This is a genomic window from Mesorhizobium sp. CAU 1732 (genome assembly GCF_039888675.1).
GTDB lineage: Bacteria > Pseudomonadota > Alphaproteobacteria > Rhizobiales > Rhizobiaceae > Aerobium.
This window is the reverse complement of sequence record NZ_JBDQQR010000003.1, coordinates 392,875-447,650: the sequence shown is the minus strand read 5'-3', so window position 1 is coordinate 447,650 and position 54,776 is coordinate 392,875. Positions and strand designations below refer to the sequence as shown.

Below are 54,776 nucleotides of genomic sequence, written 5' to 3'. Positions count from 1 at the left end.
TCGCTCGGCTCGGGCTATGCCGGCATCGACAACACCCTGTTCTACAAGGACGGAACCATGATGCTCCTCGGCGACGCAAAGAAAATGACCGAGGAAATCGTAAAGGCTATGGATCACTAGGATCCGTATTTTGTTGATTTGATCGGGATGGTGGGGGCGATTTTGGCCTGCCATTCCGGTCGATTGCCCCCTGGGCTCTGAATACGAGGACCTCACCCGTCAGGGTTGCAAAGCACTGGCGGTGCCGCTAACCTTTCATCCAGGCCTGTTGTCTCAGCTCAGGATGCGCACATGCAAAACTTCGGCGGGTTCCAGCAAGCATTCGGGCCGGGTGTCTCAGCCCAGGTCTCCAGGCAAAAGTATTTGCGGCACAAGTATCCCGGTTTCTCGACGGAGAAGGCCGAGCAATGGGATGCGGATAGACGCCGGCCATTAACGCCGGCCGAGATCATCCTTGCCCGAAGCATTTACGCGAGCGCGATCCGATACGATCAGGTGAGCGTATACCAGAAGAACTATCGCGGCATTCCGCTCGGCGCGGCCCACGCACCGGACGGTAATATCTATTTCCCGCCCGGCACCGGTTATCGGGAGGATTTCGGCGGCGCGACCAATTATCGCCAGCGAAGCGTCTTCATCCATGAACTGTGCCATGTCTGGCAGCATCAGCGGGGCGTGATCCTGCCGGTGAACATCATCATCCAGTGGAAGCCGGGCATCGAGCAGACGTCAGACGGCCCGAAGCTGCGTAACAGCAAGAACTACATCTACGCGCACATGTTTCAGGCGTCCGACCGGCGGCGGCTTTTCACCTCCCTGGACCTGGAGGCGCAGGCGGAGTTCATGTCCGACTACTATCTGGTGAAGAACGGACGGCTCGCCTCGATGGCGGAAAACCGGGGTTTTTCCAGATCGGACTACGAGTCGAGCCTGCCGACCGCGATGCGCAACGCGGGCGTGGGGACGCCGACCTCCTGATCGTCCCGTAACATGTCTTGCGCGGCCCGCTTCCGGCGGGCCGTTTGCTTATCTGGGGCCCAGGAAATCCATTTTTCCGAGCGGCACGCCCTTGTGGCGCAGGATGTCGTAGGCCGTTGTGGCGTGAAAAAAGAAGTTCGGCAGCGCGAAGTCGAGCAGGTAGTCCTTCGCGGTGAAACTGACCGAGCCCGCCCGCGTCGTCACCACCACCTCCGCCGCCTCGCGACCGTCCATCGAATCAGCCGGCACGGTCTTGAGGTAGGCGACGGTCGCGCGGATGCGCTCCTGCAGATCGTCGAAGCTTGTTTCCTCGTCGGGCATGCCGGCCGCCTCGACGAGGCCGACGCGGGTGGCTGCAAAGCGCGCCGTGTCGCTCGCGCGCTGGATCTGCGCGGTCAGCGGCGTCATATCCTCGAAAAGCCGCGCCTCGAGCAGTTGGGAATGCGCCACGCCGCGCTCGTCGGCGAAGGCGCGGCCCTTGTCCAGATTGCGCGACAGATTGCCGAATCCGCGTATGAAGACCGGAATGCTGATGTCGTAGAGCGAAAGCGGCATGATGTTCTCCTGTGATTGCATCGCAGGGCTGAGCATGTCCGGCCGGGTGTGGTCAATGACGTCCCGGATAGCCTGCTGACACCGCCTGCCGTCAAGGCCTCTCCGAGGGGTGTATCACCGCTATTTCATCGTCCGAAAACCATGGCGGCAGACCTCCCTAAGTCGGCTAATTCGGAGGTTTTCACGACTGTCGTCTCTCTGTAACATGACGGGAATAACCGATGCGGCGACTACTGATCCAACAGGGAGTACTTCTCAATGAACGCCATCCACAGACGCACGCTTCTCAAGGGTGCGGCAGCCCTCGGTGGTGCGACGCTCGCCGCGCCGCTCGTCTCGCGCACCGGCTTCGCGCAGAGCTCGTCGGGTTCGGTCAACATCTTCGCATGGGCCGGCTACATCAATGATGAGATGCTCGCCGCTTTCGAGAGCGCGACCGGCATCAAGGCGAACTACACGCCCTACGGCACGAACGACGAGCTCCTGAACCAGCTTCGCGCCAACAATGGCGGCGGGTTCGACATCATCTGGCCGACCGTCGACCGCGTGCCGAACTATGTCGAGTTCGACCTCGTGCAGCCGATCGACGAAGCCAAGGTCGAAGTCGCGCGCTGCCTGCCCAGCGCATGGTCGAGCTCCGAGACGCTCGGCGCAGTCGTCGAGGGCAAGCGCTATCAGGTCCCGACCGACTGGGGCACCGAAGGCCTCGCCTTCGACAAGGACCAGGCGCCGCTCGAATACGGCACCGCATCCTATGGCGACATCTGGAAGCCGGAGATGGAAGGCAAGGCGACCGTGCGCGGCCATTCCGGTCTCGTCGGCCTGGGCCTCTGGCTCGAAGCCGAAGGCAAGCTGCCGCGCCCGATGCTCGACGCGTTCAAGTCCGAAGAGGCGATGGTCGAGGTCTATGACGCGATCCTCGCCGAGGCGATCGCGCGCAAGGGCAACATCGCCCAGTTCTGGACCAACGAGAACGAGGCGCAGGGTGCGTTCCGCGTCAATGGCTGCGCCGTCGGCCAGACCTGGGATTCGACCGGCGCGGCACTCGCCAAGGAAGGACTGCCGGTCGGCTTCATCGCGCCGAAGGAAGGCGCGCTGACCTGGATGGAAGGCGTGTCGATCCCGAAGGCGGCCGCCAATCTCGATCAGGCCTATGCGTTCATCAACTGGTTCCTCACGCCGGAAGCCGGCGCGATGTACACCAACGCCACCTCGATCAACTCGACCGCCGTCGGTGCCGCCGATCTCACCTCTGACGACGCCAAGGCCTTCTTCGCGGCGTCCTATCCGGGCGACGCGCTGGAGAAGTTGTGGTGGTGGCCGATCCAGGAAAACTGGTTCGTGACCAAGCGCAACGAATATCAGGACCGCTTCCTGTCGGCCTGATCGACCAATCGGGAAGGGCGGTCCTGCACCGCCCTTCCTCCTTTATCCGGGGACCTATGTCGCATTCTGTAGAACTCCATCAGGTCGGCATGACCTTCGGCTCCACGCGCGCCGTGGGCGACGTCTCCTTCACGGTCGAGGGGGGCGAATTCTTCTCGATCCTCGGGCCTTCGGGCTGCGGCAAGACCACCATTCTGCGCATGATCGCAGGCTTTCTCCAGCCCACTGAGGGGCGCATCCTCATCGGCGGCAAGGATATGGACGGGCTCGGCCCGAACCAGCGTCCCACCGCGATGATCTTCCAGTCGCTCGCGCTCTTTCCGCTGATGCCGGTCTGGGAAAACATCGCCTTCGGGCTCGAGGCGCGGGGCGCATCCAAGACGGAGCGGCGGGCCAAGGCAAACGACCTTCTCAAGCTCATCGCGCTCGAGGGCTATGGCGAGCGCATGCCGGGCGAATTGTCCGGCGGCCAGCGCCAGCGCGTGGCGATCGCGCGCGCCCTTGCAGTCGAGCCCCAGGTGCTGCTGCTCGACGAGCCGCTGTCTGCGCTCGACCTCAAGCTGCGCCAGCACATGCGCGCCGAACTGCGCGCGCTCCAGAAGCGCACCGGCGTCACCTTCATCTACATCACGCACGACCAGTCCGAAGCGCTCGCCATGTCCGACCGCATCGCGGTCATGAGCGCCGGCGTGCTCCAGCAGGTCGGCACGCCGCGCGAGCTCTACGACAATCCGGCGACGCCGTTCGTCGCCTCCTTCGTGGGCGAGACCAACGCCATCGGCGGCACGATCACCGAACTCGGCGGCGGCATCGCCACGATCGAAACGGGGCTGGGGCAGATGCGCGGACGTGCCGGACCCGGCCTCAGCGTCGGGCAGACGGCAAAACTCTACGTCCGCCCGGAGGCGCTGGTTCCCGGCGTCGACAGCGACAACCGCATGTCGGCGCATATCGAACGCATCGATTTCGAGGGTGCCTTCGCGCTCGCCCATGGCAAACTCGACGACGGCTCGCACCTCGTCGCCTCGATTTCCAGCACGGACCTTGCCGGCGCGCCGCCCATCGGCAGCAAGGCGTCCTTCGCATTCGCCAATCCGCACGCGGTGGTGCTGGCGGATGGGTGATCTCTACAGGCGTTTCGGCGGCGGGCTTTCCACGATCTTCATCGGGCTCGTCCTGGTCTGGCTTGCCGGCATGGTGCTCGCGCCGAACCTGATGATGGTCGATTACGCGCTGCGGCCCAATCTTCCGCCGGCGCAGATCGGCGGGCCGAGCGACGTCTATTCGCTCGACAACATCATGTATCTGGCCAATGAGGGCGTTCATCGCTCGATCTTCTTCAAGACGATCTGGGCCAGCGCCTTCGTCGCCTTCGCCACCTTCGTGGTCTGCTATCCCTTGGCCTTCTGGCTGGCGCAGCACGCGACGCCTGGCCAGACCGCGATCGTCCTGCTCGCGCTGACGATCCCGTTCTGGATCAACGAGGTGCTGCGCACGCTGGCGTGGTATATCCTTTTGGCCTTCCGCGGGCCGCTCAACGCGGCGCTTCTCAGCGTCGGCATCATCGACGAACCCATGCGCTGGTACGGCAATGGCGGCGTCTTGGCCGGCATGATCTACGCCTACATCCTGTTCATGCTGTTCCCGATCTACAACGCGATCGAGAGCCTGGAAAAGGCGCAGATCGAGGCCGCGCGCGACCTCGGCGCCTCGACCTGGCGCATCCACTGGCGGGTGGTCATGCCGCATGCCAAGGCCGGCATCGCGACGGGCTGCGTCTTCACCTTCATGCTCGCCGCCGGCTCCTATGTCGCGCCGGCCCTGCTCGGCGCCCCCGGCAGCCGCTGGTTCACCGAGATCATCTACAACTGGTTCTTCGAAGGCGGCGACTGGAACCGCGGCGCGGCCTACGCGCTCGTGCTGCTGGTTCTCTGCCTGCTCGTCGTCCTCGTCACGCTCAAGATCGCCCGCGTGAACCTGACCGAGGTGGCGAAATGAGCGGGCTTGTCATGCAGCTTCGCGGCTCTCAACCCCCACCCCTTACCCCTCCCCACAAGGGGGAGGGGGATTCTGCCCGGTTTGCGCCAGATGCAATGTTTGAAACTGATGCGCCTGCATCAATGTCTCCCTCCCCCTTGTGGGGAGGGGTGAGGGGTGGGGGTGCTTTCCGCTCCACCTCTCAGCCTGCGAGGCTCCACTCATGAGCGCCGGCGACCGCATCGCGCGGGGCCTGTTCGGGCTCTATCTGGTGGCGTTCTTCGTCTATCTCTTCGCGCCGCTCGCCATCATGGGCGCGGCGACGTTCAACACCAGCCGCTTTCCGACCGTCACGCCGTGGCAGGGCACGACGCTGCAATGGTTTTCCGCGCTCTGGGCGGACCGCGCCATGTGGCAGGCCCTGTGGACGTCGGTCATCATCGCGGTCTGCGTCGTCGCGATCGCGCTGCCGGTCGGCACAGCGGCGGCCCTGATCCTCACCAGCCTGCATTCGCGGGCGCGCGGCTTCCTCTACGCGCTGATGGTGTCGCCGTTGCTGACGCCCGGCGTGGTCATCGGCATCGCGACACTGGTCCTCTGGCGCCAACTCGGCGTCGGCGGCGGCTTGTTTTTGATCGTGCTCGCGCAGGCGAGCTTCATCATCTGCTACGTCATGCTGATGATCGCGGCGCGGCTGCAACGGTTCGACCGCACGCAGGAAGAGGCGGCGCTCGGCCTCGGCGCATCGAAATTCATGGTGTTCCGGCGCATCATACTGCCGTTCCTGAAACCCGCCTTGATCGCCGCCGGATTCCTGGCGATGCTGCAATCGATCGAGAACTACAACACGACGCTCTTCGTGCGCGGCTTCGACACCCCGCTGACTGTCTATATCGCGACCAAGGTGCGAACGGGTCTCACGCCTGCCGTCAACGCGCTGGCGCTCATCATGATCGCGATGACGATCATCGGCGCGGTGGCGTTCGAAATCGCCCGCCGCAGACAGGCCAAGGCCGGTCGGGATGTCGCGCCTGGCTGAGGCGGGTGTCTGCGGGTGACGCTATGATGAGCGCGTTTACCCCCTACATTGTCAACGTCGCATCAGACCTCGCGAACGCGCGCCCACACCCACTTCGTCATCCCAAGGCTTCCCCACCCACTTCGTCATCCTCGGGCGGAGCGTCGAGCGAAGCTCGATGCGCAGACCCGGGGATCCATGCCTCGCCGGTTCAGTCGCAGGGTGGTGCAGAGCCGGGTGCCCGGTCACCCACCGCAGGTGGAGAAGATTCCCCACTCCCAAAACTTTCCCCCAACCCGATCAACCACTTCCCAAAAATATCCCCCCGATTTCATCCACGCCCCGTACCGCCGCCGCCATATTCGCCCCATCACCCTCACGGGAACTCTGGTGCGCACCGGGGATCAGGGGAGGGTGACGGTGTCCGGGTAGCGTGGTCTGACGAGTGAGACGTCTGGCCTTGAATCCGGGCTTCGGGGAGGTCGGAGTCGGAGGCGCAAATGCCAAGTCCGGCTCAGCTTCGTCGATGGTGACAGCACCGGCGGGGCGCGAGGTTCGCACCACGTAATTATCATTCGGAAGACACGGCCTCGCGCCCCGCTTCCCGCCCTTTCACAAGGACCAGACCGGAAACGGGGCGTGGTAATGGGGAAGGCTGGTTTACCGCCGCGCGTCGAGCGCCATGTTGACCGCGAGGCCGCCGAGAACGGTTCCCATCAGCCAGCGCTGGACCGTCATCCAGAACGGCCTGCGTATCAGGAACAGCGCGATCGAGCCGGCCGCGATCGCGATCATCGCGTTGACCGACACGCTGATCGCGATCTGGGTGAAGCCCAGCACCAGCGTCTGCGTGAGCACCGATCCCGCAGCAGGATCGATGAATTGCGGCAGAAGCGACAGATAGACCATCGCGATCTTGGGGTTGAGGAGATTGGTGAGAAGGCCCATCAGGAACAGCTTGCGTGGACCATCGACAGGAAGATCCTTGACCTGGAACGGCGAGCGGCCACCGGGGCGCACCGCCTGCCATGCGAGCCAGAGCAGATAGGCCGCGCCCGCGAGACGCAGCGCGTCATACGCGAACGGCACGGCGAAGACGAGCGCGGTGATGCCGAAGGCGGCCGCCAGCATGTAGAAGACGAAGCCCAGCGCCACGCCGCCCAGCGAAATCAGGCCGGCGAGCGGCCCCTGGCTGATCGAACGCGAGACGAGGTAAACCATGTTCGGGCCGGGCGTCAGCACCATGCCCAAAGCGACAAGGGCAAAACCGATCAGGCTCGCGGTCTCGGGCATAGGGGCTTTCCGTGTTGGTGCCGGCAATTGGCACGGTGCGTGTCTACCGAGCCGCCAAGACCCAAACATGCCAAAGGAGCGGATGCAACAACCGGCCTTTATGCCACGTGCGGTGCGCCGTTTGCCTGGCGCACCGGCGCATCGATCAATCGATGCTGCGCAGCTTGAATTCGGTCACGCCGAGCGCAAGGTTGAGGCCCGTCTGCGCCTGCACGCTAATAGGCTGGAGCGAGATCGTCCGGTCCGAGCCGCCGATCAGCACGTTCGCGCCGACGCCGACGCCTGCCGTGGCCTCCGCCGATGCGCCGACATAGTCGCCCGCAAGCACGCCGGGTACATATGCGTTGGCGGTCGGAGCCAGCACCAGCCACTGCATCAACTGGTCGCCTGTGGTGCCGATATCGAGGCCAAACTTGTTGACCACGCCGAGATAGGCTTCGGGCGCCAGCGTGCTGTCAGCGGAGGTGAAGGTGCAGTTCAAATCCTTGCTGGACCCGACGATGAAGCCGGTGCCGCCCTCGATGACGCAATCCAGAACGCCCAGTTCCGTGCCTTCCTGTGCGAGGACGGGCGTCGTGACAACTGCCGCGAGAAGTGTCGCGGCAAGGATGATGCGATGTTTCATGGGTTTTCTCCTTCGTCTCGCAACTTCAACCAGCGAGGACGAAGGAGGTTCCGCCGCCCTGCGTCAGGCGCCGCGGGTTCGTGCCACGCCGTCCGTCGCCGCCTTGAGCTGCGGGTTGAGGCGCGCGGCTTCGGCGTAGGAGCGATAGGCGCGCGTCTTGTCGCCTCGCCGCTCGAGGATCAGGCCCTGATAGGCCCAGGCCTCGGCGTTGCTCTTGTCGAGCTTGATGGCGGTGTTGAAGTCGGCGAGCGCGTTGTCCTCGTCGTTGCGGGCGAGGTAGGACAGGCCACGGCCGTTGTACGGCTCGGCATTGCTCGGCGCCAGCGAGATGGCGGTCGCGAAATCCTCGATCGCGAAGTCATGCTGGCCGCGCGCCTGATAGAGCAGGCCGCGATTGTGGTAGGCGCGGGGGTCGGTGGTGTCGAGCTGGATCGCCTTCTCGAAATCGGCGAACGCTTCCGTGCCGCGACCGGCCAGGCGATAGAGATTGCCGCGCCCGATATAGGCCGCGTCGTAGTTCGGATTGATCTGGATCGACTGGTTGTAATCGGCCACTGCGCGCTGCTGGTCGCCGGTGAAGCGGTGGATCAGCGCGCGGTTGGAATAGGCCTGGTAGAATTGCGGGTTGAGCTGGATCGCCATGTCGAAGTCCTTGAGGGCTTCGGCGTAGCGTCCGCCGCGACCATAGGCCGAGCCGCGCACATTGTAGCCTTCGGGGTCGTTGGGATTGCGCTGGATGACGGCGCTGAGCGACGAGATGTTCTCCGTCGAGCCCTGTGCGGCGTCGATGGCCGCCACCTCGCCGAGCGGCCCTGTCGCCGTCTGGCAGCCTGCCAGTGCGAATGCCGCGAAGAGCGCAAACGCGCCCGTCCTAACCATCATGTTCGGCCTGCGATCGATTGCGTCGAGATGCATCCCGGCATTCCCCCTTGTGCGCGTTCGATAAGTCATGCCGCCCGGGAAGGTTCCACGACCGGCCAAACGCTCATAAGCAAAAAGGCGGCGGCGATTCGCATCGCGCCACCTTTGTCAGTATCGACTGAAAAGGTCGAAAACTAGGCGTAATCAGCGTGCAGGCGCGACGCGGCCGCCGGCCACGAGGCCTTCGCGCTGGGCGCGCTTGCGGGCCAGCTTGCGGGCGCGGCGAACGGCTTCGGCCTTTTCGCGGGCGCGCTTCTCGGACGGCTTCTCATAGTGACCGCGCATCTTCATTTCGCGGAAAATGCCTTCGCGCTGCATCTTCTTCTTGAGAGCGCGGAGCGCCTGGTCAACATTGTTGTCGCGGACGAGTACCTGCACGTGCGTTCCTGTCTTCAGGTTGATGTCAAAGTCTCGGTGGTTCCGATGGACTTTGGACGCACTTGGATGCGTTCCGCAGCGGTGGCACCACGAATTGCGGCGGCTCATAGCAGAACCGGAAGGTGTTGTCCACCGCCTGATGCGCGTCAACCATGCCGTAGCGGCATTTATGCGTCGTGCGCCCGCGCAATGGGGCGTGTGGTACGTTGCCGCGCGCATACGGCATTCGCCGTCGCAAACAGCGCAAGAGTGGCGACGGCTTTTGGCTAGTGATACACCTCGCGCTTCGAACGAAGCACGACAGACGAACCGGCAGTCCGAGGCCAGAGCCCATGCGCAAATACTCCGCCTTCGCCATCGCTCGCGAGGCGCTTCGTGGCCACAAGGGCTGGGAAGAACAGTGGGGCTCGCCCGAGCCCAAGTCCGAATACGACGTGATCATCGTCGGCGCAGGCGGTCACGGGCTGGCGACCGCCTACTATCTGGCCAAGGAGCACGGCATCACCAATGTTGCCGTGGTCGAGAAGGGCTGGCTGGGCGGCGGCAACACCGGCCGTAACACGACGATCATCCGCTCCAACTATCTCTATGACGAGAGCGCCGGCATCTACGACCACGCCGTCAAGCTGTGGGACGGGCTCTCGCAGGAGCTCAATTACAACGTCATGTATTCGCCGCGCGGCGTGATGATGCTGGCCCACAACGTCCACGACGTGCAGGTGTTCAAGCGGCATATCCACGCCAACCGGCTGAACGGCATCGACAATGAATGGCTGACGCCGGAGCAGGCGAAGGAGTTCTGCCCGCCGCTCAACATCTCGCAGTCCGCGCGCTATCCGGTGATGGGCGCCGCCTTGCAGCGGCGTGGCGGGACGGCGCGGCATGATGCGGTTGCGTGGGGTTATGCGCGCGGCGCTTCGGCGCGGGGCGTCGACATCATCCAGAATTGCGAAGTGACCGGCATCCGCCGCGCGCCGCAGGGCCACGTCCTCGGCGTCGAGACGAGCAAGGGCTTCATCGGCGCGAAGAAGGTCGGCGTCGTGGCGGCGGGTCATTCGTCGGTGCTCATGGAGATGGCCGACGTGCGCATGCCGCTCGAAAGCTATCCGTTGCAGGCGCTGGTTTCAGAACCGATCAAGCCGATCTTCCCTTGCGTGGTGATGTCGAACACCGTGCACGCCTACATCTCGCAGTCCGACAAGGGCGAACTGGTGATCGGCGCCGGCACCGACCAATACACCTCGTATTCGCAGACCGGCGGCCTGCACATCATCAACCACACGCTCGATGCGATCTGCGAGATGTTCCCGATCTTCACGCGCATGAAGATGCTGCGCTCGTGGGGCGGTATCGTCGACGTCACGCCGGATCGCTCGCCGATCCTCGCCAAGACGCCGGTCAAGGGGCTGTACGTCAATTGCGGCTGGGGAACGGGCGGGTTCAAGGCGACGCCGGGCTCCGGCAACGTCTTTGCACACACCATCGCCAGGGACGAGCCGCATCGGATCAACGCGCCGTTCACGCTCGAGCGCTTCCGCACCGGACGCCTGATCGACGAGGCGGCAGCCGCCGCGGTGGCGCACTGATGCTCACACTGGCAACAGCAATGACTGTCGCCGTGCCGCTGCTTCTCGTCAGCGACGAGCGGAGCCTGTTTTATATTCCCGGACCCGAGGACGTCCGCTTCCAGAAAATCTCCCGCACCGGCAACGAGAAGGACTGGCCGTTTACCGTTGATGACGGAACGCTGTCCTGCGTCTGGAGCGGCGGGCAGAAAATCGTCCAGTTCATCGAAACCGTTCCGGACGATCTCGATGAACATGAGGTGGAGGGCTATGTCCCCGACATGGTCTTCGTGTCGTCCAACCCATTCGACATCACCCTGCTCAATATTGGCAGCCGCCATCTCATCGTTCAGGTCGATACGGTGGAGGAACTGATCGAGCGCATGGCGCCCTTCGAGCGGCTGGGCCGCCGCCTCTGCGACCAACCACGCGGGACCGATATCGGTCCCGGCGAACTCTAGAGAATCCCATGCTGCTGATCCGTTGCCCCTACTGCGAAGAAGAGCGCCCAGAGCTGGAGTTTCGCCACGCCGGCGAAGCCCATATCGCGCGGCCGACCGATATGGTCGGCATGAGCGAGGAAGATTTCGAAAAGTTCTTCTTCATTCGTGCAAACCCCAAGGGGCTGATCTTCGAGCGCTGGCGGCACCTGCATGGCTGCGCGCGCTTCTTCAATGCGGCGCGCGACACCATCACCGACAAGTTCGTCATCACCTACAAGGCGGGCGAGCCGAAGCCCGTGTTGACCGGCGGAAAGAACGCCGGCCCCGCGGCCTATGCGAATCGCCCGCCGGATCAGCTCAATGTGAAGAAGCCTGCGCCCAAGCGGACAGCGGCCAAGAAGGGAGACGCGTGATGACTGCTCCGTTCCGCATTTCCGGCAAGGGCCGGCTCACGCCTGCGAAAACCGTTCGATTCACCTTCGACGGAGAGACGTTCACGGGTCTCGAAGGGGATACGCTGGCGTCAGCCCTGCTGGCCAACGGCATTCATCTCGTCGGACGGTCGTTCAAGTATCACCGCCCGCGCGGCATTCTTTCCGCGGGGGCCGAAGAACCCAATGCGCTCGTCGGCATCCACCGGGATGCGGCGCGCAAGACGCCGAACGTGCGCGCGACGGTGCAGGAGTTGTATGACGGGCTCACCGCCGTCTCGCAGAACCGGTGGCCGTCGCTGAAGCACGACATCGGAGCCGTCAACGACCTCGCATCGCCATTCTTCTCGGCCGGTTTCTACTACAAGACGTTCATGTGGCCGAAGGCTGCGTGGGAAAAGATTTACGAGCCCAAGATCCGAGCCGCCGCCGGCCTCGGCGTGTCGCCGGACCAGCCTGATCCCGATCACTATGCCTCGCGCTTCGTCCATTGCGACGTGCTGGTCATCGGCGGCGGTGCCTCGGGCATCGCAGCCGCGCTCGCTGCGGCAGAGGCAGGTGCGCGGGTCGTCATCGCCGACGAGCAACCCGATCTCGGCGGCTCGCTCCACTTCGAGACGGGCACGCGGATCGACGGCGAGCACGGCTGGACGTGGGCGTCCGCTGCTGCCAAAACCCTTGCGGCGATGCCCAATGTGCGCGTGCTGACGCGCACCACCGGCTTCGGCTACTATGCGCAGAACTTCGTCGGGCTGACGCAGCGCGTCACCGAGCATCTCGCGTCGCCGCTGCCGGCCCTGCCGCGCGAGCGGCTGTGGCAGATCCGTGCGAAGCGCGTCATCCTCGCAACCGGCGCGATCGAGCGGCACATGGTGTTTGCCGACAATGACCGGCCGGGCGTGATGCTGGCCTCCGCCGGACGCACCTATCTCAATCAATACGGTGTTGCCGTCGGGCGTCAGGTCGGCATCTACACCGCCAACGATTCCGCCTATCACGCTGCCATCGACCTCAAGAAAGCCGGCGTGGACGTGCCGGCCATCGTCGATCTGCGCGACAACCCGCAGGGTCCCGCCGTGGACGAGGCCCGCGCGCTGGGCATCGAGATCAATGCCGGACGTGCGGTGGTGAGCGTCGGAGGACGTCAGCGCGTCTCGTCGATGACGGTCCAGCCCAAGAATGGCGGCGCGTCGCGGACGATCGCGATCGATGCGCTTTTGACCTCGGCCGGCTGGACGCCGTCGGTGCATCTTTTCTCGCAATCGCGCGGCAAGGTGGCGTTCGACGAGCAGACGAAGCGGTTTCTGCCGGGCCAGTACGCGCAGGACTGCGTCTCGGTCGGATCGTGCAACGGCACAGACTATCTCGGTGACGCGCTGGATGAGGCGTTTGCGGCGGGTGAAGCTGCGGCGAAAGCTGCCGGCCTCAAGACCGGAAAGGCCTCGAGCCCCAAGGCAACGACAAGCGAAAGCTGGGCAGGCGGCATGCTGGGTTCAGCGCCCGGTGCCGGCGCGGACACCTCCGTCAAGGCGTTCGTGGACTTCCAGAACGACGTCACCGCCAAGGACATCCGCCAGGCGGTTCGCGAAGGCATGCGCTCGATCGAGCATGTGAAGCGCTTCACGACCAACGGCATGGCGACCGACCAGGGCAAGACGTCGAACATGCACGGGCTGGCGATTGCCGCCGAGACGCTCGACAAGCCGATCCCCGAGGTCGGCCTGACGACGTTCCGCGCGCCCTACACGCCGGTGACGTTCGGCGCGATCGTGAACCACGCGCGTGGCGAACTGTTCGACCCGACACGCCGAACCGCGACGCATGAATGGGCGCAGGCGCATGGCGCGGTGTTCGAGGATGTCGGGCAGTGGAAGCGCGCCTGGTACTTCCCGCGTCCGGGCGAGGACATGCACGCGGCCGTCGATCGCGAGTGCAGGACCGTCCGCGAGGTCGGCGGCATCTTCGATGCCTCGACGCTCGGCAAGATCGAGGTCGTGGGGCCGGACGCCGCCACCTTCATGGAAATGCTCTACACCAACCCATGGCAGAAGCTGGAGCCCGGCCGCTGCCGCTATGGCATCATGCTGCGCGAGGACGGTTTCATCTATGATGACGGCGTGGTCGGCAGGCTCGCCGAGGACCGCTTCCACGTCACGACGACGACGGGCGGCGCGGCGCGCGTGATGAACCACATGGAGGACTACCTCCAGACCGAATTCCCGCAATTGCAGGTCTATCTCACCTCGATCTCCGAACAGTGGTCGGTGATCGCGGTGCAGGGGCCGAACTCACGGGCGATCATCGAGCCGCTGGTCGAGGGCATCGACATGTCGGATGCGGCGCTGCCGCATATGTCGGTTCGCGAGGGCAGGATCTGCGGTGTGCCGACGCGGCTCTTCCGCATGTCCTTCACCGGCGAGCGCGGCTTCGAGATCAACGTGCCGTCGGATTATGGGCAGGCCGTATGGGACGCCGTTTGGGCGCAAGCGCAAAAACATGGCGCGTGCGCTTATGGCACCGAAGCGATGCACATCCTGCGCGCCGAAAAAGGCTACATCATCGTCGGCCAGGACACGGACGGCACGGTGACGCCGAACGATGCCGGGCTGGATTGGGCCGTCGGCAAGAAGAAGACGGACTTCGTGGGCATTCGCGGCCTGACGAGACCGGATCTCGTCGCGCCCGGTCGCAAGCAACTTGTCGGTCTCAAGACGATCGATCCGAAGACGGTCCTCGACGAGGGCGCGCAGATCGTCGCGGACCCAGCGCAAAAAGTGCCGATGACGATGATCGGCCATGTGACGTCGAGCTACTGGTCGGAGAATTGCGGCCGCTCGATCGCGCTGGCGCTGATCGCGGGCGGTCGCGACCGGATCGGCGAAACGCTCTATGTGCCGATGCCGGATCGCACGATCGAGGTCGTGGTGACGGGCACGGTGTTCTTCGACGAGACGGGAGAACGGCTCAATGGCTAAGTCCATGACGAAGGCGGCGCAATCCGCAGCCTCGACAATATCGCGCAAGGGGCCGCTGGATGGCCGCTCCGCGAGCGGAACGGGCGTCACCGTCGCGCTCGCCGCGCCTGCGCATCGAATGTCGCTGCGTGCGCCTGAAGCCGGCGTTGCCGCCCTGTCCAAGGCGCTTGGCGTGACGCTTCCGCTGAAGCCGAAGACGTCTGCCGAGAAGGCCGGCCGCGCGGCGCTGTGGCTCGGACCGGACGAATGGCTCGTCATCGATCAAGCCGGCAACGATCCGGTCGCGGCCCGTGCGGGCGTCAAGACGTTCCACTCGGCGGTGGACGTGTCGCACCGCAATGTCGGCATCCTGGTATCCGGGCCGGGGGCGGAGGCGACGATCAGTGCGGGCTGTCCGCAGGATCTGTCGATCGGCGTGTTCCCGGTGGGCGCGTGTTCACGCACCGTCCTCGGCAAGATCGAGATCGTCGTGTGGCGAACCGGCGAGACGGAGTTCCGGGTCGAATGCTGGCGGTCGTTCTCGGACTATGCATTCGCGTTCCTGGCGGATGCCGCGCGCGACGCGGCGGCCTGAGATTGAACTGCCGGGCGGCTTCGTGCGAGATTGGGGCATGAGCACGCTTTCCACCATCGGTTTCGATGCAGACGACACGCTGTGGCAGAACGAACAGTTTTTTCGTCTGACTGAAACGAGATTTGCCGAGCTTCTGACGGATTATGCGGAAGCCGACCATTTGCAGGACCGGTTGCTGGAGGCGGAGAAGCGAAATCTTGGCCACTATGGGTTCGGCATAAAGGGCTTCACGCTGTCCATGATCGAGACTGCCGTGGAGGTCACCGAAGGTCGCGTGCCGGCCAGTGTCATCGGAGACATACTCGGCATGGGCCGCGAGATGCTGCGCCATCCCATCGAGACGCTGCCGCATGTCCGCGAAACGCTGGAGGCGTTGTCGGGGGATTTCCGCCTCGTGATGATCACCAAGGGCGATCTCTTCGACCAGGAGCGCAAGCTGGCACAGTCGGGGCTCGGCGACTTTTTCGACGGTGTGGAAATCGTCAGCGACAAGAACGCGGCGACCTATGAGCGCGTGTTCAGCCGCCACGGAGACGGCGCGGCACGCAGCATGATGGTCGGCAATTCGCTGAAATCGGATATCGCACCCGCGATCGAAGCCGGAAGCTGGGGCGTCTATATTCCGCACGACCTGACGTGGGTTCTGGAGCGGATCGACGAACCCGATCAGCATCCGCGCTATCGCAAGATCGAGCATCTGGGCGAGTTGGGAGCGCTGATCGCGACGCTGCGCTGACGCGTCGATCGCCGCGCGTCCTACGGACGCATCAGTGGCGATCTATCTACCTGTTTGAGCATCGGAATAGCCCGAAAACCGGATTCCACTTTTCGGTCCGATGCTCAGGATCAGATAGCGGTGATGCCGCCATCGGCTGCCAGCGTCTGTCCCGTCATGAACGAGTTCTTGGGGTCGGCCGCAAACAGGATCACCTCGATGATCTCGTCGATTTCCGCCACGCGTTTCATGGGCACGCCACGCGTGATGTCCGCTTCGGCAGCTTCCGTGTCGGCGCCCGCCATGTAGATCGTGTCGGTCAGCATCGGGGTCCGTGCAAAGGACGGGCAGACTGCGTTCACGCGGATGCCCTTGGTGGCGTATTCGGCGGCCGCCGAGCGCGTCAGTCCGACGACGCCATGCTTGGCGGCGGCATACATGGCAAGGCGGGGCGCGCCGGCAATGCCCGCGACGGATGCGATGTTGACGATCGCGCTCTTGGTCTGGTTTGCGCGGAACTGCTTTTCCATCACCGGAAGCTGGTGCTTCATCGCGTAGAAGACGCCCATCAGATTGACGTCGATGATGCGCCGCGCCTCGTCGGAGGGAAGGTTCGGGAATTTGACGAAGCTCTGCGCGATGCCGGCATTGTTCAGCGCGACATGCAGGGCGCCGAAGCGCTCCACCGCGAGCGCGACGAGCTTTTCCGACAGCGTTTCGTCCGAGACGTCGCCGGCGAGAATGGCCGTTTCCGCGTCGAGCGCGGCGGCTGTCGCTTGCAGGCGATCCCCGTCGATATCCGAGAGCACGAGGCGCGCGCCCTCAGCGGCGAAACGCTCAGCCGAGCGCTTTCCGAAACCGCCCGTGGCGCCGGTGATGAGCACGGTGAGCCCGTCGAAACGTCCCATGAGGGTCACTTTCTCTCGCTGATCGCCTGTTGGGCGAGCCCGGCCAGAAGCCGCACCGCCTGCCCGTAGGTCTTGGCTTTTTCGGGATTGGACGCGTTTCCGTCGAGCGCCCGTTTGTAGACGCCCTGGCAGATCGCGGCGAGCCGGAAGAACGAGAAGGCGAGATAGAAAATCCAGTTGTCGATCCCGGCAATGCCGCGCCGCTCGCAATAGCGGGCGACGTACTCTTCCTCGGTGGGCAAGCCCACGGCCTTGCGGTCGATGCCGCCGAGACCCCGGAACCCGGAATTGTTGGGCAGGCGCCACTGCATGCACTGATAGGCGATATCGGCAAAGGGATGGCCGAGCGTGGAGAGCTCCCAGTCCAGAACCGCGATGACCTGCGGCCGGTCTGGCGCAAAGATCATGTTGTCGAGGCGGTAGTCGCCATGGACCAGCGACACCACGCCGTCATCGGCGACGAGGTTCTGCTCGAGCCATTCGATCAGCCGGTCCATATCCTCGACCTTTTCGGTCTCGGATGCGCGGTACTGGCTGCTCCAGCGCGAAAGCTGGCGTTCGAAATAGTTGCCGGGCTTGCCGTAGTCGGAGAGGCCGACCCGCTCGACATCGACGTCGTGGAGGGCGGCGAGAACCGTGTTCATCGCGTCGCTGACGGCTTCGCGTTCCGCATTGGATGCGAGATCTGCCAAGGCCGGGTCCCAGAGGATGCGCCCCTCGACGAAGGCCATGACGTAGAACATGCGCCCGATCGGCGAATCCTCGCCCGAGAGGTGCAATACGTTCGGCACCGGTACGGCCGTTCCCGCCAGCGCTTTCATCACTCGATATTCGCGATCGACCTGGTGCGCGGATTTCAGAAGTTCGCCCGGAGGTTTGGCGCGCAGCACGTAGCTGCCGCTCTGCGCGTCGAGCCTGTAGGTCGGGTTCGACTGGCCGGCATTGAACTTCGTGATCGAGCGGAGCCCGTGGAAGCCTTCGACATGCGCCTCGAGATAGGGCGCGAGTGCAGCAGAATCGAGCGCGTTGGCGTCGCTCATGCATTCTCTTTCTTGCGCTCGATCACCGCCAGCGTCAGCCAGCGGGCGGTGAGGGCGGGCTTCTTGGAATCCTCGATCTCTATGGTCACGTCGTAATTCATATGCACCCAACCCGATGGCCGCGCGACCAGTTCGGCAAGGACGAAGCGCGCCCTGACGCGCGCGCCCGACTTGACGGGTGTCACGAAGCGCAGCCTGTCGAAGCCGTAATTGATGCCCATGCCGGCATTTTCGAGCGGGCGGATCGTTTCGTAGGCCATGGTCGACAGCAGCGACAGCGACAGGAAGCCATGCGCGATGGTGCCGCCGAACGGTGTCTCGGCCGCTGCACGCTCAGGGTTGACATGGATGAACTGGTGATCGTCAGTCGCGTCGGCGAACTTGTCGATCATCTCCTGGGAGACGACCCGCCACGGCGACAGGCCGATCTCCGTTCCAACCGCGTCCAGTGCTTCCTGCATCGGAAGCGGCTTTAGTGGGCTTTGGTTCATGTGTTCTGCGTCATTCCTTGAACAGCGACATCCCGTGCTGGACGGACTGGCCCCCATCCAACGGCAGGATCGCGCCAGTTACGTAGCTCCCCGCTCGGCTGCACAGATACAGCGTCGCACCGGCGATGTCATCCGGAGCGCCAATCCTGCCGATCGGAACGCGATTGCCGACAGTCTCGGCCTGTTCCTCACTGGCGGTGGCGAACGCCGTCATGCGGCTCTGGAAGGGGCCGGGCGCGAACGCGTTGACGGTGATGCGCTTTTCCGCGAATTCGTTCGCCAGCGTCCGCGTGAGATGATGCACGGCAGCCTTCGAGGCCGTGTAGGAATAGGCGCCATCGGCCATCGGTTGCGTGCCCATGACGGAGCCGAGATTGATGATGCGTGACGGATCGGCGTCGCTCGCGGCCTTGAGCAGCAGCGGCGTCAACTCGCGCGTCAGGTGGAAAAGGCCTGTCACGTTGACGTTCAGCACCTTCGCCCAGGCGCTGTAGGGGAAGCTTTCGAAGTCCGCGCCCCACGACACGCCGGCATTGTTGATGAGGATGTTCAGCCTGTCGGTGCGCTTGGCGACCTCTGCCGCGAGCGCCTCGACGCCTTCCTGCGTGCTGACGTCGCCTGAAAACCCCTCGGCCCTGCCGCCGCCCAGTTCATTCAGCTCGTCGGCGACGCGCGCGCAGTCAGCGCCTTTGCGCGATGCGATCAGGACGTTTGCGCCGCCCCTGATCAGGCCGGTCGCGGCCATGCGGCCGATACCCGTCGCAGCACCGGTGACGAGCGCGGTCTTGCCCTCGACGGAAAACAGATCCTGAAGATATGTCATCGATCCTCCCTCTTGCGACGCGGGCAGACGGAAAAACCGGAGGCCGCGTTGACAACATACCCAGTAGTATGTTCATCATTTCGATACAGGTAAAGGCCCGATCTGAAAAAGGCACAAGGCTTGAGGTCGGGCCGGCACTGCGGATGAGGGAGGATCAGCGATCGATGGCGCTTGGCGTCCGTGATCAGGTTTTGGAGAGCTCGCGCGCCGACATTCTGCAGGCGGCAGCGCGCTGTTTCATGGATCGCGGATACACCGAAACGTCCATCGACGATGTCGCCCGCAGCCTCGGCGCGACGAAGGGCCGAATCTACCATCACTTCCGCTCGAAGTCCGATCTGTTCGCCGCAGTGTTTCGTGCGGGAATGGACATGAACTTCGCAGCCGTCGAACCCTACCGCTCGCTGAAAGGACCCGCGGCCGCCCGCTGGCGGCGCATGGCCTTCGTGCATGTCTTGCAGATGATCAACACGAAGCCCTTCCAGCGCGCGGTCTGGATGGGCGTCGAGATGCATCTTCGCGGTGCGACCACGCCCGAGCAGCGAAACGTCTATGGCGAACTGATCGATTACCGGACACGGTACGGCAACATGTTTCGCGAGGTCGCTTTCGCGGCGCGGGATGAAGGCGATTTCGTTTTCGACAATCCGAGCATCGCCAACCAGTTGATGTTCATGACGCTCAATTCACCCATCTTCTGGTACGCGCCGCGGGTCGGCGAGACACAGGCGGACAGGGAAGACATTGCACGACAGGTCGTCGTCTGCGCCTATCGTGGGCTGGGCGGCAAGGAGGAAAAGTTACAGGCATGAGCGACAGGAACCCCGACATGAATCTCGGCATGACCGAGAAGGTCAAGCCGATCCACGAGAAGGTGGCGCGCATGGTGCGCGACGAGATCATCCCGCTCGACGAAGAGTTCCTGGCCGAAGTCGGCAAGGAGGGAGACCGCTGGAGCTACACGGCACGCCAGACCGAAATCCTCGAAGGGCTGAAGGCGAAGGCGCGCGAACGCGGCCTGTGGAATTTCTGGCTGACCCATTCCGATCGCGGCTACGGCCTGTCGACTGTCGAGTACGCCTATCTCGCCGAGGAGATGGGCAAGGCGCATCTGGGCGCCGAGACGTTCAACTGTTCCGCGCCGGACACCGGCAACATGGAAGTGCTGGAGCGCTATTGTGCCGACGAACACAAGGAGCGCTGGCTGAAGCCGCTGCTCGACGGCAAGATCCGCTCCGCCTATCTGATGACCGAGCCGGATGTCGCATCCTCGGATGCCACCAACATCGCCATGCGGTGCGAGCGCGACGGCGATTCCTACGTGCTCAACGGCGAGAAATGGTGGTCGTCGGGAGCGGGCGATCCACGCTGCGCGATCTACATCACGATGGTTCGCACGCCGGACGATGCGCGTCCAAAGCACCAGCAGCACTCGATGATCCTCGTGCCGGCCGATACGCCCGGCATCACCAAGCTCCGCGCGATGACGGTCTATGGCGACGACGACGCGCCGCATGGCCACCTCCATCTCAAATTCGAGAATGTCCGGGTGCCGGCGAACAACATGATTTTGGGCGAGGGCAGGGGCTTCGAGATCGCGCAGGGCCGCCTCGGGCCTGGCCGCATTCATCACTGCATGCGCGCGATCGGGCAGGCCGAAATGGCGCTGGAACTGATGTGCACGCGTGCGATGCGCCGCGAGGCCTTCGGCAAGCCGCTGGCGCAGCTTGGCGCGAATTTCGACATCATCGCGGAATCGCGCATGGAGATCGAGATGGCGCGCCTGCTCTGCCTCAAGGCGGCGTGGATGATCGATCAGGGCGACAAGAAAGCCGCCGCGCCGTGGATCAGCCAGATCAAGGTGATCGCGCCGCGCATCGCCCTGAAGATCACCGATGAAGCCGTGCAGATGTATGGCGGTCAGGGCATCAGCCAGGATACGCCGCTGGCACGCTCCTGGACGCATCTGCGCACGTTGCGGCTGGCTGACGGACCCGACGCGGTCCATCGCCGGCAGGTCGCGCGCGAAGAACTCAAGAAATACACCCAGCAGAAGGTTTGATATGAAGGCTATCGTCGCGAACGACTTCGGACCGCTCGACCAGCTCGTCTACGCAGACTGGCCGGAGCCGAAGGCGGAAGGGCACACGGTGGTCATCGACGCCGAGCAGATCGGCGTCAATTTCCCTGACGGGCTGCTCGTCCAGGGCCTCTACCAGATGAAGCCGCCCGTTCCCTTCGTGCCGGGCATGGAAGTGGCGGGTCGGGTCAGCGCGGTGGGCGAAAAGGTCACGCGCTACAAGGTTGGCGACCGGGTCGGTGCGGTCAGTTCGCTGGGCGCCTATGCCGAAAAGGTCGCCGCGCCTGAATCGGCGGTGATGCCGCTGCCCGATGGCATCTCGGGCGAGGATGCGTGCGCGATGATGTGCGGCTACGGCACCTCGCATTACGCGCTCAAGCAGCGCGGCCAGCTCAAGGCGGGCGAGACCTTGTGTGTTCTCGGCGCATCGGGCGCGACCGGCGTCGCGGCCGTCCAGATCGGCAAGGCGATGGGCGCGAAGGTCATCGGTGTCGCATCGACCGAAGACAAGCGCCGGGTCGCGAAGGATGCCGGCGCCGATATCGTTCTCGGCTACGACAACCTCAAGGACGAATTGAAGGCTGCGACCGGTGGCGCAGGCGTCGATGTCGCGTTCGATCCGGTCGGCGGCGAAGCCTTCGACGCGCTGTCACGCTCGATGGGCTGGGGCGGTCGGCTGCTCGTCGTCGGCTTCGCGTCGGGCACGATCCCCAAGCTTCCGGTCAATCTGACGCTCGTGAAGAGCTACAGCGTCGTCGGCGTCTTCTGGGGTGCCTTCACGCAGAAGGAGCCTGCCGCCTACGCCGACAACATGAAGGAACTGCTCGGCTGGCTGATGAGCGGCAAGGTCAAGCCGGTCATCGAAGGCGTCTATCCGCTTAGCGATGCAGCTACGGTCCTGACGCGTGTGCTCGGTCGTGGATCGACCGGCAAGATCATCCTGAAGCCATGAAGGCCTGACATCATGAGCATTCCAGCCACCATGAACGCGCTGCTCCTCACGGAGGACGGCTATACAAAGACTCCGTCCGGCAGCGTTCTCGAAGCGATGGATCCCTATGTCGAGGCGGGCACGATCGAGGTGCCGACCCCGACCGGCCGTGAGGTGCTCGTGAAGGTCCGTCTCGCCTCGATCAATCCGTCCGACGTGATGTTCGTGAAGGGCATGTACGGCCAGCCGCGCGCGAAAGGCAGGCCGGCGGGCTTCGAGGGTGTCGGCGAGGTGGTCGCTGCCGGCGAGGACCCGGCCGCGCAGGCGATGATGGGCAAGCGGATCGCGTTCGCCACCGGGCTTTCCAACTGGGGAAGCTGGGCTGAATACGCCGTTGCGGATGCGGCAGCCTGCATTCCGATCATCGACAGCGTCCGCGACGAAGATGCTGCCGCGATGATCGTCAATCCGCTGACCGCGCTTGCGATGTTCGACATCGTTCGCGAGGAAGGCGAGAAGGCCTTCGTGCTGACCGCCGGCGCGAGCCAGCTTTGCAAGCTCATCATGGGCGTGGCCAAGGACGAAGGTTTCCGTCCGATCGCTATCGTGCGTCGCGACGAGCAAATCCCGCTGCTTTTGAAGGCAGGCGCGGCCCATGTCCTGAATGCCGACGCGCCTGACTTCGCGCAGAAGATGCAGGAGGTGATGCGCGAGGAAAAGCCGCGCATCTTCCTCGACGCCGTGACGGGCCCGCTTGCAGGCGCACTTTTCAACGCGATGCCCAAGAGGGCGCGCTGGATCATCTATGGACGGCTCGACCAGACCGCGACCGCCATTCCTGAGCCTGGCCAGATGATCTTCATGCACAAGAAGATCGAGGGCTTCTGGCTTACCGAATGGATGCGCAGCGTGCCGGCCGAGCGCCGCGTGCATGCGGTCATGGAGGCGCAGAAGCGCTTTTCCGACGGACGCTGGGCAACGGACGTCACCGCGGTGGTGCCGATGTCGGAAGCTGTCGGAAAAGTTGCAGAAGAACTCGCCAAGCCGAACGGAAAGGTGTTCATTGCACCATAGGATTTGAGGAGGGCGCGCTGTCTTGAGGAGGACGGCGCGAGGAGGAGAATCGGGACAGCGCGGCGTCAGATCGCGTGTCCGTTGGAGGAGGAACGTATTTGGACGTCTTGCAGCTGATCGTCAGCGGCCTCGCGAATGGTTGTGTCTACGGCCTGATCGCGATGGGCTTCGTGCTGATCTACAAGGCTACGGAAGCGGTGAATTTCGCCCAGGGCGATTTCATGATGCTCGGCGCCTTCATCTGTCTCGGTTTGACCAACCCGCAATTCATGGGACTACCCTTCTGGCTGTCCGTGCCGATCGCCATCGGTATCATGGGGGCATTCGGCTACGCGCTCGATCTCGTCGTGTTGCGCCGCATGTTCGGCCAGAGCCAGGTCGCCGTCATCATCCTCACGATCGCGCTCGGCTTCGTGCTGCGCTTCATGGCCGGCCTCATCTGGGGGCATGAGCCGATCTCCCTGCAATCGCCCATCGCGGGGCGCGACGTCCGCCTCGGAGGCCTCGTCCTCGGGTTGGACGAGATCATGGTGATCCTCGTCACGGTCATTCTGACAGTGGTGCTCTATTTCTACTTCAACCGCACGAAGCTCGGCGTCGCCATGCAGGCCTCGTCGCAGAACCAGCTAGCGGCCTACTATATGGGCATCCCGGTCAAGCGGGTGCACTCGCTGATCTGGGCGCTTGCCGGCATGGTCGCTGCGGTCGCAGGCATCCTCTTCGCCTCGAAAGGATCGATCGATCCGTCGATCGGCCTGCTCGGCATCAAGGCCTTCGCGGCTGCCGTCATCGGCGGGTTCGGCAGCCTGCCGGGCGCTTTGCTCGGCGGCATCATCGTCGGGCTGATCGAGCCCTTCGCCTCCCGGTACATCGCAGCCGGCTATTCGCAGATCATGCCGTATCTGCTGCTGTTCCTGATCCTGATCTTCCGACCGCACGGCATTCTCGCCCAGGTCCACCAGAAGAAGGTGTGAGCTGATGCGGACCGTTTTCAAGACATCGTACGACGCCGACATCAACCTGTTCCGTCATCGCGCTCAGGCCGGATGGTACGTCCTTCTGCTCGTCATCGCCGTCGGGCTGCCGCTCGTCATGAGCACGTTCGCGATCGGCGAGATGACCAATCTGCTGATCTGGGCCATCGCCTGCATGGGGCTGATGATCCTCGTCGGGCAGTCGGGTCAGGCGAGCCTCGGACATGCCGCGTTCCTCGCCGTCGGCTGCTACGCCAACGTGCTGCTGCAGACCAGGCTGGGCCTGCCCTTCATCCTGTCGTTTCCGCTGGCCGGCCTGATCGCCGGAATCGCCGGAGCCGTCATCGCCCGGCCGATGACCAAACTCCACGGCATCTATCTCGCCATCGGCACGCTGGCGATCTCGATCCTGACCGACGATCTGATCGTCGTCGCGGAGCCGCTGACGGCGGGCGTGATGGGGCTGATGGCCCCGGATATCGAGATCTTCGGCCTGAGCTTCAATCGCTACGGCAACCCGGACAGGCTCTATTACCTCGTCCTCGCGGTGACCCTGCTGGTGGTGCTTCTGTACCGCAACTTGCAGCGTTCGCCCCTCGGGCGCTCGTTTGCGGCGATCCGCGATTCCGAAATCTCGGCGCAGGCGATGGGCGTCAACGTCGCGCGGACGAAGGCCGTCGCATTCGGCATTTCGGCAGGCGTCACGGGGTTGGCCGGTGCGCTGATGGGGCACTTCGCCGGCATCTTCAACAACGAGACGTTCAACATCATCATCTCGATCCAGCTTCTGCTGGCAATCGTGATCGGCGGGTTGGGCTCGATCCACGGCGCATTCTTCGGCGCGGCCGTCGTGGCGCTCCTGCCGCAGGCGATCTCGCTGTCGCGCACGTTCCTGAACCAGTTCCTGGGCGGGAGCTCGATCGCCATACCCGGTCTCGAATCGGCGCTCTTCGGCGGGATCCTGATCCTGTTCATCCTGTTCGAGCCGATGGGCATCTATGGACGCTGGGTGAAGATACGAACCTATTTCGAGCTCTTCCCGTTCTACCGAAAGGACATGTTCCGCCGCCAGAAATCCTATCTCAAGACGGAGCGCATGCGATGAGCCTGTTGGAGATCGACAATGTGACGCTGCGCTTCGGCGGCGTGGTCGCGGTGAACAAGGTGTCGTTCAACGTGGAAGAGGGGGAGGTCTTCGCGCTCGTTGGCCCCAATGGCGCGGGCAAGTCGACGATCTTCAACCTCATCTCGCGCATCTACAATCCCGCCGAGGGCGACATCCGCTTCGACGGCAAGACGATCCTCGACAAGGCGCCGCACGAGATCGCCCGGCTGGGCATCGCGCGGACGTTCCAGAACATCGAACTGTTCGACCAAGCGACGGTGATGCAGAACCTGCTGGTCGGCCGCCATCGGCATCGCCAGAGCACGATGTGGACCGAACTCGGTTTCACGCCCTTCGTTCGCCGCGAGGAACGCCGGCATCGCGAGGCGATCGAGAAGGTGATCGATTTCCTCGACCTCCAGGCCTACCGCGACAAGTACATCGCGGGACTGCCTTATGGCGTGCGCAAGGTGGTGGAGATGGGCCGTGCGCTGGCGATCGAGCCGCGTCTGCTTCTGCTGGATGAGCCGGCATCGGGCCTCTCGGTCGAGGAGACGCAGGACGTCGCCTACTGGGTCGAGGACATCAAGAAGCAGATGGGGGTGACGGTCCTGATGGTCGAGCACGACATGCATCTCGTATCCGCCGTTTCGGACCGTGTGCTGGCGCTGGCGGACGGGAAGATGCTGTCGCTCGGCACGCCGCAGGAGGTGCAGAGCGATCCGAAGGTCATCGAGGCCTATATCGGGGTTTCCGACCAGAACGAGCAGGTGGTGGCATGATGGGGACCACGACGACAAGCGCTGCCGTGCCTGCCGCGAGCGATCAGAAAGATGTCGTGCTCTCGATCCAGAACATCGAGAGCTATTACGGGCCGATCATGGCGATCAGGGGTGTCAGCCTCGAAGTGCGGCGCGGGCAGATCGTGACCGTGCTTGGCGCCAATGGCGCCGGCAAGACGACCCTGATGAAGACCATCTCCGGCGTGATGGACCCCGAGAAGGGGCAGATCATGTATGGCGGGCAGAACATTGCGGGCGCGAACCCCGACAAGGTGGTGCGTGCGGGCATCGTTCACGTGCCCGAGGGCCGGGAGGTCTTCCCGCTTCTGACCGTGGAGGAAAACCTGAAGATGGGCGCCTTCATCCGCTCGGATGCCGACGGGGTGAAGGCCGATCAGGAGATGGTGTTCTCCTATTTCCCGATCCTGGCCGAGCGCCGGCGGCAGGCGGCGGGCACATTGTCGGGCGGGCAGCAGCAGATGCTGGCGATCGGGCGCGGCCTGATGGCGAAACCGAAGCTCATGCTGCTCGACGAGCCGAGCCTAGGTCTGTCGCCGCTTCTGGTGAAGGAAATCTTCCAGATCATCAAGCGGCTCAACCGCGAGCAGGGCGTCACGATGATGCTGGTCGAGCAGAACGCCAAGGTCGCGCTGGAAGTGGCCGACTATGGTTATGTGATGGAACTGGGGCGCATCGTGATGGCCGATACGGCGGACCGGCTGCTGCAGTCCAAGGACGTTCAGGAGTTCTATCTCGGCGTGCAGGAGGAGAGCCAGCGCGGCCAGAAACGGTGGAAACAGAAGAAGACCTGGCGATAGGCAAAAACTCGCGCCAAGACTCTGGGAGGAGTTCATGACGATCGCAGAAAAGCTGCCTCAGATGCAGACGGTGGATGGCCACTCGTTCAACGCTGACCTGACGACGGGGCCATTCTATTTCGACGGCTGCAACACGCTGGTGAAACTCTTTCGCCAGCGGTGCCTGGAATTGCGCGACACGGTCGCGCACCGCGAAAAGGACTACGGCATCTGGCTGTCCTACACGTGGACGGATTTTTACGACCATGCGCGCCTGATCGGGCTCGGGCTCATCTCGCTCGGGCTCAAGCGCGGCGAGGTGGTGTCGATCCTGTCGGAAGACAACAAGGAATGGATTTATACCGATCTCGGCGTCCAGTCGGTGGGTGGGATCGCGTCTGGCGTCTACACGACGGATTCGGCAGCGCAGCTTCGCTATCTGGTCAACGATTCCGACAGCCGCTTCCTGTTCCTGGAAAATGACGAGCAACTCGACAAGTATCTTTCGGTGAAGGACGAGATGCCGGGCCTTGCCACCGTCATCATCTACGACCGGGACGGCCTGCACGATTTTGCCGACGACAAGGTGATCTTTCTCGACGAGCTCTATGCGCTCGGCCGCGCCTACCTGAAGGAGCATCCGAACCGGTTCGACGAGGAAATCGCGCGGTCGGATCCCGATGATACCGCGATCCTGGTCTATACGTCGGGCACGACAGGGCCACCCAAGGGCGCGATGATCAGCCATTCCAACATCATCGCCTCGGTCATCGGGTCGGTTCTGACACTGCCGGTGAAGCCCTCGGACGAGCAGGTCTGCTTCCTGCCGCTTTGCCACATCCTCGAACGCCTCATCACGGTGTTCACGCCGATCGGGCTCAAGTCGACGGTGAACTTCGCGGAGAGCCCGGAGACGGTCTTCGACAATGTCCGCGAAGTCAGCCCGCATGTCTTCACGGCGGTGCCGCGTGTCTGGGAGAAAATCTACAGCCGCGTCACGATCATGGCGAGCGAGTCCACCATGCTCGGCAAATGGGCGTTCTCGCAAGCGCTCAAGACCGGCATGGCGCGCGGCGCGGCGCTCGAAAACGGCGATCCGGTGCCGCTCGGCACCCGCATGGCCTACGCGTTCTGGGATTTCGTCCTGCTTCACAATCTGCGACGCATGCTGGGTTTCGACCGGCTGCGCCGTGGCACGACGGGTGCCGCCCCGATCTCGCCGGACCTGCTCAAATGGTATCGCGCCGTGGGAATCACGGTGCTGGAGGGCTACGGCATGACGGAGAGTTCCGGCGTCATCTCGGTCAATCTTCTGGAGCGGAGCAAGACCGGCAGCGTCGGACCTGTCGTGCCGGGAAGCGAGGTGCGCATCGCACCGGACGGCGAGATCCAGTATCGCGGACCGAACGTCTTCAAGGGATACTGGAACAAGCCGGACAAGACGGCCGAAACGATCTCCGAAGATGGCTGGCTGCGCACCGGCGATGTCGGCCGTCTCGACAATGAGGGTTTCCTGTCGATAACCGGGCGCGTGAAGGACATCATCATCACCGCGGGCGGCAAGAACATCACGCCGGCCGAGATCGAGAACCGGCTGAAGTTCTCGCCTTACATTTCGGACGCGGTGGTGATCGGCGACAAGCGCAAGTTCCTGACCTGCCTGGTCATGATCGACCAGGAGAATGTCGAAAAGTTCGCGCAGGACCGGAAGGTGCCCTTCAACAACTTCAAGTCGCTCTGCGCGGCGCAGGAGGTGCGTGATCTGATCGGCGGTGTCGTCGCCGATACGAACAGGGAGTTCGCCCGCGTAGAACAAATCAAGGATTTCCGCTTGATCGATGTGCTGTTGACAGCCGAAGATGAGGAACTGACAGCCACGATGAAGTTGAAGCGCAGCTTCGTCGAACAGAAGCACAAGAAGCTGCTCGACGAGATGTATGGCTGAGGAGGCCATACGAAGGAATACGGGAACAACCAGGAGGAGTGAATATGAAGCATACGATCGGAAAGACGATACTTGCTGCGACATTTGCCGCGGGCCTTGCCTCGGCGGCACATGCGACGCAGGGCGTCAGCGATACTGAAATCGTGATCGGCTCGAACGGCGACCTGTCCGGCGTCTTCGCGGCGTTCAACGTCGGCGCCATCAAGGCGGCGCAGCAGATGTTCGACAAGGTCAACGAAGCGGGCGGCATCCATGGCCGCAAGATCCGGTTCGTGGTGGAGGACCACGGCTACCAGGTTCCCAAGGCGGTGCAGAACTTCAACAAGCTGATCAATTCCGATCAGGTCTTCGCGATGATCCTGAACCTCGGCACGCCGCACAACATCGCCGGCTTCCCGATCATGGAAGCCAAGCAGGTGGCGAACGTTTCGCCGCTGACGGCAGGACGCCAGATGATCGAAGGCGACATCACCTACAAGTACACGGGTACGTCGTCCTATTACGACCAGCTTCGTGCCGCGGTGAAGATGCTCGCCGAGCAGAACGACGCCAAGGACATCTGCGCGATGTATATCCCGTCGGATTTCGGCCTCGAAGTGTTCGAGGGCGCGCGCGACCAGGCCGAGGCGATGGGGCTCAACTACGCTTCGGAAACCACCCACAAGCCTGACGAGCAGGATTTCGTCGGCTCGATCCAGAAGCTCAAGGAAGCGGGTTGCGACATCGTCGCGACAGGCATCGGCGTGCGCCAGACGATCGTTGCCTACGGAACGGCCAAGAAGCTGGGTTGGACGGACGTTGCCTTCATCGGCGGCTCGGCTGCCATGAACACGGCTGTCGCGAAGGTGCCGGAAGGCGTGACGGAAGGGTATTATGCGGCGGCCGGCTGGTCCGACTTCGAAGCCCGCATGGACAATCCGGAAGTCAAGGAATGGGCGGAAGCCTATCAGACTGCGAATGGCGAACCGGCGGGAACGGCAGCTCAGCTTGGCTACAGCGCCGCCAACACGCTGGTGAAGGCGATCGAGGCTGCCGGCCAGGATCTGACAGCCGAGAGCTTCAAGGCGGGCATGGAATCGCTTTCATTCCATGATCCGATCGCCGACAGCGACGTGAAATACGGTCCGGACGACCATCAGGGCGCCGACATGATCGTCATCAACCGCGTCGAAGGCGGCATGTGGCGCGAAGTGGGCCGTGTCGATCCGACCCAGTCACAGTAACGACTGAGCAGACATGACAAACGCCGCGCGGTGTGAGCCGCGCGGCGTTTTTCGTTTCGAAGTGCCGGCGGCTATTCGCCCGGTTGCAACTTGGGCGTCTGCGCCTCTCGCATCTCGCGATGCAACCGCTGTTCCTCTTCGACATGCGGCGTGACGAAACGACCGATGAGAAGATAGGCGACCGGCGTCAGATAGAGCGTCGAGATGGTCGACAGGCCGAGACCGCCGACGATCACCCAGCCGAGCGCGATGCGTGCTTCGGCACCCGCACCGCTCGCCATGACCAGCGGCAGGCCACCGACGATCGTGCACAGCATCGTCATCATGACCGGGCGAAGGCGGATGTTCGACGCCTCCTCGATCGCATCGCGCACGTTGCGGCCGCGATCGCGCAACTGGTTTGCGAATTCCACGATCAGGATGCCGTTCTTGGCCATGATGCCGACCAGCATGACGAGGCCGATCTGGCTGTAGACGTTCAGGCTCGTGCCGGTCAGCAGGAGCGCGAAGATGGCGCAGGCGAGGCCGAGCGGGACCGTCGCCATGATGATGATGGCGCTGACGAAGCTTTCGAACTGCGCCGCCAGAACGAGCAGGATGATGATGATCGCGAACCCGAAGATCGTCACCATGCCGCCCGAGGTCTCATCGAGCGTCGCGGCTTCCGCGAGCGGAATGATGCGGCTGCCGGCCGGCAGATGCGGCTCGGCAATGCGTTGCGCCTCCGCGTAGGCGTCGCCGAGCGCGAAATCACCCGCGAGCGCCGACGTGATCGCCACCGAGCGCTGCTGTTGTTCGCGGGCAAGCGAGGGCGCGACAGCCTGTTCCGTGAGGCTTGCGATGGTCGACATCGGCACGAAGCGGCCATCCTGAGCCTTCAGGAAGATGTTTTCCAAATCCGTGGGGTCGTTGATCGGGTTGGTCGTCGAGACCAGCTTCACATCGAAAGCACGGTCCTCGATGAAGACGGTGCCGATCTCCCGGCCGTCGAGCATCGCCTGCATCGCGGCCCCGAGGCCGGCGATGTCGATGCCAAGATCCGAGGCCCGGTCGCGATCGATCGCGACGGAGAGCTGCGGCTGGGTCGTCTCGTTGCTCAACCGGGCCTGACGGAAGCGCGGATCCTGCTCCATGTCGGTCACGATGGCCTGTGCTGCACGGTTCAGATCGGCATAGCTGTTTCCGACCACCGCGAACTGCAGCCCGCTGCCCGCACCTCGAATGCCGAGGCTGTTGGGCTGGAAGGCGAAGGCTCGTACGCCGGGCACGTTCTGCACGCGTGACGTGATGTCGTTCAGGATTTCCTGCTGGCTGCGCTCGCGCTCGGACCAGGGCGAAAGCGACATGACGATGAAGCCGTTGTTCTGCTGGCCGCCTTGGCCCGCGATGGCGAACGTGCTGGCGATTTCCCCGTTGTCTCGCAGCGGCTGGATCAGTTCCTCGATGCGCCGCATCTGCTGAGACAGGTAGTCGAGGCTTACGCCCTGCGGTGCCGAGACGCGCACGAAGGCGGACGAGCGGTCCTCCGACGGGGTCAACTCGCTGCGGATCGTGCCGAAGAGACTTGCTGCGATGCCTGCGGTGATCACGGCCACGAGCACGACCACGAGAGGGGCGTTGAGGCATGCGCGCAGCGTGTGGCGATAAAAGCCCGCAAGCTTTCCGCCGATGCCACCATTCGGCCCGCTGCCATGGCTCTCCACCACACCGGCCTTGAGCATTCGCGACGCGAGCATCGGACAGAGCGAGAGCGCCACGATCGACGAGAGGAAAACTGCGATGGCGAGCGTGAAGCCGAACTCGCGGAACAGACCGCCCGTCTGGCCCGGCAGGAAGGAGAGCGGGACGAAGACGGCCACGAGCGTGGCGGTCGTCGCGACAACGGCAAAGAACACTTCCTGCGTGCCGAGAACCGCGGCTGCGCGTGGACCCATGCCCTCGTTGCGTCGCCGGACGATGTTTTCCAGAACGACGATCGCGTCGTCCACCACCAGACCGGCCGCCAGCACCAGCGCAAGGAGCGTCAGGATGTTGAGCGAGAAGCCTGCGAGGTAGATCGCGGCGAGCGTGCCGATGAGCGCGACGGGCATGGCAAGCCCGGGGATGATCGTGGCGCGCACGTCCCACAGGAACACGAAGATGATCAGGAGAACGACGGTTGCCGATATGCCGAGCGCGATCTCGACCTCGTGGATGGCGCCTTCGATGAAGACCGCGTCATCGCTGGTCACGAAGATATCCATGCCTTCGGGCAAGGTCGGCTTGATCTGCTGGACTGCGGCTGCAACGCCCTGCGATATCTCCAGGGTGTTGGACTGCGCAGCGCGGACGATGCCTATGCCGATGCCGCTTTTGCCATTGGCGCGAAGCTGCGATGTGCCGATGTCGGGACCGAGCGTGACGCTCGCGACATCGCGCAGGCGCGCATTGTCGCCGATGACGAGATTTTCAAACTGCTCCGGCGTGGAAATCGATGCCGTCGCACGGACGATCAGGTCCTGTGTGTTGCTGGTCAGCGAGCCTGCAGGCGTGTCGAACGCCATTGAGGACAACGCGGTGCTGATATCGCCGACAGTCAGGCCGAGGCTGGCGAGCCGCGACTGGTCGATGTCGATGCGGAAAATCTTGGCGCGGTCACCGTAAACCTGGGCGTCCGCCACGCCTGGGATGGAGGCAAAGGCATCGACGATCTGATCCTCGACGAAGACGGTCATGTCTTCGACCGACATCGTGTCGGACGTCACGGCCAGCCGGACCACCGCCTGCGCGTCCGCATCGGCTTTCACGATGCGCGGGATGTCGGCATTGTCAGGCAACTGGTTCTGCACGCGACCGACAGCGTCGCGCATGTCGGATGCGGCCGTGTCGAGGTTGACGCCGTCATTGAATTCCACCGTCACGCGGCTGCGTCCAAAGGACGAGGATGATGAGATGGATTTCACGCCCGAAACCCGGGAGATGGCGCCTTCGAGCGTCGCGGTCAGTTCACGATCGATGGATTCGGCGGACGCGCCGGTGAAATCGGTCGTGACCGTGATGACGGGGCGGTCGACGTCGGGCAGTTCGCGGATTTCCACGCCGAACAAGGCTGCAAGACCCGCAACGGTGATCAGCGTGTTGATGACGAATGCGAGCACGGGACGGCGCACGAAAAGTGCTGTGATCCCGCCGTCGTTCGTGGTGTTGGCCCCTTCGCTCACGGGCATTCTCCCTGATGTCGCGCCCGCGGGCCTAGGAATCTGTCGGGGATATCGCGGCCTGCGGCTGCGCGCCGCCGGGGCCGCTCACGACGCGAACCTCGGCGCCCTCGCGCACCGAGTGGATGCCCTCGGTCACGACGGCATTCGCGTCGCCGAAGTCGGCCGATACGAGAACGCTTTCCGTATTGCGCTGGATGATCGTCACCGGTGCGCGCCGTGCCACGCCGTTCTGGACGAGCCAGACGAACGCGCCATCGGTGCCCCACTGGATCGCCAGCGGATCGACGGACGGATAGGTGTCGCCTGGGAACTGCATCTGCGTCTGGAACGACATGCCGGCGCGCAACGTATCGTCTTCGTTTTCGATGCTTGCCTGGATGCGCAGTGTGCGGCTCTGCGAGTCGATGCGATTGTCGACCGCACTGACAACGCCTTCATAGCTCTGTCCGGGCCTGGCGACAGAGGAAGCGGTTACTGTCTGCCCGACGGAAATCATCCCGGCGAAGCGCTCCGGCGCCCAGAAATCGATGACGATGCGAGACCGATCGTCGATCGTGGCGATCTCGGTCTGCGCGGTGACATAATTGCCTGCGGAGACGGGAAGAATGCCGACGATGCCCGAAATCGGCGCGACGATCGACCTGCGCGACAGCGTCAGTTCGGCATCGCGGAGTTGAAGCCTTGCATTGTTGACGGCGAGTTGTGCTTCGTTCAACTGCACGGCCGTGACCGTGTTGGAGGTTCGCAGCGCCTGGACGCGTTCCAGCCGCGAATTCGCGTCCTCCAGCGAAATCTGCGCGCGGTCGACGGCGATCTCCTCGGTGTCGGAATCGAGGGTCGCGATGATGTCGCCTGCCTCGACGCGTGACCCGGACTGGACCAGGATTTCGTTGAGGCGTCCGGCAGCGAAGGGCGTCACGGAAACGGTGCTGAGCGCCCGGCCGGTGCCAATCGCGGAGAGACGGTCGTTGATGGTGGACGAACCGATTTCGGCGGACACCACTATCGCATTCTGCTGGCCAAATCCGCCGCCGGCCTGTTCCTGCCGGGTGCGCTCCGGCACGGACGCGGAGGCCCAGTCGATCCCCCAGCGCGACAGAACTTCCGGCGCGCCTGGAAAGAACGAGATCCAAAGCCCGCCTGCAACGACAACCGTTACCAGCGCGACGAGGATTTGTTTCAGGAACGACATGCCGATCTCCGGATACCAGGCGGGGGTCATCCGCGGGGATTCGTGACCACCAAACATGCAAATCGGGACCGCCGCCCCAACTGCCGCTGCAGCGCATCCCTCCTGCAGCACTTATGCCAACAGTTCCGGAGCAATGCACCAGATATAACATTAAATATCGGTAATTTACCCGTTACCCGACCGCTCCGCCATGTGAGGCTTGCACTTGCGTCCGGCGCGCACCGCGTTGGCGCGCGCGCGTGGTTTGCGAAACAGCATGGGCCTCCAGCGTTTTTACCGCTGGTAAGCCAATCGCAGGCGCGGCATTGTGCGCGGCGTATTGGTGGGGCGATACGCGGGCGAAGGACTTCGCATTGCGGCATAGCGCGCCGGAGCACAGCAACGGAGTCCATGATGGCAGGCAATCTCTCTTTCGATCAGTTGAAGAAGACCGTCACCGACGGTGACGTCGACACCGTTCTGGCATGCGCCGTCGACATGCAGGGACGCCTGATCGGAAAGAGGTTCCTCGCCAAGTACTTCGTCGAATCCGCCTATGATGAGACACATGGCTGCAACTACCTGCTCGCCAACGACATCGATATGGAGCCTGTGCCCGGCTACAAGGCCGCGAGCTGGTCGAAGGGCTATGGTGACTTCGTCATGAAGCCGGATCTCGGCACGATCCGCACCGTGCCGTGGCTCGAGAAGACGGCGCTCGTGCTGTGCGACATTCTCGATCACCACACCCATGGCGACCTGCCGCATTCGCCGCGAGCGATCCTGCGCAAGCATGTCGCGCGGCTGAAGGAGCGCGGCTACCTCGCCTATTTCGCATCGGAGCTGGAATTCTACCTCTTCAGCGAGAGCTACGATTCCGCGCGTGCCAAGCACTGGCACAACCTCGACACCGCATCGCCTTATATCGGCGACTACCTGATCGGCATCACGAGCAAGGAAGAAGACGTGATGCGCCGCCTGCGCAACGACATGGAGGCGGCCGGTATTCCGATCGAGAACTCGAAGGGCGAGTGGGGACCCGGCCAGGAAGAGATCAACGTTCGCTATGCCGAAGTGCTCGACATGGCCGACCGCCACGTGATCCTGAAGAACGGAGCAAAGGAAATCGCCGGCCAGATGGGCAAGGCGATCTCCTTCATGGCGAAGTACAATTACGACCTGGCCGGCAATTCCAGCCACATCCACAATTCGCTGTGGAGCGCTGATGGCAAGACGCCGCTGTTCTACGACAAGGATGCGAACTGGACGCTCTCGACGCTGGGCCAGCAATGGGCTGCCGGCCAGCTCAAATACGCCAAGGAGTTCACCTGGTTCCTGGCGCCCTACATCAACTCATACAAGCGCTTCCAGGCCGGCACCTTCGCGCCGACGAAGATCATGTGGTCGGAAGACAACCGCACGGCGGGCTTCAGGCTTTGCGGGGAGGGCACCAAGGGCATCCGCATGGAGTGCCGGATCGGCGGCGCGGACCTGAACCCCTATCTCGCCTTCGCAGCACTCATCGCCGCCGGCCTCGCCGGCATCGACGAGCAACTCGAGTTGCAGAAGCCGTTCGTCGGTGACGCCTATCAGGCGAGCCGCCTGCCGGAGATCCCCAAGACGCTGCGCGAGGCGACCGAGACGCTGAGCAAGTCCAAGATGCTCAAGACCGCGTTCGGCGAAGACGTCGTGGAGCACTACGTCCATACCGCGCGCTGGGAGCAGATGGAATACGACCGCCGCGTGACCGACTGGGAGCTGCATCGCGGCTTCGAGCGATATTGATTGGCATCGAGAGATCATCATGACTGAAACCATCAAGCTGAAATCCCCCGTCGATGGGTCGATCTATGTCGAGCGACCGGTCGCGACCGAGCAGGCGATCAATGCCGCCGTGGAGCGCGCGAAATCGGCGCAGGCGGACTGGGCGCGCGTATCGACCGAGGAGCGCGCGAAATATCTGCTGTCCTTCCTCGACGCGCTCCTCGCCATGAACGACGAGATCGTGCCGGAGATCGCCTGGCAGATGGGCCGCCCCGTGCGTTACGGCGGCGAGAAGGGCGGTGTCGAGGAGCGCACCCGCTACATGGTCGGATTGGCTGAAAAGGCGCTTGCCCCCTTCGTGCCGGAAGAGCGTCCCGGGTTCCGCCGCTATCTGAAGCGCGAGCCGCTGGGCGTCGTCTTCGTCATCGCACCGTGGAACTACCCGTATCTGACGGCGGTCAATTCGATCGTGCCGGCGCTGATGGCTGGCAACGCGGTCATTCTCAAGCACGCCGCACAGACGCTGCTCGTCGGTGAGCGCTTCCAGCAGGCGTTCGACAAGACAGGCCTTCCGAAAGGGCTGTTCCAGAACATCGTCCTCAATCACGGCCAGACCGAAAAACTCCTCGCTTCGGGCAAGGTCGATCACTGCAACTTCACCGGTTCGGTCGGAGGTGGCCGGGCGATTGAGAAGGCCGCTGCTGGAACGTTCATGACCCTCGGTCTCGAACTTGGCGGCAAGGATCCGGCCTATGTGTTGCCGGACGTGAAGCTCGACCACGCCATCGCAAACCTCGTCGATGGCGCGTTCTACAACTCCGGCCAGTGCTGCTGCGGCATCGAGCGCGTCTACGTTCACGAGGCGATTTACGACGATTTCGTCGAGGGGTTCATCGCCGAGACGAAGAACTATGTCGTCGGCAATCCGCTCGATCAGGCGACTACGATGGGCCCGATGGCGCAGGCGCGCTTCGCCGATTTCATCCGCGAGCAGAAGGCCGAAGCCCTGCGCAAGGGCGCGAAAGCGCATATCGGCATGGCGGTCGATGGCGATCGCGAAGGCTCGCCCTATCTCGCACCCGAAGTGCTGACAGACGTCAATCACCAGATGAGCGTGATGCGCGAGGAGAGTTTTGGGCCAATCGTCGGCATCATGAAGGTGCGTAACGACGAGGAAGCGATCGCGCTGATGAACGACAGCCCGTACGGGCTGACGGCTTCGCTCTGGACCACGGATACGGACCATGCCGCAGCGCTCGGCGACCGGATCGAGACGGGCACGGTCTTCATGAACCGCTGCGACTATGTCGATCCGGGCCTCGTCTGGACCGGCGTCAAGGATACGGGCAAAGGCGGCGCGATGGGTCTCGTCGGCTACGAGAACCTGACGCGGCCGAAGAGCTATCATCTGCGCGAAGCGATCTGATTTTTGAAAGAATCTCAATGACCAACCTCATCTCGAAATGGAACTACCCGACCACGATCCGCTTCGGTGCCGGGCGCATCACGGAACTGCCCGAAGTCCTGAAGGATGTAGGCATCTCGAATCCACTTTTCGTGACTGATCCGGGCCTTGCGAAACTGCCGGTGGTCGCGTCGACGCTGAAGCTGCTGGTGGATGCCGGCGTGGCGCATGGTGTCTTTTCCGATGTGAAGCCCAATCCCGTCGAATCGAACCTCACGGCCGGCATCGAGGTGTTCAAGAGCGGAAAGCATGACGGCGTGATCGCCTTCGGCGGTGGCTCCGCGCTCGACCTCGGCAAGCTCATCGCCTTCCAGGCGCATCAGGTGCGGCCGGTCTGGGACTTTGAGGACATCGGCGATTGGTGGACCCGCGCCGACGGCTCGAAGATCGCGCCGATCATTGCCGTGCCGACGACCGCCGGCACCGGGTCGGAAGTCGGGCGCGCGGGCGTGCTGACGCATGAGGCGAGCCACACCAAGAAGGTGATCTTCCATCCGAAGATGATGCCGGCCATCGTGATCGCCGATCCCGAACTCACCGTAGGCATGCCGCCCTTCATCACCGCCGGAACCGGCATGGATGCGCTAGCGCATTGCCTCGAAGCCTATTGCGCACCCGGCTACCACCCGATGGCCGACGGCATCGCGCTGGAGGGCATGCGGTTGGCCTTTGAAAACCTGCCGAAGGCTTTTGCGAATGGCTCCGATCTTGCCGCCCGCGCGCACATGATGTCGGCTGCTGCTATGGGCGCCACCGCGTTCCAGAAGGGGCTCGGCGCGATCCATTCGCTGTCGCATCCGATCGGTGCGCTCTATGACACGCATCACGGCATGACGAACGCCGTCTTCATGCCCTATGTGCTCGCCTTCAACCGCAGCGCTATCGAGGAGCGCATCGAACGCGCGTCCGCTTATCTCGGTATAGACGGCGGCTTCGACGGCTTTGCAAAAGCGATCCTCGCGCTTCGCGAGGAACTGAAAGTTCCGCACGCACTTGCTGGGCTGATCAAGGATCTGGCTATGGACGACGAGCGCAAGGGCCTCATCGCGGACATGGCGATCGTAGACCCGACAGCCGGCGGCAATCCGGTCGAGTTGACGCGGGCGGCGGCGCTCGATCTGCTCAATCAGGCGATCGACGGACGGCTGTAAAGCCTGATCGAACAAGCTCCGACCGAGTTCGGCGCGGAGCTTGTTCGGGCTCGGCTCTGCGGCAGGCTGAAATAGGCGGCCTGTCGCAAATACCGCCGAATTGCGCCGCGCGACGCTCAAGGGCCATGAGTGTTTGGATCAACGCTGACGTCGTTGGATCAGTGTGCGGAATAACGGTGCGCAGGTTCCTCCCAGGATGGCCCCCATCGCAATCCACCCAAGAGCTTCGCCACCAAGAACTTCAATACCAATGTAGGCGGCCGCGAAGCAGCCGACCACCGCCAATAGGCCTTTCCAGATCAAGTCTGCGGTCACAGTTCATCCTTCCGTCCATCATCTTGCACCTCATGGTCCTGTCAGCGACAGAGGCCCTTCTGGCGCATCTGCCGAGCGTGGATTCGACCTTGCTGCTGTGCCCAGGCATCGGCTTTTCTCGAGCCGGATGCCCGAACGATACGGTTGTATTCAGCCTCCATTCGCCGTCGATCGCGCGAGGAAACGAGATCGATGGAGCAGGCAGGGAGCGCCGCCCGTTGACGTGACTGACTTGGCCTGTTCTCGCGGGAATTGCGGCTCGGCTTCATCGTCCTGTTACGGTTCTGATGGTCCTGTAGACGCTGCCATTGCTGGTTTTCGAGGTGACGACCCAAGGTGTTCATGTCTTGAGCCGCGGCAGGTGCCGCAATTGCCAGAGCCAATGTGATTGCCAAGGTCGATATCGTTTTTCGCTTCATCGCATTATCTCACGCGCTTCGTCACCAGGCGGAGACGTTAGCGCACCAGTCAAAAGCTGCAACTTGTAAGTGAAGTGCAATCCCGCCCACGCGGGTAATCGCGGAACCTCCAACGAAGGGAAATGTGATGAACTCGATCCGAAGTTTCTTCTTCGGTGGCCTCGCCATGCTGGCGGCTGCCAGCCTCATGGAGCGTGCGGGGATGGTCGGGCTGATCTATGGCCGGGCAACAAGAACAGTCGCGCCATGGCTTCGGCTGATCACGCCGGACATCGCGAAAAATGACCTATCGAACTCGGCTCGGTTCGATGAACCTGACGACCACCATGTGAGGCGGCCTCTCTGAGGCGAAATTTGCAACAATTTCAAGGAGTTCGGATGGTGGGCGTGACAGGGATTGAACCTGTGACCCCTACGATGTCAACGTAGTGCTCTCCCGCTGAGCTACACGCCCATCCGACGTCGCGCATACACCACAGGCAGTCGCTGGCGTCAAGACACGAAAGGACGCCTTTCGTCGCCTCTGCAGCGCTTTTTGAAAAGCGCTGGTCATGATGCGTGTCAGGCGGCCTGAAGCATCTTCTCGACCTCGTTGACGAGGTCGCGCAGGTGGAAGGGCTTGGACAGGACTTTGGCGTCCTTGGGAGCTTTGGAATCGGGGTTCAAGGCGACCGCGGCAAAACCGGTGATGAACATCACCTTCAGGTCCGGATCGATCTCCGTCGCACGGCGCGCAAGTTCGATGCCGTCCATCTCGGGCATGACGATGTCGGTGAGAAGCAGAGAGAAGGGCTCCTCGCGCAGTCGCTCATAGGCGCTTGCGCCATTGTCGAAGTCGCTGACGTCGTAGCCTGCACGTTCGAGCGCCTTCACGAGAAAGCGCCGCATGTCGTTGTCGTCTTCCGCCAACAGAATTCTTGCCATGATTCCCGTCCGAATCGCGTGATTGGGTGCCCGGCGAATGCCGGTGCATTAACCATTTCCGGTATATGTGGGAGGGAGAGTAAAGATCAAGTGAATGGCGCCGCCGCTCACCACCGGCAAATCGCTGGTTTGAAAAGCATTTGTGCTCCGGCGGCAGGCTGGACATGGGCCGAGCCAGATGGCATTTTCGCTCGGGAGGGTCGGTCCGAGAGTGTGTTCGGGAGTTTCATGACGGCAACAGACGACTTCCGGGCGATACCGGCCTTTGAGGTGCGCAGTCCCGCGGAACAGCGCGTGCCGTTCGTCTTCAACTCGCCCCACAGCGGGCGCGTCTACCCGCCCCGATTCCTGGCGATGAGCAAGCTCGATGCGAGTGCCATCCGCCGCTCCGAGGATTGCTTCGTCGACGACCTGTTCGGCGGCGCCGTTCCGCTCGGCGCGCCGATGCTGGCGGCAAACTTCCCGCGCGCCTATCTCGACGCCAATCGCGAGCCCTGGGAGCTTGATCCGCGGATGTTCAGCGATCCCCTGCCGCCGCATGCCAATGCGCGATCCGCGCGGGTGGCGGGCGGGCTCGGCACCGTGCCGCGACTGGTGGGCGAGGGTCAGGAAATCTACAAGGCCAAGCTGAAGCTCGCTGAAGCGGTCATGCGGGTCGAGACTGTCTACAAGCCGTATCATGAACAACTGAAGCGGCTGCTCACGCGCACGCATTCGCGCTTCGGCTTCGCCGTGCTGGTGGATTGTCACTCGATGCCGGCGAGCATCAGGCTGGGCGACAATGGCATGCGCCCCGATTTCATCGTCGGCGACCGCTTTGGTGTGGCTTGCGCTCCGGCGCTCACCGAGGCTGCGATCGGCATCCTGTCGGGCATGGGGTACACCGTCGCTCATAACAAGCCGTATGCGGGCGGGTTCATCACGGAGCACTATGGGCGGCCTGCTCGCGGGCTGCACGCGATCCAGATCGAGGTGAATCGCGGGCTTTATCTCAATGAGCGGACGTTCGAACGCACCAGCGGGTTTGCTGCGCTTGCGAGCGACTTGACCCGTTTTGCGGCCGACATCATGGCCATCCCGGAACACTATCTGCACGGGCTGCCGCTCGCCGCAGAATAGTTTTACCGAGCCAACCTTCTGACTTCATTCAAAAAAAAGACCGCATCGTTTGCACGTTGCGGCCGAAGTCTAGGGAGGAAACGCCCAAGGAGGGCATAGACAGGTCGCCCTGTCCGATGCCGAGTTTATGTTGCGTTGCACAAAAGTCAAGCGGGTTTGGCGGGCTGTGCAAAATTTCATCGTTGTCCGCCATCGCGGCAATTCAGGAGCCTCACAATGACCATCGACGCGGACTTCATGCGGCGTATCGCTGCTGCCGCTGCCGCCCAGACATTGCCGCGCTTCAGGCAATCGGGACTGGTGTCGAACAAGCTCTTGAGCGGCTTCGACCCCGTCACCGAAGCCGACCGCGAAGCGGAGATGGCGATCCGCAGGCTCATACTCGGCGCGTTTCCGGAACACGGCATTCTTGGCGAGGAGTTCGGACCGGAGAACATCGATGCGAGGCATGTCTGGGTGATCGATCCGATCGACGGCACGCGGGCCTTCATCTCAGGCTTGCCGCTCTGGGGCACGCTTGTCGGGTTGACGGACGCTGGCGACGCGATCGCGGGAATGATGTCGCAGCCATTCACTGGAGAGCTCTTCTGGGCGATCGACGGCGTCTCGCACTTCGAAGGTCCCGGCGGGGCACGCCGGCTATCGACGCGGCCAACGACGGATATCGCGGACGCCACGCTCTGCACGACGACGCCTGCGCTGTTCACGGGCGCTATGCGCGGAGCATATGATCGCCTGGAGGGTGCGGTGCAACTCGCCCGCTACGGCACCGATTGCTATGCCTACGCGATGCTTGCCGCCGGCCATGTCGATCTCGTCGTCGAGACCGGTCTCCAGCCTTACGATATCGTGGCTCTCGTGCCCATCATCGAAGGGGCTGGCGGTGTCGTGACGACGTGGGATGGAGGGCCTGCCGAGAAGGCCGGCGACATCGTCGCGGCCGCGACCCCGCAGCTTCACGAGGCAGCGCTCGAAATGCTCAATCGCGCCTAGAAGCCGGAGTCAGGCGTTGCCGGGGATGAACGCGTCGAAGGCCGCGAAGAACTGTTCGCGATAGACGTCTGCTTCCTGGAGAAGTTCGTGCCGGGCGTGGTCGATCGTCAGCGCGGTGCCGGTTCGCAGCCGCAGGGAATAGCGCTCGGTGGCGGTGGTATCGACGACTGTGTCCGCGCCAGCCGCAACGATCAGGACCGGGATTTTGAGGCTGGCGATGAAATCGTCGTCGCGGACGCGCTCGCAGGCAATGCAGGCAGCGCGCACCCACGAGGCGGTGGCGCCGCCTATGCCCAATGACGGATGCTGGCGGTAGATTTCGACATTGCGGGCGTAGCGGCGGGCGTCGCTGGTGAGCACGTTCACGTCGAACGCTGCCGGCGCGCGATTTCGGCGTGAGCCGCTCAGATAGACCGAGCCCAGCCCGACCGCGTGGAGCAGGCTCGATATCCGCCGCGCATTGTCCATCGAGAAGGGCAGGCCGTGGAACGACAACAGCGGCGTGCTGAGCACCATTCGCTGGATACGATTTGTCAGAACAGGTGTTGCAAGCAGCGCAATCAGCGCGCCAGTCGAGTGGGCCAACACATAGTAAGGACCCCGGCAGTCGGGCAGCACGATCTGTTCGAAGAATGGATCGATGTCGGAGACATAGGTCATGAAATCGTCGATATAGCCGCGCCGTGGATCGCGGGTGAGACGATCCGAGGCACCCTGTCCCCGAAGATCGAAGATCGCGGTGCCGAAGCCCCGCCCCGCAAGGTCGCTAATCGTCTCGAAATACTTCTCGATGCACTCGTTGCGGCCCGGAATGATAATCACGGTGCCTTTCAGAGGGCGACTTGTGGCGGCGAAGCGGGCGTAGCGGATGCGCTTTCCGTCCGGCATCGTCAGCATGTCTGCGTAACCGTGCGCGGGAGCGGGATTGCCTTGTGTCTCGAAAAGCTGCGCAGGCATGGAGTGCTGGCTGATCCCGACCGGAGTGACGCTGGTGACCGTCATAGAAAGCGCGCAGGTCGAATGCAAATGGAAAGGCCGGAAGAGCCTTTCGGACTGCTTCCGGCCTTCTGTCGAACCGGGAGGAAGGGACGATACACCCGGGTCGGCCTCGTTGGCGGCCGTCTCGTTTCGGCCGCCTGTTCGAATTCGATGATTGGAGATTAGGCTTTGCCGCCTGAACGCGATCCGAAGGGACGGTTCATCCTGCGTTCATGTTCGGGACGTGCCGGCGCGTCTTGAAATGACTTTCGGGAGCCCCCAAATCTGGGTTGCGGCCGCCGATGTCGGGGCCGCTGGACTTCGGGAGATGCCAGAACGGATCTCTGCGCGAAGCTCATACGCAAACACTTGTTGCTCACAGGAGAACATCCCATGCGTCACGTTGATTTTACGCCGCTCTATCGCTCGACCGTCGGCTTCGACCGTCTCTTCACGATGCTCGATACGCTCGCTCAGCCTGATAACGGCCAGACCTATCCGCCCTACAACATCCAGCGCACCGGCGAAGACGCCTATCGTATTTCCATGGCCGTCGCAGGCTTCTCGGATGCCGAGATTTCGATCGAAGCCCACCGCAACGTGCTGACGATCAAGGGTGAGAAGACCGAAGAGCAGGCCGAGGGTAGCGAGTTCCTGCATCGTGGGATCGCAGCGCGTGCTTTCGAGCGCCGCTTCCAGCTTGCCGATCATGTCGAAGTGAACGGTGCGGAGCTGAAGAACGGGCTTCTGCACATCGATCTGACGCGCAACATTCCCGAGGAGTTGAAGCCGCGTCGTATCGCGATCGCTTCCACCCCCGCGAAAGCCAAGCAGATCGAAGCCCAGCCTACCGTGAACTGATCGCAACGGTTCAAGCATCGGAGACGGCGTCCGCAAGGGCGCCGTTTTCGTTTGCGGGCTGGGGCGCGCTAGATGGTGGCTATTTCTTGGACTGGATCAGATCGGCGTGACGGTGCACGAGCTTCCACGTATCGTCTTCGCGGCGGAAGAGTTCGGTTATCCTGAGCTCGAGCGGTATGAGACGTCCCTCCATATCGACGGTCGCCCGCTGGAAACCCGACCAATGGGCAATGTCACCGCTTTCCGCAGCGTGGACGATCTCGATCCTGCTTTCGCTCTTCGGCCCGAACGTGCCTTCACTGTTCGCGTAGGATTTGCGGACTTTCTCCGCACCCAGAGCGATCTGCCCGTAGGGCCCGAAGAAGCTTGCCGGTTCGTTTGCGGTGCTCAAGGCGAGAATCGGGCCCGAGTGTCCCCGGCAGAAGGCCAAACCGGCGGACTCTCGCACCTTCAGGAACTCCAGGAACGTCTGCACTGTGCTTCCCCCCAACATAGGCACTTTCGGCGCGCGCCGCGCGCCCCAGCGTCAGCCGACTTCTTATCGGCAGCGACATCTGTGTCACCTGAAACGCTCGACGGAAAGTGGAATTTCTATCGCTCGTGCCTCCATTCAAAGGCAGTGGGTGAACGTAACGTAACCGGTTGCAAATCTGCACGCCCTGCGCGAGTATTTTCACCCCGGGTGGCAAGGTGGAACTGCCGGTCATAAAGCCGCCAGGTCGGATCGCTTGCGGTCCAGGAGGGCACATGGCCGCTTCTGTCGAGCAATTCTCATCGCTGGTGTCGCGGATATACGGCGCCGCGCTCGACGGCGGCCTGTGGGAGTCGACGCTCACGGCGCTGTTGGATGCACTTGGCGGGCACGGCGGAGCGTTGCTCCTCGCCGAGTCCGGATCGCGCAGGTTTCGCAGCACCGCGATCGGCATGGATGGCGCAGGCGTGATGGCCTATGAAAGTCACTATGGCCGTATGGATCCGGTTCCGTCGATGTTGATCGCGGCACGTGTCGGCAACGTCTTTTCTGGATCCCATCTGGCCACCCCGGGCGAACATCGGCGCACCGAATTCTACACCGACTGGGCCAAGCCATTCGGCACGGGCGACGGGCTGTTCGCGAGCCTTACAAAGAGTGACGGCGGCCTGAACTGGTTCTGCTGCAATGCGCCGTTGCGAGACGAGCCCTTCGCGACGCCCGAAAGAATGCGGTTGCTGCAGTTGCTCGTTCCACATCTGCAGCAGGCGTTGGCCGCGCAGCATCGATTGGCCGACGCCGCCAATGTCACGCATCGTGCACTCGATGCCTATGAACATATGCGCCACGGCGTCGCGTGGGTGTCGCCCGGCGGGAAACTGATGCATGGGAATTCCGCGGCACTCGATCTGTTCCGATCAGGCAGCGGATTGTCGCTTGCCGCAGACGGTCAGTTGCGCGCCGGAGGGGATGAGGTGAACGCGTCATTGCGCAGACTTATCGGTCTTGCCGCCAGCGGCGATGGTGATGGCATCAAGTCCGCAGGCTTCCTGTCTGTTCGGCGTTCGCACGGCGGCTCGCCGCTGGCAGTGCACGTCCTGCCTGTGTCGGCGGAAGCGCACTGCATGGACGGTCATGTGCCGGGGGCGCTCCTCATCGTTGTCGATGTGGATGAACGGGGCGAGAGCCGGCCCGAAATTCTGCAGGATCTGTTCGGACTGACCCGTTCCGAAGCGATGGTCGCGACGGCAATGCTGTCCCATGGCTCGCTTGAGGCAATCGCGGTCGAACTCGGTGTGTCACTGGCGACGGTCCGGACCCATTTGCATCGCGTCTACAGCAAGGTCGGCGTCAACCGGCAGTCCGATCTCGTGCGAGTGGTCCAGACCGTGCACGCGGATCTCCGCCAGCGGCCGCATAACGGTTTTCCAAGCTGATTCTCGACCTGCGCCCTCTCACCGGGCCTCAGGCGATCAGGTCGCCAATCTGGTCGACGTGGTCTGGCGTCGTGGCGAAGCTGGTTACGAAACGACACATGGTCTCGTCTTCCGCGATGCTTCCCGCGAAGCCAAAAGGCGGGTGCCACGGGTAGAAGGCTGCGCCTTGCGCGCGAAGCGTCTCGACCGTTTCCAGCTTGATGATCGGGAAAATTTCGTTCGCTTGCGGTTCCCAGCCCAGCCAGGCCTTCGATGAGGCTGCCAGATGGCCGGCAAGGCGGCTTGCCATCGCATTCGAGTGGCGCGCGGTTTCGAGCCACAGATCGTCCGCGAAATAGGCTTCGAACTGGGCGGCGATGAAGCGCGACTTCGAGAAAAGTTGCGCTGCCCGCTTCCTGATGAACGGGAAATCATGCGCTTTTGCGGGATCGAGGAACACGACCGCCTCGGCACACCAGCAGCCGTTCTTCGTGCCGCCGAAGGAAACGATGTCGACGCCACGCTTCCACGTCATCTCGGCTGCGGATACGTCGAGCGAAACAAGCGCATTGGCGAAGCGCGCGCCGTCCATGTGGAGCTGGAGGCCGTGCCGCTGCGCCACGCCGGCGATCGCGTCGATCTCATCGAGGCTGTAGACGGTGCCGATTTCGGTCGCCTGTGTGATCGAGACCGCCGCCGGCTGGCCCGCGTGAACGAATTGCGGCGGGTAGCGCCCGATCTCTGTTTCGAGCGTGGCGGCGGCGATTCGGCCCAGTGTGCCATCCACGGGCGAGAGGCGTCCGCCGCCTGTCAGGAACTCCGGCGCTCCGCCTTCGTCCGCGATCATGTGCGCCTCGCGATGGGCGAAGGCGACGCCTCCCGGGCGGCTCACGGCGCTCATGGCGAGCGAGTTGGCCGCCGTGCCCGTGCCGACGAAAAAGACCGCAACGTCGCGCTCGAAGATTTTGGAAAATGTCTGCTCGACCTGCTTGTCGAGATCGCTGGACCCGTAGGCTGGCGAGAAGCCCGAGGCGTGGCGGGCAAGGCCCTCGACGATCTTGGGGTGGGCGCCGGCCCAGTTGTCGGAAGCAAAGAACATGAGAAAAATCCAGACCGTCGATTGATTGAGCGCGGCACTTTGTACGCGCGATCGCGCGCGAGGCAACCCGGCCATCCGGCACATCGCTACAATTGCATGGCGTCTGCCCGGCTTTCGGCCGAAAAAGGTCGCTCGCATGGCTTGCGGCGCAATAAAATTACGCATTGCGCCGAATTTTTTTGCACATCCGTCTTGTCTGCGCTTAACCTTTATGGCATATCGAAACTAGGACAGCATTGCTGTCTTAATTAATGCACCCCTCGACTGCCGGATTTGGCTTATGATAACAGCCTGTCCGGCTTTTGATGCGAGCAGGGCCTGTCGGCCGCCCGCCATTTGCGCGGCAGCCATGGGCTCCACCAGGGATGCGCCGCCGCAAAGGCATCGCGACCCTGGACGGCCTTTCGCAAGATAGCCGATAGAATGCCGGAAGTGCGCCATGTCGTGCCTGCCGGAAGATTGCTACCGCCCTGCATGGGCTCAACGGAGGACGAGGCGATGACCGATCTGACGCCATCTGTAACGACGGGACAAACCCCGGCCGCGCAGACGAAAGCGGTTGTCGCCAAAACGAATCCGCACGCGATACCCGGCCTGCCTACCGCTCGCGGTCTCTACGATCCCCGCAATGAACATGACGCCTGCGGTGTCGGCTTCATTGCGCAGATGAAGGGCGTGAAGTCGCACGATATCGTCAAGGACGGGCTCTTCATGCTCGAAAACCTGACGCACCGCGGCGCGGTGGGTGCGGACCCGCTGGTGGGCGACGGCGCAGGCGTGCTGGTTCAACTTCCGGACCGCCTTTTCCGCGAGGAAATGGCCAAGCAGGATATCGAACTGCCGGTGCTCGGCCAGTACGGCGTCGGCCACTGGTTCATGCCGCAGGATCAGGCGACGCGCGATCACATCAAGGAGATCGTCCGCGAGTCGGCCCAGTCCGAAGGCTTGCCGCTCATCGGCTTCCGTGACGTGCCGGTCGACAACTCGTCGCTCTCGAGGGCGCCGGAGATCGTCGCCGCCGAACCATTCCATTGCCAGGTCTTCATCGGCCGTCCGGCGGAAATCACGGATGACGAGGAATACGAGGCGCGCCTCTATCTCCTGCGCAAGGTCATCTCAGGCCGCATCTATGCGGAGAACGAGAACAGGGACATCGGCGCGTATTGCGTGTCGCTGTCGGCGCGGACGATCGTCTACAAGGGCATGTTCCTGGCCTACCAGGTCGGCGCCTATTACAAGGACCTGACGGATCCGCGCTTCGAGACCGCGCTGATCCTCGTCCATCAGCGCTTTTCGACCAACACCTTCCCGTCGTGGAAGCTCGCCCACCCCTACCGCATGGTCGCGCACAATGGCGAGATCAACACGGTGCGCGGCAACAACAACTGGATGGCCGCGCGGCAGGCCTCGGTCGATTCCGAGCTGTTCGGCAACAACATCTCGAAGCTGTGGCCGATCTCGTATGAGGGGCAGTCCGACACGGCCTGCTTCGACAACGCGCTCGAGTTCCTGTTCCAGGGCGGCTACACACTCGCCCATGCGATGATGATGCTGATCCCGGAAGCCTGGGCCGGCAACAAGCTGATGGGGAACGACCGCAAGGCGTTCTACGAGTATCATGCTGCGCTCATGGAGCCGTGGGACGGTCCGGCGGCAGTCGCGTTTACGGACGGCCGCCAGATCGGCGCGACGCTCGATCGCAACGGGCTGCGTCCGGCACGCTACATCGTCACCGACGACGACCGCGTCATCATGGCGTCGGAAGCCGGCGCGCTGCCGGTGCCCGAGGAGAAGATCATCAAGAAGTGGCGGCTCCAGCCGGGCCGCATGCTGTTGATCGATCTCGTGAAGGGCCGCATCATCTCCGACGAGGAGATTAAGTCGGAAATCGCCACCAAGCACCCCTATCGCGAGTGGCTTTCCAACACGCAGCTCATTTTGGAAGACCTGAAGCCGGTCGAGCCGCGCGCGCTGCGCAAGGACGTGTCGCTGCTCGATCGCCAGCAGGCGTTCGGCTACACCCAGGAAGACACCAAGATCCTGATGTCGCCGATGGCGACGACGGGGCAGGAAGCCGTGGGCTCGATGGGAACCGACACGCCGATCTCGGCCATGTCGGACAAGTCGAAGCTGCTCTACACCTATTTCAAGCAGAACTTCGCGCAGGTCACGAACCCGCCGATCGACCCGATCCGCGAAGAGCTCGTCATGAGCCTCGTCTCGTTCATCGGGCCGCGTCCGAACATTTTCGACCTCGTCGGCTCGTCGCGGCGCAAGCGTCTCGAGGTTCGCCAGCCGATCCTGACCAATGGCGATCTGGAGAAGATCCGCTCCATCGGCCACACCGAGGACCGGTTCGACACCAAGACGCTCGACGTCACCTATTCGACCGCCGAGGGCGCGGCCGGCATGCCGGCAGCGCTCGAACGCCTGTGCGAGCGCGCTGAGGCGGCGGTTGCGGGCGGCTACAACATCATCATCCTGTCAGACCGCCAGGTTGGGCCGGACCGGATCGCGCTTCCCGCGCTTCTGGCGACGGCTGCCGTGCATCATCACCTGATCCGCAAGGGCCTGCGCACCTCGGTCGGTCTCGTCGTCGAATCGGGCGAGCCGCGCGAGGTCCATCATTTCTGCTGTCTCGCCGGCTATGGCGCGGAAGCCATCAACCCGTATCTCGCCTTCGACACGCTGCTCGACATGCACAAGCGCGGCGACTTCCCACCGGAAGTCGATGCCTACGAGGTCGTCGGCCGCTACATCAAGTCGATCGGCAAGGGCATCCTCAAGGTCATGTCCAAGATGGGCATCTCGACCTACCAGTCCTATTGCGGGGCGCAGATTTTCGATGCGATCGGCCTGAACACCGAGTTCGTGGAGCGCTATTTCACGGGGACGGCGACGACCATCGAAGGCATCGGCCTTGAACAGGTCGCCGGCGAAACCGTGAGCCGTCACAACGAGGCGTTCGGCGACGATCCGGTCCTCCGCCACACGCTGGACGTCGGCGGCGAATACATGTTCCGCATGCGCGGCGAGGCCCATATGTGGTCGCCCGACGCCGTGGCGACGTTGCAGCATGCCGTGCGCAAGGGCTCGTGGGAGACCTTCAAGGAATTCTCCACGCAGGTCGACAGCGAGGCGGCGCGGGCCAAGAGCATTCGGGGCCTCTTCCGGATCAAGACGGCCGCCGATGTCGGCGCGACCCCTGTCCCGATCGACGAGGTCGAATCGGCCGCCGATATCGTGAAGCGGTTCTCCACCGGGGCGATGTCGTTCGGGTCCATCAGCCGCGAGGCGCATTCGACGCTCGCCATCGCCATGAACCGGATCGGCGGCAAGTCGAACACGGGCGAAGGCGGCGAAGAGCCGGATCGCTACAAGCCGCTGCCGGACGGATCGCCGAACCCGGAGCGCTCGGCCATCAAGCAGGTGGCCTCGGGCCGCTTCGGCGTTACCACCGAGTATCTCGTCAACTCCGACATGATGCAGATCAAGGTCGCGCAGGGCGCGAAGCCCGGCGAAGGTGGTCAGTTGCCCGGCCATAAGGTCGATGCGACGATCGCGAAGACGCGGCATTCGACGCCGGGCGTCGGCCTGATCTCGCCGCCGCCGCATCACGACATCTACTCGATCGAGGATCTCGCGCAGCTCATCTTCGACCTGAAGAACGTGAACCCTGAAGCTGCTGTGTCGGTGAAGCTCGTTTCAGAGGTCGGTGTCGGCACGGTTGCGGCCGGCGTCGCCAAGGCGCGCGCCGACCACATCACCATCTCCGGCTATGATGGCGGTACGGGCGCATCGCCGCTCACCTCGCTGAAGCATGCCGGCAGCCCGTGGGAAATGGGTCTGGCCGAGACGCACCAGACGCTGGTTCTCAACGGCCTGCGATCACGCGTGGCGTTGCAGGTCGATGGCGGGTTGCGGACGGGTCGCGACGTCATCATCGGCGCGCTTCTGGGTGCCGACGAGTTCGGCTTCTCGACCGCTCCGCTGATCGCGGCGGGCTGCATCATGATGCGCAAGTGCCATCTCAACACCTGCCCCGTGGGCGTGGCGACGCAGGACCCTGTCCTGCGCAAGCGCTTCAAGGGCGCGCCTGAGCATGTCATCAACTACTTCTTCTACGTGGCCGAGGAAGTGCGCGCGCTTCTGGCCGAGATGGGCGTGCGCCGTTTCGACGAGATCATCGGCGATACGGATCGCGTCGAGAAGCTGCCGGTGATCGAGCACTGGAAGTCCAAGGGTCTCGATTTCAGCCGCATCTTCTACAAGCCGGAGGCGGCGAAGGAAGACACGTACTGGACCTCGACCCAGAAGCATCCGATCGACGACGTTCTGGACCGCAAGCTCATCGAAGAGGCGGCACCCGCGCTCGAGCGCAGGGAAGCCGTCAAGATCGAGATGCCGATCCGCAACGTGGATCGCTCCGCGGGCGCGATGCTCTCGGGCGCGGTTGCCAAGCGTTTCGGACACAAGGGGCTCAAGGAAGACACGATATCGGTGAAGTTGACCGGCACTGCCGGGCAATCCTTCGGCGCGTTCCTGGCACGCGGCGTCTCGTTCGAGCTTGTCGGCGACGGCAACGACTATGTCGGCAAGGGCCTGTCGGGCGGCCGCATCGTCATCCGCCCGCCGGACGATTCCAAGATCGTGCCTGAAAAGTCGATTATCGTCGGCAACACGGTGCTGTACGGCGCGATCGAGGGCGAGTGCTATTTCCGGGGTGTGGCGGGCGAGCGCTTTGCCGTGCGCAACTCGGGCGCGGTGGCTGTCGTCGAAGGCGTCGGCGACCATGGCTGCGAGTACATGACGGGCGGCGTCGTCGTCGTCATCGGCCAGACGGGCCGCAACTTCGCTGCCGGCATGTCGGGCGGTGTCGCCTATGTGCTGGACGAAGACGGCGACTTCGCCAACCGCTGCAACATGGCGATGGTCGAGCTCGAGCCGGTTCCCGAAGAAGACGAGATGCTGGAAAAACTCCACCATCACGGCGGCGACATCGCGCATAAGGGCCGCGTCGACGTGTCGGGCGACATGACCCGCCACGACGAGGAACGTCTGGTCCAGCTCATCTCGAACCACGTGCACCATACGGGCTCGACATGGGGCAAGCAGATCCTCGACGCCTGGGCGGACTTCCGGCCGAAATTCCGGAAAGTGATGCCCGTCGAGTACCGCCGCGCGCTCATCGAGATGGAGCGCATGCGCATGGGCATCGCCGCCGAGTAGCAACGCAGAGACAATCATGCCTCGAAGCGGCCTGATGACGGCCGCTCGGCATGAGTGAAGGGACGAAGATGGGCAAGGTTACAGGTTTTCTCGAGATCGACCGGCAGGTGCACAAGTACCAGCCCGCTTCCGATCGCATCAGGCACTTTCGCGAGTTCACGCTTCCGATGTCGGAGCCCGAGGTCGAGAAGCAGGCGGCACGCTGCATGGATTGCGGCATCCCCTACTGCCATGGCCCCACAGGGTGCCCGGTGCACAACCAGATTCCAGACTGGAACGACCTGGTCTACAATGGCGACTGGGAAGGTGCGATCCGCAACCTGCATTCCACCAACAACTTCCCGGAATGGACGGGCCGCATCTGCCCCGCGCCGTGCGAGGAAGCCTGCACGCTGAACCTCGAGGACATCCCGGTCGCGATCAAGACCGTGGAACAGGCGATCGCCGACAAGGCCTACGAGCGCGGCTACATCCGGCCGATGCCTGCTTCTTCCAAGACGGAAAAGCGGGTCGCGATCATCGGATCGGGACCGGCCGGCATGGCGGCTGCGCAGCAGCTCGGCCGCGTCGGGCACGATGTCCATGTCTACGAGCGCGAGTCCAAGCCGGGCGGGCTGATGCGCTACGGCATTCCCGACTTCAAGATCGAGAAGCGCTACATCGATGCCCGCGTTGAGCAGATGGAGGGCGAGGGCGTCACATTCCACTGCGGCGTGAATGTCGGTGTCGACAAGCCCACGGCCGAACTGATGGCCGAGTATGATGCGGTGCTCTATTGCGGCGGCTCCGAAACGCCGCGGCCGGCCGGTATTCCCGGCGCCGACCTTTTCGGCGTGCATGACGCGATGCCGTATCTCGTCCAGCAAAACCGCCGCGTCGGCGGTGAGGATATCCAGTCGGTCGCCTGGGCTGCCGACCCGATCCTCGCAGGCGGCAAGCATGTCGTCGTCGTTGGTGGCGGCGATACCGCGTCGGATTGCGTTGGAACCTCGTTCCGCCAGGGCGCCGTGCGCGTCACGCAGCTCGATATCCGCCCGCAGCCGCCGGAGAAGGAAGACAAGCTCACCGTGTGGCCCTACTGGGCGACGAAGATGCGCACCTCGTCGAGCCAGGCGGAGGGTGCGGAGCGCGAGTTCCAGGTCGCGACGCTCGAATTTCTGGGCGAAGACGGCGTGCTCACGGGCGTGAAGTGCTGCGAAGTCGATGACAGGCGCAAGCCGATCGCCGGAACCGAGTTCGTGATCCGGGCGGACCTCGCGTTCATCGCCATTGGCTTTGCCGGACCGGCTGCGGACAGCGTCGTGAAGGAACTGGACGGCCAGATGGCGGTCGAAGTCGACAGCCGGCGCTCGACCAACGTCGTCGCCAACGATCGCGACTACAAGACCAGCGTGGACAAGCTCTTCGCCGCCGGCGACGTGCGGCGCGGTCAGTCGCTGGTTGTGTGGGCGATCCGTGAGGGACGTCAGGCGGCGCGCGCGATCGATGAGTTCCTGATGGGATCGAGCGTCCTGCCGCGCTGATTGCGAGGCAGGGCTCTTACCTCGTAACCGACGTGGTGCGTCCCGGGTCGGTCGCAGCCGTGGGCGAGGGCCGTCTCGAGAAGTCATCAGCACGGCCGGGTTCGGCATCCGGCGCAATACCTTCGCGGATCAGGCGCTCGGATGGGGTCTTCGCCTCTCCGCGCCTTGGCGCTATCGATGCGCCAAGCAGATCGGGGCCACCATCCAGTTGATAGTCGTCGATGCCGATGGGTACGGTGCGGTCGATCTCGGGCAGGTCGGCACCACCGGGCATCGGGCCCTGGATCTGGCCGGGCAGCCGCGCGAGATTGGCTGGATCATCGGGCGTACCGAGGATGCGGTTGAGCGGCTTTTCGGCGTAAAACGCCATCTTGCGGCGACCCTGCCGCGTGACGTTGATGCCGTCGCTGGCACGAAGCTGCGCCGGCTGTCCGTTCACGTCGGGACCACTTGCGACAAATGTACCGGTCTCGTCGACGAAACCGTCCCAGATGTCGACATACTCGCCGCCATTGTCGGTCACGATGCGGCGATAGATATCGTTGAACGCAACCATGTCGGACGACATGGAGCCAGCCTTGAAGGGGAGGTTGCCGATCCAAATCAGGGGGAGTTGCCTGTCTCGAACGGCCTTGACCAAGGTGGTGACCCGGCGTTCATACTCGGCGGTC

At 63.4% G+C, this 54,776-nt stretch carries 49 protein-coding genes and 1 tRNA gene (1 of these 50 running past the window's edge); 32 read left to right on the top strand and 18 right to left on the bottom strand.

Annotated elements, in window-relative coordinates:
- A partial coding sequence (locus tag AAFN55_RS23750) for an NAD(P)(+) transhydrogenase (Re/Si-specific) subunit beta (protein ID WP_347800296.1) occupies window positions 1–120 on the top strand: 120 nt, incomplete at its 5' end.
- Between the two features lie 171 nt (window positions 121–291).
- Window positions 292–978 (top strand): hypothetical protein, encoded by a 687-nt coding sequence (locus tag AAFN55_RS23745; RefSeq protein WP_347801452.1) that lies wholly within the window; start codon window positions 292–294, stop codon window positions 976–978.
- A gap of 48 nt (window positions 979–1,026) precedes the next feature.
- On the opposite strand, the gene AAFN55_RS23740 is transcribed toward AAFN55_RS23745, so the two are convergent.
- Window positions 1,027–1,533 carry a DUF1993 domain-containing protein gene (locus AAFN55_RS23740; protein ID WP_347801451.1) on the bottom strand — a complete coding sequence of 169 codons (507 nt, stop codon included), beginning with the start codon at window positions 1,531–1,533 and terminating at the stop codon, window positions 1,027–1,029.
- A gap of 258 nt (window positions 1,534–1,791) precedes the next feature.
- On the opposite strand from AAFN55_RS23740, the gene AAFN55_RS23735 reads away from it, so the two are divergent.
- The 4 genes from AAFN55_RS23735 to AAFN55_RS23720 all read left to right on the top strand — a co-directional run bounded on the left by AAFN55_RS23735 (window position 1,792) and on the right by AAFN55_RS23720 (window position 5,935).
- The gene (locus tag AAFN55_RS23735) at window positions 1,792–2,919 is read left to right on the top strand and encodes an extracellular solute-binding protein (protein ID WP_347801450.1); all 1,128 of its coding nucleotides are present in this window, start codon (window positions 1,792–1,794) and stop codon (window positions 2,917–2,919) included.
- 56 nt (window positions 2,920–2,975) lie between these two features.
- A complete protein-coding gene (locus AAFN55_RS23730) occupies window positions 2,976–4,043 on the top strand; it encodes an ABC transporter ATP-binding protein (protein WP_347801449.1) in 1,068 nt (355 codons plus the stop codon).
- Entirely contained in the window at window positions 4,036–4,917 is an 882-nt protein-coding gene (locus tag AAFN55_RS23725) for an ABC transporter permease (protein ID WP_347801448.1), read from the top strand. The genes AAFN55_RS23730 and AAFN55_RS23725 overlap by 8 nt, the downstream gene beginning before the upstream one ends.
- A gap of 202 nt (window positions 4,918–5,119) precedes the next feature.
- The gene (locus AAFN55_RS23720) at window positions 5,120–5,935 is read left to right on the top strand and encodes an ABC transporter permease (protein WP_347801447.1); all 816 of its coding nucleotides are present in this window, start codon (window positions 5,120–5,122) and stop codon (window positions 5,933–5,935) included.
- Window positions 5,936–6,574: 639 nt separating this feature from the next.
- On the opposite strand, the gene AAFN55_RS23715 is transcribed toward AAFN55_RS23720, so the two are convergent.
- From AAFN55_RS23715 to rpsU, 4 genes are all read right to left on the bottom strand, one after another.
- Window positions 6,575–7,207 (bottom strand): LysE family translocator, encoded by a 633-nt coding sequence (locus tag AAFN55_RS23715; RefSeq protein ID WP_347801446.1) that lies wholly within the window; start codon window positions 7,205–7,207, stop codon window positions 6,575–6,577.
- 145 nt (window positions 7,208–7,352) lie between these two features.
- On the bottom strand, window positions 7,353–7,832 hold the full coding sequence (locus tag AAFN55_RS23710) for a DUF992 domain-containing protein (protein WP_347801445.1): 480 nt from the start codon (window positions 7,830–7,832) through the stop codon (window positions 7,353–7,355).
- 63 nt (window positions 7,833–7,895) lie between these two features.
- Window positions 7,896–8,714, bottom strand: coding sequence for a tetratricopeptide repeat protein (locus tag AAFN55_RS23705; RefSeq protein ID WP_347801488.1), 819 nt, complete (start codon window positions 8,712–8,714; stop codon window positions 7,896–7,898).
- A 183-nt stretch (window positions 8,715–8,897) separates the two neighbouring features.
- Entirely contained in the window at window positions 8,898–9,131 is a 234-nt protein-coding gene (rpsU, locus tag AAFN55_RS23700; protein ID WP_105742769.1) for a 30S ribosomal protein S21, read from the bottom strand.
- A gap of 332 nt (window positions 9,132–9,463) precedes the next feature.
- Here rpsU and AAFN55_RS23695 point away from each other — a divergent pair, with 332 nt between their 5' ends.
- The 6 genes from AAFN55_RS23695 to AAFN55_RS23670 are packed head-to-tail and all read left to right on the top strand — an operon-like array spanning window position 9,464 to window position 15,855.
- Window positions 9,464–10,717, top strand: coding sequence for a sarcosine oxidase subunit beta (locus AAFN55_RS23695; RefSeq protein ID WP_347801444.1), 1,254 nt, complete (start codon window positions 9,464–9,466; stop codon window positions 10,715–10,717).
- The gene (locus AAFN55_RS23690; protein ID WP_347801443.1) at window positions 10,717–11,157 is read left to right on the top strand and encodes a hypothetical protein; all 441 of its coding nucleotides are present in this window, start codon (window positions 10,717–10,719) and stop codon (window positions 11,155–11,157) included. Before AAFN55_RS23695 ends, AAFN55_RS23690 begins: the two co-directional genes overlap by 1 nt.
- Window positions 11,158–11,165: 8 nt before the next feature.
- On the top strand, window positions 11,166–11,552 hold the full coding sequence (locus AAFN55_RS23685) for a sarcosine oxidase subunit delta (RefSeq protein ID WP_347801442.1): 387 nt from the start codon (window positions 11,166–11,168) through the stop codon (window positions 11,550–11,552).
- Window positions 11,552–14,545, top strand: coding sequence for a sarcosine oxidase subunit alpha (locus tag AAFN55_RS23680; protein WP_347801441.1), 2,994 nt, complete (start codon window positions 11,552–11,554; stop codon window positions 14,543–14,545). The genes AAFN55_RS23685 and AAFN55_RS23680 overlap by 1 nt, the downstream gene beginning before the upstream one ends.
- Window positions 14,538–15,119, top strand: coding sequence for a sarcosine oxidase subunit gamma (locus AAFN55_RS23675; protein ID WP_347801440.1), 582 nt, complete (start codon window positions 14,538–14,540; stop codon window positions 15,117–15,119). Before AAFN55_RS23680 ends, AAFN55_RS23675 begins: the two co-directional genes overlap by 8 nt.
- Before the next feature lie 37 nt (window positions 15,120–15,156).
- Entirely contained in the window at window positions 15,157–15,855 is a 699-nt protein-coding gene (locus tag AAFN55_RS23670) for an HAD family hydrolase (RefSeq protein ID WP_347801439.1), read from the top strand.
- Window positions 15,856–15,965: 110 nt separating this feature from the next.
- Here AAFN55_RS23670 and AAFN55_RS23665 read toward each other — a convergent pair whose 3' ends face one another.
- The 4 genes from AAFN55_RS23665 to AAFN55_RS23650 are packed head-to-tail and all read right to left on the bottom strand — an operon-like array spanning window position 15,966 to window position 19,096.
- A complete protein-coding gene (locus AAFN55_RS23665) occupies window positions 15,966–16,742 on the bottom strand; it encodes an SDR family NAD(P)-dependent oxidoreductase (RefSeq protein ID WP_347801438.1) in 777 nt (258 codons plus the stop codon).
- Window positions 16,743–16,747: 5 nt separating this feature from the next.
- Window positions 16,748–17,782: a phosphotransferase family protein gene (locus AAFN55_RS23660; protein WP_347801437.1), complete on the bottom strand. Its 1,035-nt coding sequence runs from the start codon at window positions 17,780–17,782 to the stop codon at window positions 16,748–16,750.
- Window positions 17,779–18,273 carry a MaoC family dehydratase gene (locus AAFN55_RS23655; RefSeq protein ID WP_347801436.1) on the bottom strand — a complete coding sequence of 165 codons (495 nt, stop codon included), beginning with the start codon at window positions 18,271–18,273 and terminating at the stop codon, window positions 17,779–17,781. Before AAFN55_RS23655 ends, AAFN55_RS23660 begins: the two co-directional genes overlap by 4 nt.
- Before the next feature lie 10 nt (window positions 18,274–18,283).
- Complete coding sequence (locus tag AAFN55_RS23650; protein ID WP_347801435.1) at window positions 18,284–19,096, bottom strand: SDR family oxidoreductase; 813 nt, start codon at window positions 19,094–19,096, stop codon at window positions 18,284–18,286.
- Between the two features lie 164 nt (window positions 19,097–19,260).
- Here AAFN55_RS23650 and AAFN55_RS23645 point away from each other — a divergent pair, with 164 nt between their 5' ends.
- The 10 genes from AAFN55_RS23645 to AAFN55_RS23600 all read left to right on the top strand — a co-directional run bounded on the left by AAFN55_RS23645 (window position 19,261) and on the right by AAFN55_RS23600 (window position 30,007).
- Window positions 19,261–19,908 (top strand): TetR/AcrR family transcriptional regulator, encoded by a 648-nt coding sequence (locus AAFN55_RS23645; RefSeq protein WP_347801434.1) that lies wholly within the window; start codon window positions 19,261–19,263, stop codon window positions 19,906–19,908.
- A gap of 17 nt (window positions 19,909–19,925) precedes the next feature.
- Complete coding sequence (locus AAFN55_RS23640) at window positions 19,926–21,158, top strand: acyl-CoA dehydrogenase family protein (protein ID WP_347801487.1); 1,233 nt, start codon at window positions 19,926–19,928, stop codon at window positions 21,156–21,158.
- A 1-nt stretch (window position 21,159) separates the two neighbouring features.
- Window positions 21,160–22,128, top strand: a complete 969-nt coding sequence (locus tag AAFN55_RS23635) for an NADPH:quinone oxidoreductase family protein (RefSeq protein WP_347801433.1) — start codon at window positions 21,160–21,162, stop codon at window positions 22,126–22,128.
- Between the two features lie 12 nt (window positions 22,129–22,140).
- On the top strand, window positions 22,141–23,181 hold the full coding sequence (locus tag AAFN55_RS23630; protein ID WP_347801432.1) for a zinc-binding dehydrogenase: 1,041 nt from the start codon (window positions 22,141–22,143) through the stop codon (window positions 23,179–23,181).
- Window positions 23,182–23,279: 98 nt separating this feature from the next.
- Window positions 23,280–24,155, top strand: coding sequence for a branched-chain amino acid ABC transporter permease (locus tag AAFN55_RS23625; protein WP_347801431.1), 876 nt, complete (start codon window positions 23,280–23,282; stop codon window positions 24,153–24,155).
- 4 nt (window positions 24,156–24,159) lie between these two features.
- Window positions 24,160–25,260 (top strand): branched-chain amino acid ABC transporter permease, encoded by a 1,101-nt coding sequence (locus AAFN55_RS23620; RefSeq protein WP_347801430.1) that lies wholly within the window; start codon window positions 24,160–24,162, stop codon window positions 25,258–25,260.
- Window positions 25,257–26,042, top strand: coding sequence for an ABC transporter ATP-binding protein (locus AAFN55_RS23615; protein ID WP_347801429.1), 786 nt, complete (start codon window positions 25,257–25,259; stop codon window positions 26,040–26,042). The genes AAFN55_RS23620 and AAFN55_RS23615 overlap by 4 nt, the downstream gene beginning before the upstream one ends.
- On the top strand, window positions 26,042–26,860 hold the full coding sequence (locus AAFN55_RS23610; RefSeq protein WP_347801486.1) for an ABC transporter ATP-binding protein: 819 nt from the start codon (window positions 26,042–26,044) through the stop codon (window positions 26,858–26,860). The genes AAFN55_RS23615 and AAFN55_RS23610 overlap by 1 nt, the downstream gene beginning before the upstream one ends.
- A gap of 34 nt (window positions 26,861–26,894) precedes the next feature.
- Window positions 26,895–28,784: a long-chain fatty acid--CoA ligase gene (locus tag AAFN55_RS23605; protein ID WP_347801428.1), complete on the top strand. Its 1,890-nt coding sequence runs from the start codon at window positions 26,895–26,897 to the stop codon at window positions 28,782–28,784.
- Window positions 28,785–28,828: 44 nt separating this feature from the next.
- The gene (locus AAFN55_RS23600; protein ID WP_347801427.1) at window positions 28,829–30,007 is read left to right on the top strand and encodes an ABC transporter substrate-binding protein; all 1,179 of its coding nucleotides are present in this window, start codon (window positions 28,829–28,831) and stop codon (window positions 30,005–30,007) included.
- 71 nt (window positions 30,008–30,078) lie between these two features.
- Here the strand turns inward: AAFN55_RS23600 and AAFN55_RS23595 are convergent, their stop codons facing one another.
- A complete protein-coding gene (locus AAFN55_RS23595; RefSeq protein ID WP_347801426.1) occupies window positions 30,079–33,207 on the bottom strand; it encodes an efflux RND transporter permease subunit in 3,129 nt (1,042 codons plus the stop codon).
- Window positions 33,208–33,238: 31 nt separating this feature from the next.
- Complete coding sequence (locus tag AAFN55_RS23590; protein WP_347801425.1) at window positions 33,239–34,429, bottom strand: efflux RND transporter periplasmic adaptor subunit; 1,191 nt, start codon at window positions 34,427–34,429, stop codon at window positions 33,239–33,241.
- Window positions 34,430–34,792: 363 nt separating this feature from the next.
- Here AAFN55_RS23590 and AAFN55_RS23585 point away from each other — a divergent pair, with 363 nt between their 5' ends.
- Genes AAFN55_RS23585 through AAFN55_RS23575 form a run of 3 tightly spaced genes read left to right on the top strand, consistent with a single transcriptional unit; the run spans window position 34,793 to window position 38,758 of the window.
- Entirely contained in the window at window positions 34,793–36,163 is a 1,371-nt protein-coding gene (locus AAFN55_RS23585; RefSeq protein ID WP_347801424.1) for a glutamine synthetase family protein, read from the top strand.
- Between the two features lie 19 nt (window positions 36,164–36,182).
- Complete coding sequence (locus AAFN55_RS23580) at window positions 36,183–37,568, top strand: aldehyde dehydrogenase family protein (RefSeq protein ID WP_347801423.1); 1,386 nt, start codon at window positions 36,183–36,185, stop codon at window positions 37,566–37,568.
- A 17-nt stretch (window positions 37,569–37,585) separates the two neighbouring features.
- Complete coding sequence (locus AAFN55_RS23575) at window positions 37,586–38,758, top strand: iron-containing alcohol dehydrogenase (protein WP_347801422.1); 1,173 nt, start codon at window positions 37,586–37,588, stop codon at window positions 38,756–38,758.
- Between the two features lie 356 nt (window positions 38,759–39,114).
- Here AAFN55_RS23575 and AAFN55_RS23570 read toward each other — a convergent pair whose 3' ends face one another.
- Window positions 39,115–39,492, bottom strand: a complete 378-nt coding sequence (locus tag AAFN55_RS23570) for a hypothetical protein (protein WP_347801421.1) — start codon at window positions 39,490–39,492, stop codon at window positions 39,115–39,117.
- Window positions 39,493–39,619: 127 nt separating this feature from the next.
- Here AAFN55_RS23570 and AAFN55_RS23565 point away from each other — a divergent pair, with 127 nt between their 5' ends.
- The gene (locus AAFN55_RS23565) at window positions 39,620–39,838 is read left to right on the top strand and encodes a hypothetical protein (protein WP_347801420.1); all 219 of its coding nucleotides are present in this window, start codon (window positions 39,620–39,622) and stop codon (window positions 39,836–39,838) included.
- A gap of 33 nt (window positions 39,839–39,871) precedes the next feature.
- On the opposite strand, the gene AAFN55_RS23560 is transcribed toward AAFN55_RS23565, so the two are convergent.
- Window positions 39,872–39,946, bottom strand: a tRNA-Val gene (locus AAFN55_RS23560).
- Between the two features lie 107 nt (window positions 39,947–40,053).
- Entirely contained in the window at window positions 40,054–40,416 is a 363-nt protein-coding gene (locus tag AAFN55_RS23555; RefSeq protein WP_347801419.1) for a response regulator, read from the bottom strand.
- 228 nt (window positions 40,417–40,644) lie between these two features.
- On the opposite strand from AAFN55_RS23555, the gene AAFN55_RS23550 reads away from it, so the two are divergent.
- Both AAFN55_RS23550 and hisN read left to right on the top strand, forming a co-directional pair.
- The gene (locus AAFN55_RS23550) at window positions 40,645–41,535 is read left to right on the top strand and encodes an N-formylglutamate amidohydrolase (protein WP_347801485.1); all 891 of its coding nucleotides are present in this window, start codon (window positions 40,645–40,647) and stop codon (window positions 41,533–41,535) included.
- 216 nt (window positions 41,536–41,751) lie between these two features.
- On the top strand, window positions 41,752–42,528 hold the full coding sequence (hisN, locus tag AAFN55_RS23545) for a histidinol-phosphatase (protein ID WP_347801418.1): 777 nt from the start codon (window positions 41,752–41,754) through the stop codon (window positions 42,526–42,528).
- A gap of 9 nt (window positions 42,529–42,537) precedes the next feature.
- On the opposite strand, the gene AAFN55_RS23540 is transcribed toward hisN, so the two are convergent.
- On the bottom strand, window positions 42,538–43,530 hold the full coding sequence (locus AAFN55_RS23540) for an alpha/beta hydrolase (protein WP_347801417.1): 993 nt from the start codon (window positions 43,528–43,530) through the stop codon (window positions 42,538–42,540).
- Between the two features lie 369 nt (window positions 43,531–43,899).
- Between AAFN55_RS23540 and AAFN55_RS23535 the strand changes: the two genes are divergently transcribed.
- Entirely contained in the window at window positions 43,900–44,367 is a 468-nt protein-coding gene (locus AAFN55_RS23535; RefSeq protein WP_347801416.1) for an Hsp20 family protein, read from the top strand.
- A gap of 79 nt (window positions 44,368–44,446) precedes the next feature.
- Here the strand turns inward: AAFN55_RS23535 and AAFN55_RS23530 are convergent, their stop codons facing one another.
- Window positions 44,447–44,842 carry a nuclear transport factor 2 family protein gene (locus AAFN55_RS23530; RefSeq protein WP_347801415.1) on the bottom strand — a complete coding sequence of 132 codons (396 nt, stop codon included), beginning with the start codon at window positions 44,840–44,842 and terminating at the stop codon, window positions 44,447–44,449.
- A 272-nt stretch (window positions 44,843–45,114) separates the two neighbouring features.
- Here AAFN55_RS23530 and AAFN55_RS23525 point away from each other — a divergent pair, with 272 nt between their 5' ends.
- Complete coding sequence (locus AAFN55_RS23525) at window positions 45,115–46,275, top strand: helix-turn-helix transcriptional regulator (protein WP_347801414.1); 1,161 nt, start codon at window positions 45,115–45,117, stop codon at window positions 46,273–46,275.
- Window positions 46,276–46,303: 28 nt separating this feature from the next.
- Here the strand turns inward: AAFN55_RS23525 and AAFN55_RS23520 are convergent, their stop codons facing one another.
- Entirely contained in the window at window positions 46,304–47,353 is a 1,050-nt protein-coding gene (locus tag AAFN55_RS23520; RefSeq protein ID WP_347801413.1) for a low specificity L-threonine aldolase, read from the bottom strand.
- A 498-nt stretch (window positions 47,354–47,851) separates the two neighbouring features.
- Here AAFN55_RS23520 and gltB point away from each other — a divergent pair, with 498 nt between their 5' ends.
- Together gltB and AAFN55_RS23510 are read left to right on the top strand one after the other, a co-directional pair.
- Window positions 47,852–52,582: a glutamate synthase large subunit gene (gltB, locus tag AAFN55_RS23515; protein ID WP_347801412.1), complete on the top strand. Its 4,731-nt coding sequence runs from the start codon at window positions 47,852–47,854 to the stop codon at window positions 52,580–52,582.
- Between the two features lie 68 nt (window positions 52,583–52,650).
- A complete protein-coding gene (locus AAFN55_RS23510) occupies window positions 52,651–54,105 on the top strand; it encodes a glutamate synthase subunit beta (RefSeq protein WP_347801484.1) in 1,455 nt (484 codons plus the stop codon).
- Between the two features lie 16 nt (window positions 54,106–54,121).
- On the opposite strand, the gene AAFN55_RS23505 is transcribed toward AAFN55_RS23510, so the two are convergent.
- On the bottom strand, window positions 54,122–54,776 hold the 3' portion of the coding sequence (locus AAFN55_RS23505; protein ID WP_347801411.1) for a DUF459 domain-containing protein. Its footprint extends 572 nt past the window's final position; only the last 655 of its 1,227 coding nucleotides appear in the window; its start codon lies off the right edge, out of view; its stop codon occupies window positions 54,122–54,124.

Bases quoted from the DNA above. Each gene is read 5' to 3' on its own strand.
- AAFN55_RS23745 (WP_347801452.1), top strand. From the start codon at position 292: ATGCAAAACTTCGGCGGGTTCCAGCAAGCATTCGGGCCGGGTGTCTCA.
- AAFN55_RS23740 (WP_347801451.1), bottom strand. From the start codon at position 1,533: ATGCCGCTTTCGCTCTACGACATCAGCATTCCGGTCTTCATACGCGGA.
- AAFN55_RS23735 (WP_347801450.1), top strand. From the start codon at position 1,792: ATGAACGCCATCCACAGACGCACGCTTCTCAAGGGTGCGGCAGCCCTC.
- AAFN55_RS23730 (WP_347801449.1), top strand. From the start codon at position 2,976: ATGTCGCATTCTGTAGAACTCCATCAGGTCGGCATGACCTTCGGCTCC.
- AAFN55_RS23725 (WP_347801448.1), top strand. From the start codon at position 4,036: ATGGGTGATCTCTACAGGCGTTTCGGCGGCGGGCTTTCCACGATCTTC.
- AAFN55_RS23720 (WP_347801447.1), top strand. From the start codon at position 5,120: ATGAGCGCCGGCGACCGCATCGCGCGGGGCCTGTTCGGGCTCTATCTG.
- AAFN55_RS23715 (WP_347801446.1), bottom strand. From the start codon at position 7,207: ATGCCCGAGACCGCGAGCCTGATCGGTTTTGCCCTTGTCGCTTTGGGC.
- AAFN55_RS23710 (WP_347801445.1), bottom strand. From the start codon at position 7,832: ATGAAACATCGCATCATCCTTGCCGCGACACTTCTCGCGGCAGTTGTC.
- AAFN55_RS23705 (WP_347801488.1), bottom strand. From the start codon at position 8,714: ATGATGGTTAGGACGGGCGCGTTTGCGCTCTTCGCGGCATTCGCACTG.
- AAFN55_RS23695 (WP_347801444.1), top strand. From the start codon at position 9,464: ATGCGCAAATACTCCGCCTTCGCCATCGCTCGCGAGGCGCTTCGTGGC.
- AAFN55_RS23690 (WP_347801443.1), top strand. From the start codon at position 10,717: ATGCTCACACTGGCAACAGCAATGACTGTCGCCGTGCCGCTGCTTCTC.
- AAFN55_RS23685 (WP_347801442.1), top strand. From the start codon at position 11,166: ATGCTGCTGATCCGTTGCCCCTACTGCGAAGAAGAGCGCCCAGAGCTG.
- AAFN55_RS23680 (WP_347801441.1), top strand. From the start codon at position 11,552: ATGACTGCTCCGTTCCGCATTTCCGGCAAGGGCCGGCTCACGCCTGCG.
- AAFN55_RS23675 (WP_347801440.1), top strand. From the start codon at position 14,538: ATGGCTAAGTCCATGACGAAGGCGGCGCAATCCGCAGCCTCGACAATA.
- AAFN55_RS23670 (WP_347801439.1), top strand. From the start codon at position 15,157: ATGAGCACGCTTTCCACCATCGGTTTCGATGCAGACGACACGCTGTGG.
- AAFN55_RS23665 (WP_347801438.1), bottom strand. From the start codon at position 16,742: ATGGGACGTTTCGACGGGCTCACCGTGCTCATCACCGGCGCCACGGGC.
- AAFN55_RS23660 (WP_347801437.1), bottom strand. From the start codon at position 17,782: ATGAGCGACGCCAACGCGCTCGATTCTGCTGCACTCGCGCCCTATCTC.
- AAFN55_RS23655 (WP_347801436.1), bottom strand. From the start codon at position 18,273: ATGAACCAAAGCCCACTAAAGCCGCTTCCGATGCAGGAAGCACTGGAC.
- AAFN55_RS23650 (WP_347801435.1), bottom strand. From the start codon at position 19,096: ATGACATATCTTCAGGATCTGTTTTCCGTCGAGGGCAAGACCGCGCTC.
- AAFN55_RS23645 (WP_347801434.1), top strand. From the start codon at position 19,261: ATGGCGCTTGGCGTCCGTGATCAGGTTTTGGAGAGCTCGCGCGCCGAC.
- AAFN55_RS23640 (WP_347801487.1), top strand. From the start codon at position 19,926: ATGAATCTCGGCATGACCGAGAAGGTCAAGCCGATCCACGAGAAGGTG.
- AAFN55_RS23635 (WP_347801433.1), top strand. From the start codon at position 21,160: ATGAAGGCTATCGTCGCGAACGACTTCGGACCGCTCGACCAGCTCGTC.
- AAFN55_RS23630 (WP_347801432.1), top strand. From the start codon at position 22,141: ATGAGCATTCCAGCCACCATGAACGCGCTGCTCCTCACGGAGGACGGC.
- AAFN55_RS23620 (WP_347801430.1), top strand. From the start codon at position 24,160: ATGCGGACCGTTTTCAAGACATCGTACGACGCCGACATCAACCTGTTC.
- AAFN55_RS23615 (WP_347801429.1), top strand. From the start codon at position 25,257: ATGAGCCTGTTGGAGATCGACAATGTGACGCTGCGCTTCGGCGGCGTG.
- AAFN55_RS23610 (WP_347801486.1), top strand. From the start codon at position 26,042: ATGGGGACCACGACGACAAGCGCTGCCGTGCCTGCCGCGAGCGATCAG.
- AAFN55_RS23605 (WP_347801428.1), top strand. From the start codon at position 26,895: ATGACGATCGCAGAAAAGCTGCCTCAGATGCAGACGGTGGATGGCCAC.
- AAFN55_RS23600 (WP_347801427.1), top strand. From the start codon at position 28,829: ATGAAGCATACGATCGGAAAGACGATACTTGCTGCGACATTTGCCGCG.
- AAFN55_RS23590 (WP_347801425.1), bottom strand. From the start codon at position 34,429: ATGACCCCCGCCTGGTATCCGGAGATCGGCATGTCGTTCCTGAAACAA.
- AAFN55_RS23585 (WP_347801424.1), top strand. From the start codon at position 34,793: ATGGCAGGCAATCTCTCTTTCGATCAGTTGAAGAAGACCGTCACCGAC.
- AAFN55_RS23580 (WP_347801423.1), top strand. From the start codon at position 36,183: ATGACTGAAACCATCAAGCTGAAATCCCCCGTCGATGGGTCGATCTAT.
- AAFN55_RS23575 (WP_347801422.1), top strand. From the start codon at position 37,586: ATGACCAACCTCATCTCGAAATGGAACTACCCGACCACGATCCGCTTC.
- AAFN55_RS23570 (WP_347801421.1), bottom strand. From the start codon at position 39,492: ATGAAGCGAAAAACGATATCGACCTTGGCAATCACATTGGCTCTGGCA.
- AAFN55_RS23565 (WP_347801420.1), top strand. From the start codon at position 39,620: ATGAACTCGATCCGAAGTTTCTTCTTCGGTGGCCTCGCCATGCTGGCG.
- AAFN55_RS23555 (WP_347801419.1), bottom strand. From the start codon at position 40,416: ATGGCAAGAATTCTGTTGGCGGAAGACGACAACGACATGCGGCGCTTT.
- AAFN55_RS23550 (WP_347801485.1), top strand. From the start codon at position 40,645: ATGACGGCAACAGACGACTTCCGGGCGATACCGGCCTTTGAGGTGCGC.
- hisN (WP_347801418.1), top strand. From the start codon at position 41,752: ATGACCATCGACGCGGACTTCATGCGGCGTATCGCTGCTGCCGCTGCC.
- AAFN55_RS23540 (WP_347801417.1), bottom strand. From the start codon at position 43,530: ATGACGGTCACCAGCGTCACTCCGGTCGGGATCAGCCAGCACTCCATG.
- AAFN55_RS23535 (WP_347801416.1), top strand. From the start codon at position 43,900: ATGCGTCACGTTGATTTTACGCCGCTCTATCGCTCGACCGTCGGCTTC.
- AAFN55_RS23525 (WP_347801414.1), top strand. From the start codon at position 45,115: ATGGCCGCTTCTGTCGAGCAATTCTCATCGCTGGTGTCGCGGATATAC.
- AAFN55_RS23520 (WP_347801413.1), bottom strand. From the start codon at position 47,353: ATGTTCTTTGCTTCCGACAACTGGGCCGGCGCCCACCCCAAGATCGTC.
- gltB (WP_347801412.1), top strand. From the start codon at position 47,852: ATGACCGATCTGACGCCATCTGTAACGACGGGACAAACCCCGGCCGCG.
- AAFN55_RS23510 (WP_347801484.1), top strand. From the start codon at position 52,651: ATGGGCAAGGTTACAGGTTTTCTCGAGATCGACCGGCAGGTGCACAAG.